56 protein-coding genes and 3 tRNA genes are annotated in these 56690 nt (G+C 55.1%); 23 read left to right on the top strand and 36 right to left on the bottom strand.

The annotated features are described in order from the left end of the window. Positions 1 to 98 precede the first annotated feature (98 nt). On the bottom strand, positions 99 to 557 hold the full coding sequence (locus DW133_RS00005) for a cupin domain-containing protein (RefSeq protein WP_199588762.1): 459 nt from the start codon (positions 555 to 557) through the stop codon (positions 99 to 101). A gap of 62 nt (positions 558 to 619) precedes the next feature. Continuing rightward, entirely contained in the window at positions 620 to 1021 is a 402-nt protein-coding gene (locus DW133_RS00010) for a nuclear transport factor 2 family protein (RefSeq protein ID WP_118274002.1), read from the bottom strand. A gap of 101 nt (positions 1022 to 1122) precedes the next feature. Here DW133_RS00010 and DW133_RS00015 point away from each other — a divergent pair, with 101 nt between their 5' ends. The 5 genes from DW133_RS00015 to DW133_RS00040 all read left to right on the top strand — a co-directional run bounded on the left by DW133_RS00015 (position 1123) and on the right by DW133_RS00040 (position 4694). After that, the gene (locus tag DW133_RS00015; RefSeq protein WP_118274004.1) at positions 1123 to 1770 is read left to right on the top strand and encodes a TetR/AcrR family transcriptional regulator; all 648 of its coding nucleotides are present in this window, start codon (positions 1123 to 1125) and stop codon (positions 1768 to 1770) included. Positions 1771 to 2210: 440 nt separating this feature from the next. Then, positions 2211 to 2738 (top strand): helix-turn-helix transcriptional regulator, encoded by a 528-nt coding sequence (locus tag DW133_RS00025; protein ID WP_233542057.1) that lies wholly within the window; start codon positions 2211 to 2213, stop codon positions 2736 to 2738. Then, complete coding sequence (locus DW133_RS00030; RefSeq protein WP_118274010.1) at positions 2731 to 3357, top strand: Fic family protein; 627 nt, start codon at positions 2731 to 2733, stop codon at positions 3355 to 3357. Before DW133_RS00025 ends, DW133_RS00030 begins: the two co-directional genes overlap by 8 nt. A 211-nt stretch (positions 3358 to 3568) precedes the next feature. Continuing rightward, positions 3569 to 4162, top strand: coding sequence for a manganese efflux pump MntP family protein (locus tag DW133_RS00035; RefSeq protein ID WP_118274012.1), 594 nt, complete (start codon positions 3569 to 3571; stop codon positions 4160 to 4162). 76 nt (positions 4163 to 4238) lie between these two features. After that, positions 4239 to 4694 (top strand): helix-turn-helix domain-containing protein, encoded by a 456-nt coding sequence (locus DW133_RS00040; protein ID WP_118274014.1) that lies wholly within the window; start codon positions 4239 to 4241, stop codon positions 4692 to 4694. A 5-nt stretch (positions 4695 to 4699) separates the two neighbouring features. Here DW133_RS00040 and DW133_RS00045 read toward each other — a convergent pair whose 3' ends face one another. Then, complete coding sequence (locus DW133_RS00045) at positions 4700 to 6955, bottom strand: ATP-dependent DNA helicase (RefSeq protein WP_118274016.1); 2256 nt, start codon at positions 6953 to 6955, stop codon at positions 4700 to 4702. Further along, the gene (locus DW133_RS00050; protein ID WP_118274018.1) at positions 6952 to 7629 is read right to left on the bottom strand and encodes a hypothetical protein; all 678 of its coding nucleotides are present in this window, start codon (positions 7627 to 7629) and stop codon (positions 6952 to 6954) included. Before DW133_RS00050 ends, DW133_RS00045 begins: the two co-directional genes overlap by 4 nt. Before the next feature lie 258 nt (positions 7630 to 7887). On the opposite strand from DW133_RS00050, the gene DW133_RS00055 reads away from it, so the two are divergent. Beyond that, on the top strand, positions 7888 to 9192 hold the full coding sequence (locus tag DW133_RS00055) for an MFS transporter (RefSeq protein WP_118274020.1): 1305 nt from the start codon (positions 7888 to 7890) through the stop codon (positions 9190 to 9192). Positions 9193 to 9416: 224 nt separating this feature from the next. Here DW133_RS00055 and DW133_RS00065 read toward each other — a convergent pair. The 8 genes from DW133_RS00065 to DW133_RS00105 all read right to left on the bottom strand — a co-directional run bounded on the left by DW133_RS00065 (position 9417) and on the right by DW133_RS00105 (position 15993). Next, positions 9417 to 9501, bottom strand: a tRNA-Leu gene (locus DW133_RS00065). A gap of 204 nt (positions 9502 to 9705) precedes the next feature. After that, positions 9706 to 9790: transfer RNA gene (locus DW133_RS00075), tRNA-Leu, on the bottom strand. 86 nt (positions 9791 to 9876) lie between these two features. After that, on the bottom strand, positions 9877 to 10254 hold the full coding sequence (secG, locus tag DW133_RS00080) for a preprotein translocase subunit SecG (protein WP_118274022.1): 378 nt from the start codon (positions 10252 to 10254) through the stop codon (positions 9877 to 9879). 64 nt (positions 10255 to 10318) lie between these two features. Then, on the bottom strand, positions 10319 to 11062 hold the full coding sequence (tpiA, locus tag DW133_RS00085) for a triose-phosphate isomerase (protein ID WP_118274024.1): 744 nt from the start codon (positions 11060 to 11062) through the stop codon (positions 10319 to 10321). A 165-nt stretch (positions 11063 to 11227) separates the two neighbouring features. Continuing rightward, positions 11228 to 13339: a polyribonucleotide nucleotidyltransferase gene (gene pnp, locus DW133_RS00090; RefSeq protein ID WP_118274026.1), complete on the bottom strand. Its 2112-nt coding sequence runs from the start codon at positions 13337 to 13339 to the stop codon at positions 11228 to 11230. 258 nt (positions 13340 to 13597) lie between these two features. Then, positions 13598 to 13861: a 30S ribosomal protein S15 gene (gene rpsO, locus DW133_RS00095; protein WP_118274028.1), complete on the bottom strand. Its 264-nt coding sequence runs from the start codon at positions 13859 to 13861 to the stop codon at positions 13598 to 13600. 94 nt (positions 13862 to 13955) lie between these two features. Beyond that, positions 13956 to 14936, bottom strand: coding sequence for an NAD(P)H-dependent glycerol-3-phosphate dehydrogenase (locus DW133_RS00100; RefSeq protein WP_118274030.1), 981 nt, complete (start codon positions 14934 to 14936; stop codon positions 13956 to 13958). A 97-nt stretch (positions 14937 to 15033) separates the two neighbouring features. Further along, positions 15034 to 15993, bottom strand: a complete 960-nt coding sequence (locus DW133_RS00105; protein ID WP_118274032.1) for a DMT family transporter — start codon at positions 15991 to 15993, stop codon at positions 15034 to 15036. Between the two features lie 175 nt (positions 15994 to 16168). On the opposite strand from DW133_RS00105, the gene DW133_RS00110 reads away from it, so the two are divergent. Continuing rightward, entirely contained in the window at positions 16169 to 16876 is a 708-nt protein-coding gene (locus tag DW133_RS00110) for a cyclopropane-fatty-acyl-phospholipid synthase family protein (RefSeq protein WP_118274034.1), read from the top strand. A 125-nt stretch (positions 16877 to 17001) separates the two neighbouring features. Further along, positions 17002 to 18810 (top strand): DUF748 domain-containing protein, encoded by a 1809-nt coding sequence (locus DW133_RS00115; RefSeq protein ID WP_118274036.1) that lies wholly within the window; start codon positions 17002 to 17004, stop codon positions 18808 to 18810. A gap of 87 nt (positions 18811 to 18897) precedes the next feature. Here the strand turns inward: DW133_RS00115 and DW133_RS00120 are convergent, their stop codons facing one another. Further along, positions 18898 to 19242 (bottom strand): hypothetical protein, encoded by a 345-nt coding sequence (locus tag DW133_RS00120; protein ID WP_147408831.1) that lies wholly within the window; start codon positions 19240 to 19242, stop codon positions 18898 to 18900. Then, positions 19239 to 19691 carry a nitrous oxide-stimulated promoter family protein gene (locus DW133_RS00125; protein ID WP_118274040.1) on the bottom strand — a complete coding sequence of 151 codons (453 nt, stop codon included), beginning with the start codon at positions 19689 to 19691 and terminating at the stop codon, positions 19239 to 19241. The genes DW133_RS00120 and DW133_RS00125 overlap by 4 nt, the downstream gene beginning before the upstream one ends. A gap of 433 nt (positions 19692 to 20124) precedes the next feature. On the opposite strand from DW133_RS00125, the gene DW133_RS00130 reads away from it, so the two are divergent. The 3 genes from DW133_RS00130 to DW133_RS00140 all read left to right on the top strand — a co-directional run bounded on the left by DW133_RS00130 (position 20125) and on the right by DW133_RS00140 (position 23877). Continuing rightward, the gene (locus DW133_RS00130; RefSeq protein WP_118274042.1) at positions 20125 to 21333 is read left to right on the top strand and encodes a porin; all 1209 of its coding nucleotides are present in this window, start codon (positions 20125 to 20127) and stop codon (positions 21331 to 21333) included. A 320-nt stretch (positions 21334 to 21653) separates the two neighbouring features. Further along, on the top strand, positions 21654 to 22829 hold the full coding sequence (locus DW133_RS00135) for a porin (RefSeq protein ID WP_118274044.1): 1176 nt from the start codon (positions 21654 to 21656) through the stop codon (positions 22827 to 22829). 172 nt (positions 22830 to 23001) lie between these two features. Beyond that, positions 23002 to 23877: a DMT family transporter gene (locus tag DW133_RS00140; RefSeq protein WP_118274046.1), complete on the top strand. Its 876-nt coding sequence runs from the start codon at positions 23002 to 23004 to the stop codon at positions 23875 to 23877. A 43-nt stretch (positions 23878 to 23920) separates the two neighbouring features. Here the strand turns inward: DW133_RS00140 and ccmI are convergent, their stop codons facing one another. The 5 genes from ccmI to DW133_RS00165 all read right to left on the bottom strand — a co-directional run bounded on the left by ccmI (position 23921) and on the right by DW133_RS00165 (position 30241). Then, positions 23921 to 24832, bottom strand: coding sequence for a c-type cytochrome biogenesis protein CcmI (gene ccmI / locus DW133_RS00145; RefSeq protein WP_118274048.1), 912 nt, complete (start codon positions 24830 to 24832; stop codon positions 23921 to 23923). 76 nt (positions 24833 to 24908) lie between these two features. Next, positions 24909 to 26540 carry an ammonia-forming cytochrome c nitrite reductase subunit c552 gene (locus DW133_RS00150; RefSeq protein ID WP_118274050.1) on the bottom strand — a complete coding sequence of 544 codons (1632 nt, stop codon included), beginning with the start codon at positions 26538 to 26540 and terminating at the stop codon, positions 24909 to 24911. A 371-nt stretch (positions 26541 to 26911) separates the two neighbouring features. After that, on the bottom strand, positions 26912 to 28261 hold the full coding sequence (rimO, locus tag DW133_RS00155) for a 30S ribosomal protein S12 methylthiotransferase RimO (RefSeq protein WP_118274629.1): 1350 nt from the start codon (positions 28259 to 28261) through the stop codon (positions 26912 to 26914). An 18-nt stretch (positions 28262 to 28279) separates the two neighbouring features. Continuing rightward, positions 28280 to 29047 (bottom strand): peptidoglycan editing factor PgeF, encoded by a 768-nt coding sequence (gene pgeF, locus DW133_RS00160; RefSeq protein WP_118274052.1) that lies wholly within the window; start codon positions 29045 to 29047, stop codon positions 28280 to 28282. Between the two features lie 54 nt (positions 29048 to 29101). Continuing rightward, a complete protein-coding gene (locus DW133_RS00165; RefSeq protein WP_118274053.1) occupies positions 29102 to 30241 on the bottom strand; it encodes an RluA family pseudouridine synthase in 1140 nt (379 codons plus the stop codon). A gap of 16 nt (positions 30242 to 30257) precedes the next feature. Between DW133_RS00165 and DW133_RS00170 the strand changes: the two genes are divergently transcribed. Next, the gene (locus DW133_RS00170) at positions 30258 to 31040 is read left to right on the top strand and encodes an outer membrane protein assembly factor BamD (RefSeq protein ID WP_233542059.1); all 783 of its coding nucleotides are present in this window, start codon (positions 30258 to 30260) and stop codon (positions 31038 to 31040) included. 52 nt (positions 31041 to 31092) lie between these two features. Here the strand turns inward: DW133_RS00170 and DW133_RS00175 are convergent, their stop codons facing one another. Both DW133_RS00175 and smpB read right to left on the bottom strand, forming a co-directional pair. Then, the gene (locus DW133_RS00175) at positions 31093 to 31689 is read right to left on the bottom strand and encodes an NUDIX domain-containing protein (RefSeq protein ID WP_118274057.1); all 597 of its coding nucleotides are present in this window, start codon (positions 31687 to 31689) and stop codon (positions 31093 to 31095) included. Between the two features lie 11 nt (positions 31690 to 31700). Beyond that, a complete protein-coding gene (gene smpB / locus DW133_RS00180; RefSeq protein WP_118274059.1) occupies positions 31701 to 32204 on the bottom strand; it encodes an SsrA-binding protein SmpB in 504 nt (167 codons plus the stop codon). Positions 32205 to 32508: 304 nt separating this feature from the next. Between smpB and DW133_RS00185 the strand changes: the two genes are divergently transcribed. After that, positions 32509 to 33000: a cupin domain-containing protein gene (locus tag DW133_RS00185; RefSeq protein ID WP_118274061.1), complete on the top strand. Its 492-nt coding sequence runs from the start codon at positions 32509 to 32511 to the stop codon at positions 32998 to 33000. Positions 33001 to 33045: 45 nt separating this feature from the next. Here the strand turns inward: DW133_RS00185 and DW133_RS00190 are convergent, their stop codons facing one another. After that, positions 33046 to 33978 (bottom strand): AEC family transporter, encoded by a 933-nt coding sequence (locus DW133_RS00190; RefSeq protein WP_118274063.1) that lies wholly within the window; start codon positions 33976 to 33978, stop codon positions 33046 to 33048. 2 nt (positions 33979 to 33980) lie between these two features. Next, on the bottom strand, positions 33981 to 34451 hold the full coding sequence (gene nikR / locus DW133_RS00195) for a nickel-responsive transcriptional regulator NikR (RefSeq protein WP_118274631.1): 471 nt from the start codon (positions 34449 to 34451) through the stop codon (positions 33981 to 33983). Between the two features lie 184 nt (positions 34452 to 34635). On the opposite strand from nikR, the gene DW133_RS00200 reads away from it, so the two are divergent. The 4 genes from DW133_RS00200 to DW133_RS00215 all read left to right on the top strand — a co-directional run bounded on the left by DW133_RS00200 (position 34636) and on the right by DW133_RS00215 (position 39524). Continuing rightward, entirely contained in the window at positions 34636 to 35877 is a 1242-nt protein-coding gene (locus DW133_RS00200; RefSeq protein WP_118274065.1) for a multidrug effflux MFS transporter, read from the top strand. 97 nt (positions 35878 to 35974) lie between these two features. Continuing rightward, positions 35975 to 36475: a tRNA (adenosine(37)-N6)-threonylcarbamoyltransferase complex ATPase subunit type 1 TsaE gene (gene tsaE / locus DW133_RS00205; RefSeq protein ID WP_118274067.1), complete on the top strand. Its 501-nt coding sequence runs from the start codon at positions 35975 to 35977 to the stop codon at positions 36473 to 36475. Beyond that, positions 36472 to 37743: an N-acetylmuramoyl-L-alanine amidase gene (locus DW133_RS00210; protein ID WP_118274069.1), complete on the top strand. Its 1272-nt coding sequence runs from the start codon at positions 36472 to 36474 to the stop codon at positions 37741 to 37743. Before tsaE ends, DW133_RS00210 begins: the two co-directional genes overlap by 4 nt. Before the next feature lie 62 nt (positions 37744 to 37805). After that, positions 37806 to 39524, top strand: coding sequence for a PhoH family protein (locus DW133_RS00215; RefSeq protein WP_118274071.1), 1719 nt, complete (start codon positions 37806 to 37808; stop codon positions 39522 to 39524). A 68-nt stretch (positions 39525 to 39592) separates the two neighbouring features. Here the strand turns inward: DW133_RS00215 and DW133_RS00220 are convergent, their stop codons facing one another. The 13 genes from DW133_RS00220 to DW133_RS00280 all read right to left on the bottom strand — a co-directional run bounded on the left by DW133_RS00220 (position 39593) and on the right by DW133_RS00280 (position 49575). Next, positions 39593 to 40102: a DUF456 domain-containing protein gene (locus DW133_RS00220; RefSeq protein ID WP_118274073.1), complete on the bottom strand. Its 510-nt coding sequence runs from the start codon at positions 40100 to 40102 to the stop codon at positions 39593 to 39595. A gap of 64 nt (positions 40103 to 40166) precedes the next feature. Next, positions 40167 to 41564, bottom strand: coding sequence for a replicative DNA helicase (gene dnaB / locus DW133_RS00225; protein WP_118274633.1), 1398 nt, complete (start codon positions 41562 to 41564; stop codon positions 40167 to 40169). A gap of 315 nt (positions 41565 to 41879) precedes the next feature. Then, complete coding sequence (gene rplI, locus DW133_RS00230; protein WP_118274075.1) at positions 41880 to 42332, bottom strand: 50S ribosomal protein L9; 453 nt, start codon at positions 42330 to 42332, stop codon at positions 41880 to 41882. Positions 42333 to 42334: 2 nt separating this feature from the next. After that, positions 42335 to 42616 carry a 30S ribosomal protein S18 gene (gene rpsR, locus DW133_RS00235; RefSeq protein ID WP_118274077.1) on the bottom strand — a complete coding sequence of 94 codons (282 nt, stop codon included), beginning with the start codon at positions 42614 to 42616 and terminating at the stop codon, positions 42335 to 42337. Positions 42617 to 42619: 3 nt separating this feature from the next. Then, positions 42620 to 42922: a primosomal replication protein N gene (gene priB / locus DW133_RS00240; protein WP_233542060.1), complete on the bottom strand. Its 303-nt coding sequence runs from the start codon at positions 42920 to 42922 to the stop codon at positions 42620 to 42622. Between the two features lie 29 nt (positions 42923 to 42951). Beyond that, positions 42952 to 43353, bottom strand: a complete 402-nt coding sequence (gene rpsF / locus DW133_RS00245) for a 30S ribosomal protein S6 (protein WP_118274079.1) — start codon at positions 43351 to 43353, stop codon at positions 42952 to 42954. 185 nt (positions 43354 to 43538) lie between these two features. After that, a tRNA-Thr gene (locus DW133_RS00250) sits at positions 43539 to 43614 on the bottom strand. A gap of 166 nt (positions 43615 to 43780) precedes the next feature. Next, positions 43781 to 45028, bottom strand: coding sequence for a hypothetical protein (locus tag DW133_RS00255; protein WP_118274081.1), 1248 nt, complete (start codon positions 45026 to 45028; stop codon positions 43781 to 43783). Positions 45029 to 45131: 103 nt separating this feature from the next. Then, positions 45132 to 45884: a basic amino acid ABC transporter substrate-binding protein gene (locus tag DW133_RS00260; RefSeq protein ID WP_233542061.1), complete on the bottom strand. Its 753-nt coding sequence runs from the start codon at positions 45882 to 45884 to the stop codon at positions 45132 to 45134. A gap of 157 nt (positions 45885 to 46041) precedes the next feature. Next, positions 46042 to 46524: a 2-amino-4-hydroxy-6-hydroxymethyldihydropteridine diphosphokinase gene (folK, locus tag DW133_RS00265; RefSeq protein ID WP_118274083.1), complete on the bottom strand. Its 483-nt coding sequence runs from the start codon at positions 46522 to 46524 to the stop codon at positions 46042 to 46044. Beyond that, positions 46521 to 48101: a polynucleotide adenylyltransferase PcnB gene (gene pcnB / locus DW133_RS00270; RefSeq protein WP_118274085.1), complete on the bottom strand. Its 1581-nt coding sequence runs from the start codon at positions 48099 to 48101 to the stop codon at positions 46521 to 46523. Before pcnB ends, folK begins: the two co-directional genes overlap by 4 nt. Positions 48102 to 48161: 60 nt before the next feature. Further along, the gene (locus tag DW133_RS00275) at positions 48162 to 48932 is read right to left on the bottom strand and encodes an HAD family phosphatase (RefSeq protein WP_158571081.1); all 771 of its coding nucleotides are present in this window, start codon (positions 48930 to 48932) and stop codon (positions 48162 to 48164) included. A gap of 10 nt (positions 48933 to 48942) precedes the next feature. Next, positions 48943 to 49575, bottom strand: a complete 633-nt coding sequence (locus DW133_RS00280; protein WP_147408832.1) for a DnaA regulatory inactivator Hda — start codon at positions 49573 to 49575, stop codon at positions 48943 to 48945. A 226-nt stretch (positions 49576 to 49801) separates the two neighbouring features. Between DW133_RS00280 and purM the strand changes: the two genes are divergently transcribed. From purM to DW133_RS00310, 6 genes are all read left to right on the top strand, one after another. Then, positions 49802 to 50830 carry a phosphoribosylformylglycinamidine cyclo-ligase gene (gene purM, locus DW133_RS00285; protein WP_118274091.1) on the top strand — a complete coding sequence of 343 codons (1029 nt, stop codon included), beginning with the start codon at positions 49802 to 49804 and terminating at the stop codon, positions 50828 to 50830. Positions 50831 to 50911: 81 nt separating this feature from the next. Beyond that, on the top strand, positions 50912 to 51235 hold the full coding sequence (locus DW133_RS00290; RefSeq protein WP_118274093.1) for an RnfH family protein: 324 nt from the start codon (positions 50912 to 50914) through the stop codon (positions 51233 to 51235). 145 nt (positions 51236 to 51380) lie between these two features. Continuing rightward, on the top strand, positions 51381 to 52847 hold the full coding sequence (gene guaB, locus DW133_RS00295) for an IMP dehydrogenase (RefSeq protein ID WP_118274095.1): 1467 nt from the start codon (positions 51381 to 51383) through the stop codon (positions 52845 to 52847). A gap of 133 nt (positions 52848 to 52980) precedes the next feature. Beyond that, on the top strand, positions 52981 to 54546 hold the full coding sequence (gene guaA / locus DW133_RS00300) for a glutamine-hydrolyzing GMP synthase (RefSeq protein WP_118274639.1): 1566 nt from the start codon (positions 52981 to 52983) through the stop codon (positions 54544 to 54546). A 194-nt stretch (positions 54547 to 54740) separates the two neighbouring features. Continuing rightward, a complete protein-coding gene (locus DW133_RS00305) occupies positions 54741 to 55196 on the top strand; it encodes a YbhB/YbcL family Raf kinase inhibitor-like protein (RefSeq protein ID WP_118274097.1) in 456 nt (151 codons plus the stop codon). Between the two features lie 151 nt (positions 55197 to 55347). Beyond that, entirely contained in the window at positions 55348 to 56613 is a 1266-nt protein-coding gene (locus DW133_RS00310; RefSeq protein WP_233542062.1) for a dicarboxylate/amino acid:cation symporter, read from the top strand. The last annotated feature ends 77 nt before the right edge of the window (positions 56614 to 56690 follow it).

Raw genomic sequence — 56690 nt, forward strand, 5'->3', positions numbered from 1 at the left:
CCTCGAATTTTGCAAAACCTTCTGGCTTTGCAATTCAATTTGGACAGTAGTGACATTGCTCATTTTTGTTCCTCTCTGCAAACTGATCAAATTTGCCCCTACTTGGCTTCACGCTGAGGATTGACGATGACGAATTCCTTTTTTGTCGCTTCAATCGCGTGCCAGACACCTGAAAAGCCGGGATGCAGAATAAAACTCTGCCCCGCGGTAAATCGCTGTGGTACGCCGCCGTCCTCAGTGATTTCTGAAATACCCTCCACAATATGGCAGTACTCCCAATGATCGTCTGCCGTTGTGAAATGCCACTTGCCTTTGGTGCTTTCCCAAAATCCGGACCGAACGCCCCCTGTCTTATCAACACTCGTTACCTTGAATTCCGGATCGCCTTCCAGAACATCCACGCGGGCAAACAACGGGCCATATGAAAAAGGCGTCAGTCCCTCGTCCGTGAACCGGACGATTCTTCCTGCATCACCATTTGCAAGAGCAACAGGGGCTTGGCCAGAACAACCGACAAGGCAGGTGGCGATCACAAAACCGCAGATGAGAGTTTTCATATCAGTAGGAGTCAACAAAGGCCTCCGCATGGAGGCCCGGAATCATTAGGCACGGGGAATCATCAACAATTGAACTGATGGAAGACCTTGGCAATTGCCTGCCAGCGGCCATCAAGTTTGATAAACGTCAGGTAGTCGTTGTAGTCGGCACCGATGGCATCCTTTTCCATATCGATTCTCACCACAGCGGTCGTAGGCGTGATGGCAAGCACGTCCAGATGGGTCTTGATGTCGGGAGCGCTGCCGTTCTGACGCACAAAGTCATAGAGGTTGCCGATGGGGCCGCCCAGCAGAGTTTTGCCTCCGGCAAGCCCGTACATGATGGCTTCCTTATGAAATGCCTTGGCGACCGTATCCGCGTCACCCGTACGCAGACCTTCGACATAGTAACGGGCGGCTTCGAGCACGGCATCGTACTCCTCGACCGAGACCATCTTGTTGTTAGCACAGCTGCATTCAGTCATTTGATGCTCCTAAAACAAATCTGTAGCACTTGCTACGGAAATAATTCTATATCATTCACTAAATAAGTCAAGAACGATTTGTCTAAGCATCACAACATCAAATGACCGAAAGAAATCCCTCCTCCATATCGTTTGCCAGATCCAAGGGACGCCCCCGTTCGTTTGACAGAAATCAGGCGCTGATGACTGCGCTGCGCATTTTCTGGAAACTGGGCTATGAGCCGGCGTCTGTGGCCGTTCTCTGTAAGGCAATGGGCGTCAAGCCACCGAGTTTTTATGCCGCGTTCAAAAGCAAGGAAGCGCTTTTTCTGGAAGCGGTGAATTTTTATGAAGCGCAGTACTGGACCGATGTCCTCAAGCGATTTGAGGAATCGCCAAAGCCCATTGATGTTGCGTTGGCAGAGTTCTTTCAGGAAGCTGCGTCAATTCTTTTGAATCCAGACAATCCGAGCGGCTGCATGGTGGTGCTGGCTGCTGTCAATATCGCTCCAAAGGAAAAGCGCATTGCCGAAACAGTCAAAAAGATTCGATCTCAAACACGTGATTTTTTTGAGAGACGCTTAAAGAAATCGCAAGATGCTGGCGAAATTGCAGTCGAAGCTGACGTATCTGCATTAGCTGATGCGCTCAACATCATGCTCGAAGGCATGTCCATTCAGGCTAAAGATGCCATGCCGTTGCAAACACTGCGGCAAGCGGTTCAGTACGTTCCGAATTTGTTGCGTCCCTACCTGAAACAACATCAATAGTCGACGAATATGTAACCCCTGTCAGATTTCGGCAAGAAACGGAGAAGCATTGCAGCAGTGGGTTAGAAGATGGTACAAATTGGGGCGGATGACCCGCCCCGTCTCATATTGAGATATAGAAGACTTCCCTTTCAAAAGAGTTTCTCCGGGAAACTTTCCAAGCAACTCTACCTGTTACCCTCAAAAGATTGCTGGGCCGTCGGCCCATCCGTAGCGCACTCCTTCTCCGCCAAAAATTACAAAAACTGCGCTTTAGTGATTAGTGATAATCACCTTGAAGTGCAAAGGGAAAAGGGCTTGAGAAAATTTGTTCGCAGGCCTTTTTTCTTTTCTGTTGTCTTCGGCACCAAAAAACCACATCCCCCAAGAAGGCGGATGCCGCTTGCCGTGAACCAGTGTGACTAAGAGAAAAGTCATCTCCGGCAGCAACAAGGAAGCTTGTGACGCCGGCAAGAAAATTCACTAGCATCGGTGACTGTAACCGTTTATCAAAAAGCGTCAAATATGACTCTTTTGCTATAATATCGCAAATTCTTTCTGTTTTAACTGCAATGGACCTTGCTACTCACACCTCCGCCATGGTCTTTTACAGAAAGGAACGTGGCCTGTCGCAAACCGAAGTTGCCCGAGCAATGGCCACGACTCAATCGGCGGTTGCGCGTCTCGAAAAACGTCTGCTTACAGGAGCCGACGTCACCTTATCTGCTCTCCAGCGGTATGCGGAAGCAATCGGATTGAGCATTGAATTGACACTTAAGCCGGTCAAGCAACGATACGGAATTTTTCCCAGTGCTGAATCTGCAATTGCGGCCGCTGTCCATACATCGGCATGCGAAGGCCGAACGGTTCCTGCTAATGAAGTTGAAGATCTATGGAAAATGGTTCGAGGCGAAATTTCCAGACAAGATCTGATCAAGAAATATGTCGCCGAAGCTCTCGCAAAGCAGGAGGCGCGCGACCGTGTCTGATGAGTACGATTACAAATACGATTCTCTGGAGGATCCTTATGTCTATCCTGGCACCCAGATATTGCGAAACAAATTCGGGATCAAACATCAGGACCTGCTATTCGAATTAGAGAGTCAAATCACAAACTCTAAGTTTGTTAAATCGAAGCGAAGTGACGACGATATTCCGACTGGGAACTTCGATCTTAAGCACCTTCAAGCTGTCCATAAGTATCTTTTCGGCGAGCTTTACGACTGGGCTGGAGAGATTCGCAAACAAGGATTCACCAGCAAGGGGCAATCCGTCTTCTGCTTTGCTCCTATGATCGAGTCGTATGCCCGCGGAATCTTTAGCAAAATGCAGCGAGAGAATTTCTCCGAAATGGAGGTTAAGCAGTGCGCCTGTAGATTGGCCTACTACCTGTCGGAAGTTAACGCACTGCACCCATTTCGTGAAGGAAACGGACGATCTACACGCCTGTTCTTCCAGATCTTTGCCGACAAACACGGATGGACTTTGTCTTTTGAAAAGATTTCCCATGTTACGTTGGTCGAAGCGATGATTGAAAGCATGAACGGATCCTTGGCTCCGTTAAGCGAGCTACTGGAGAAATGTCTATCGCGACAAACAAGTACGTAACTATCGGCGGCTTTGCGATGTCACTGAGGCAACCTGAACCGGTGTTAGCTCCTTCTTCAGGCTATCACGTTTGTGAATCGCAATAGATAAAATCCGCACAACTTTTCCAAAAGTGCATCGACCGCTGCAAATATTTCAGATTAAGGCGGTTTTATTGTTGCGCCTGCTCGATTAACTTGCGAGCTTCCAATCTTTTTCGTCAGCCTGACCAATGCTTCTACTACAAGTCCTCGGTATCTCCGTCGCACTTTCCATCGACGCCATGGTGGTCGCTCTATGCTGGAGCGCTACCTGCAAACACGTTACGACCAAACACATTTTTCAGTTTGCCGCCGCGTTTGGCTTCTTCCAGTTTCTGATGCCGCTCGCAGGCGGACTTGCCGGAAATACCGTTGCGGATTTGGTCAGCTCCTGGGATCACTGGATTGCTTTTGCACTGCTTGCCTGGGTTTCGGTCTCGATGGTCCGCGAAGCATTCTCCGAAGAGGAAGAAGAATCTGACTTGTGCCAAGTCTGCGGTACCATCCCCTGGGGAACGCTCCTGACGCTGTCGGTTGCCACAAGCCTTGACGCACTGGCCGTCGGCTTTTCGTTTGCCATGGCTAAATTCCCGATCCTCTGGCCCTCGGTCGTCATTGGCTCCGTCTGCTTTGTGCTGACAGCTATTGCCGTTATGCTCGGCAGCAAACTTTCAAGCAAAGCAGCTCGCCACAGCGCCAAGCTCTCGCTTTTCGGCGCCGCCGTCTTGTTTGCCATCGGACTTAAAGTACTCTACGAGCATGATGTATTCCAAGGTCTGTTTTGAGTTTTTGTTTGATCTCAGAGACTCAGTTTGCTAGGCTAAGTTCGTTAACGTTTGAGTTTTTCGACGCTTTTCAATCATGTCTGCAGCGCCCAAACAACCCCCCGCCCGCGCTTCCCGTAAGCGCTTCTTCATCCTGCCCGTGCAAAGTTTCACGGAAGAATTAGGCGAACGCATTTCCGCCGCACGCCGCTGCTGCAAGCTGACGCAAGAGGAACTGGCGCAAAAAAGCCGTACGTCGCTCTCAACCTACAAGCGCATAGAAAGAGGCGACACCACGGTTTCAATCGGTACGATCCTGAGCGTGTTGCATGTTCTCGACAATCTGGAAAGCTGCGAGGATATTCTCGCCGATGTTCTGCAGGCTTCCCACGGCAATCGTTTGCCGCATCGCGTGCGCCACAAGAAAGCAACCGCCCTCCAGGAAGCCGCCAAGGAACCTCGAACCCAAGCCAAAAGCGTGCGCCGCAAGAAGGATTCCACCTCTAAAAAAGCCACCAAGGCGAAAAAAACGACTCGTTCAGTCAAAAGCTGACGGCCTTACTGCCAAGAGTCCGGTTCGTTCCAGAACTGCATCAGACGCTCAAGCTTGAGCGTCTTTGTGTATGGAGGCAGGCTCTGCCAGATCTTCTTGCCGTAGCCTGCGCGTACCAAGCGCACGTCCCCGATGATCAAAATGCCTCGATCGGCTTCGCTGCGAATCAAACGCCCTGTGCCCTGCTTGAGTGCAATAGCTGCCGCCGGTACGGACAAAATGTTGAACGACGACTGTCCCTGGCTGTCGAGCCACTTGCAACGCGCGTCAAAAACCGGGTCTTCCCGGTTGGGAAACGGCAGCTTGTCGATGATCACAAGCGAAAGCTGGTCGCCCTTGATGTCAATGCCTTCCCAAAAACTCATCGTCGCCACCAAAATGGGGTGCTGCTCGTGGCGGAATTTGTCGAGAAGCTTTTCTTTTGATTCCTCGCGCTGCACCAGAACCGTATAGTCGCGCCCATTGGCGGCGATGTGTTCGCGCAGCTGCTCGGCCGCGCGCTCCATGCCTCGATAACTGGTGCACAGCACGAAGGCTCGCCCCTGCACCATGTCAATCACTGGCCACACCTGCTCGATCAAAGCATCGGTAAATTCGTCGCGCGCCACGCCAGATTTGAGATTGGGCATATCAGGCGGCACATAAAGCATGGCCTGATTTTCATGATCAAAAGGTGAGTTCCAAGCGTGCTCTTCGGCGCCTTCGATGCCGAGCGCCTGCGTAAAATGCTTGAACTCACCCTCGCCCACCGCCATCGTGGCCGATGTGAAAACCCAGGCGGTTTCTTTGCGCAGCTTCATCATCTGCGAGAACGGCTCGGCAATGTCAAGCGGAGTCACCGTAAGACGCGCTTCGCTTCGTGTGCGGGAGATCCAACGCACCAACGGCTTCTGCTCCGGCGGCATCGGCATACCGGCATGCTTAAGCCAGATCACCCACTGCTTGATGTCCTGCAAGACGGCAGTGCCCGATTCAACGAAGACGCCCAGATCTTCACTCATCTCCACGTAGGGTGCCGCCGCCTCCAGCAACACCTCCAGAACGAGCGCGGCGTTTTCCAGATGTTGCGTCGAGCCCTGCATACCGTTGATGGTTTCGATATTGCGACTGTCGCCTTCGAGCACTCCGGCAGCTTCTAACCCCAGCACGAAGTCATAGAGCGACTTTTTGATCGTCTGGGTAATATCGTCCCAAGACGTCCCTTTTGGGGCTCCGCTTCTGAATTTCCCCATCAGAATCGGGCGCATGCTGTCGACAATTTCTCGAATGGCCGTGGTCGACAGTTCGCTGCCGAAATAGTTTGTGGCAATTTCAGGCAACTTGTGCGCTTCGTCGAAGATCACGGCATCAACTCGCGGCAGCATGCCGTCGTCCTGACCGCCCTCGAGCTCCATGGCCGCCGCCGAAAGAAAGAGATGATGATTGACAACGATGACATTTGCCTTCTGCGCTCTCAAGCGCGCACGCGTCACAAAGCACTCGCGCGCGTGCTGACAGTGTTTTCCAAGGCAATTGCCTGCGGTGCTTGTCACGGAAGGCCACACAGCGCTGTCTTCGGCCACACCGCTGACGTCATTGATGTCACCCGTTTTGGTGCGGTCCAAAAAAATGCGGATCCGTCGAAAATCCTCCACCGCTTCACGCGAAGCAAGCGTGATTTCTCCTCGTTCGCACATGTTGATGCGATGTCGACACAGGTAGTTGGAGCGGCCCTTAAGTAACGCTACATTGGCTGGCAATCCACAGGCTCGCATCAATGCCGGAATATCCTTGCGGCACAACTGTTCCTGAAGCGACTTGCCGGCCGTACTGACGATAACTCGGCAGCCTGCAATCAGAGCGGGCGTGAGATATGCAAAGGTCTTGCCGGTGCCGGTACCGGCTTCGGCCAAAAGCTTGCCTTTGCTCTGCAACGCTCTTGCCACAGCCAGTGCAAACTCGATTTGCGCAGGGCGCGACACAAAACTCGTCGTTGCCTGCGCAAGCGGACCGTCGGAAGCAAAAGCCCGGCGGACTCGCTCTTCATAGTCTCCCGGGAAAACAGCGCCCTGTCCGACGGCGGACTCGTCTCCGAGAGACTTTTTCGCCGTGTCGCCGTCCTTTTCAAACTCAGCAAACGGAATCATCGGCGCCTCGATGGGCGTCGTAATGTGCGCCATCTGCTCGAAATCGTCGGCTAAAAAGCTCTCGTCAGCAAGCAGACTTTTGGCAATCTCGTCGAGCTCCTGATCGGCTCGGCCGCCCTTGAGCCCCGATTTCACTTCTTTTCAGCCTCGCTTTTTTTCTGTTCCTGTTCTTTCTTGGCCTTCTGCTTGGCGCGCTTTTCCAGAGCTTTTGCTCGTTCAGCGCGGCGCTTCTCACGCTCGGCGACCTTCTTGTCGTACTCAGCACGATGCTTGGCTTCCTGAGCTTTTTTCTGCTCGGCCTCGGCCTGACGCTCCTGCAACGCCTTCATGCGCTTGGCATGAGCCGCCTTGTTTTCCTGGGCATTTTTCTGTGCTTGCGTGGGCTTGCGAGGGGTAACCTTCTTTACCTGCTTTGGCGGCTGTGCTGCTTTGGCGTCTCGCTCCTTCTGTCGGGCCGCTTCCTTGCGCGTTTCATCTTCGCGCACGATGCGGCGAGCTTCGGATTCGATGGCTTGCAGGCGGCGTGACTGACGCAACTCGGCCTTGCGAACGTCTTCCACGCAGCTGTTGACGAAAATATTTTCGTTGCAACGACGCTTGGAGTATTCGACCAGTTCCTTGAGTTTGCTCTTGGCCGCACGCACTTCGCGAAGCGCTTGGTCAGCCGTTTCACGCGTCACGATCGATCCCTTGGGGAACCTTTGCATCAGCGATTGATTCTCGATTGCCGCAAGGTCGGGATCAAAGGCAAAGACTTGCGTGGCAGCAGCCATCAAAAAGCCGATAAGAACGTGTTTGAGCGTTTTCACGGAAGAAACACCAGAGCAAGAAAACAATGAAGAAAGTCGGTTTTCGGATCGAGGCGAAAAGCATTCCTCACCCCCGAACCATCGGAGCCGAAATTTTACTTCAGCCTTGGGTTCGGCATGTGTTGCCAAACGTCTCAAACTGCGAACTCGTCTTCATTAACCGACTGAATAATCTTCGGCCTTTTGTTTCGCTATAAATCGATTTTTGGGCGTAGACTCAAAATTTGGGATCTCGAAAAAAACTTGAGGCTTTTTTCTATGAACTGGCGTGTGGTCTTAGCCGTCTTGACGTGCAGCACTGTTCTCATGTCGGCAAGCTACACCATGTTGATTCCGTTCCTGCCGATGTACCTTATTCAGGAGCTCGGCGTTCAAACTGCGGAAGTCAATTGGTGGAGCAGCATCATCTTTGCCGTGAGCTTTCTGATTTCCGGCATTTTCGCGCCCATCTGGGGAGCCATGTCCGATAAGGGCTCCCGAAAGCTTATGGCGCTGAGAGCCGCAAGTTGCCTGGCCATCACCTATTTTCTGGGTTCTATCGTACAGACGCCCTGGCAGCTTTTCGGTGTTCGCGTGCTGCAAGGCTTAGCCGCGGGGCTCTGGCCTGCGCAGCTTGCCATTCTCACCTCTGTCATTCCGCACAAGAAGATCGGTTTTAGCATGGGTCTGATGCAGGCTGGCCTAACCGCGGGCGGCGTTTTGGGTCCCCTCGTGGGTGGCTTTCTTGCCGAAATGTTCGGCATGCGCTCGACGTTCCAAATCGCTGCTGTGGCGCTTACCACCATCACCATCGCTTTGGCGGTTTTGATTAAAGAGCCGCCGCGTGCTAAACCCGCTCAAAAGAGCGCCGAGGAACCCGCTCGCGTCACGCCCTTGCGCAACCCCGTCATTTTGCGCATGCTTTTTGCGGCAGCCGTGGTTCAGATGAGTGTGCTGATGGTTCAACCCGTACTGCCGCTTTACATTGCCGAGTTGCAGGGCTCGATGGATCGCATTGTGTTCATCTCAGGGCTGGTCTTCTCGATCGTCGGCATTTCCGGTGTGATTGCTTCGCCTCCCTGGGGCATGCTCGGTCAAGGCTGGGGCTACCGTCCGGTGCTTTACCTCTCACTCTTTTTGAGCGGCATTTTCGGCATTGTTCAGGCTATTCCTCATGATCTCACCTGGTTTACGATCTGGCGTTTTGTGGGCGGATTGACCTTTGCAGGCATTTTCCCGGCCATCAACGCCGTGCTAACGCAATCTTCCGATCCGCAGGATCGCGGCAAGGTGTTTGCATACTCTTACTCCGTGCAGCAGTTCGGCAGCGTCATCGGCCCGGTGCTGGGCGGCGCACTTGCTACTTGGGCCAGCAACCAGGTCACGCTCGCCGCTGCGGGTGCCATGCTCTTTCCGGTGGTTGCCATCCTTTACTTCTTCCGTCCAAAAGCTCCGGCTCCTGCAACCGGTATGCCCAAGGCACTTTCCGAAAACGGCTGCGAAGTGCGACGTGAATTGGAAAAGCAAGCTCAAGCCGAGCTGGTAGCTGAAAAAGAATCGGGCAACTCTGTCGACAAAGCCTAACGAAACGGAGTTGCATTCGAGCGGGCGGAAGATGCGGGATATGCGCTTTCCGCCCATTTTGCTTGGGTGGAGCGCAGAAAACGGGCATGAAAAAAGCCGCTCACCTTTCGGCGCGGCCTCTTCGATAATCTGATAAGTGCGTGGCAGGGGTAGTAGGATTCGAACCTACGAATGGCGGATTCAGAATCCGCTGCCTTAACCGGACTTGGCGATACCCCAGCACTTGGTGCGGTCGGAGAGACTCGAACTCTCATGACTCTCGCCACAGCCACCTCAAGGCTGCGCGTCTACCAATTTCGCCACGACCGCATTTCAGATTTTAATTCCCAACTCGACTTGCGTCTTGCTGAGAGTTCGGAATTATACATAGGCTTCCGAACTTTGCAAGCCTTTTCTGAAAAAAATTTCAGATCCCGGTTTTCAAGCGTTTTGGCAGGGGTAGTAGGATTCGAACCTACGAATGGCGGATTCAGAATCCGCTGCCTTAACCGGACTTGGCGATACCCCAGCACTTGGTGCGGTCGGAGAGACTCGAACTCTCATGGCTCTCACCACAGCCACCTCAAGGCTGCGCGTCTACCAATTTCGCCACGACCGCTTGCACTCGAAAAAACTATTGTCTTCCCCGAGTCATTCCTTCACAGCCGGGAAAAAATACCGGAACCGGCTGCAAGGCCGCGAATATTAACGCGGAACCTGGTTGGATTGCAAGTCATCCTTCGCAGCAGGCGCTTCGGAGCCGGCTGCAGCGGGAGCCTGCGTCGTCTGTTCGGTCGTCACCGTACCCAGCACGCCGCCTTGACGCTGCTGATTCTGCTTGTTGAAAGCACCAGAGCCGAGGGTGATAGCAATGGTGGCGCAGAAGAAGATCGTCGCAGCCACAGCCGTGGAGCGCGACAGGAAGTTGGCCGAGCCGGTGGCGCCGAAGAGCGAACCGGAAGCGCCCGAACCGAAAGCCGCGCCGAGATCGGCGCCCTTGCCGTGCTGCAGGAGCACCAGAATAATGACGGCAATCGCAGCAATGATCTGCACAACGATCGCGATACTCATCAACATCTGCATAGTTGTGTGTTTTCCGTGATGGTTCTGATTTTGGTTGTTAAAAAGCTTTCAATCTGCCTGCGTCTCAGTGCGCCGTGCAGATCTCGTAAAAATCCTGTGCCTTAAGCGCCGCACCGCCGATCAAGCCACCGTCGATGTCGGGCATGGCAAAAAGCGAAGCGGCGTTGCCGGGCTTGACACTGCCGCCATAGAGAATGCGCACCTTGTCGCCGAGTTCGGCAGCGTGTTTGGTCAGCTCAGCACGAAGCGCGGCATGCACTTCCTGCGCGATCTCGGGCGTTGCACTCTTACCGGTACCAATAGCCCAAACAGGTTCGTAGGCCACCGTGCAACGGGCAAAATCCTCTGCTCCCACTTTGCCGATCACCGCTTCGAGCTGACGCGACACCACGGCAATGGTTTCGCCTGCTTCGCGTTCTTCGAGCGTTTCACCCACGCAAACGATGGGATGAATACCGGCGGCCAAGGCCGCCTTGGCCTTGAGAGCCACACGATCATCAGTGTCGCCGTATAGCGCACGACGTTCGGAGTGTCCCACGATCACGTAGGAACAACCGATTTCGGCCAGCATACGAGCACTGACCTCACCGGTGTAGGCGCCAGACTCAAATTCATTTACGTCCTGAGCACCAAGCGCTACGGATGATCCTTTGAGCAGGCAGGCCATCTGCGACAGATACACGGAAGGCGCACACACTGCCGCATCGCACCCCGCGTCTTCCAACGCAAGGAAGGCCTCAGCCCACCGGGCATTGGCTTCAAGCGATCCGTTCATTTTCCAGTTGGCGACTACCAGTCTGTTTCGCATGCTTCTTTTCTCCAAAACCGCTGTTGGAAGTGAATTTTGGATTTTAGCCGATATTGAACCTTTTCTCTTAAGGCGGCGAAAGCGGGCCGCTCGGTCCGCTTTGCATTCTGTCCTTTTTTGCTTTCAGCCGGCGAACCTCTCGCCGGCTTGAAAGACATCGTCGAATTACTCTTCGTTCAGAAGTGCCTTCATCGACAGACGCGGACGATTCTTGTCATCGAAGCCGATCACCTTGACGCGTACCGTCTGGCCTTCCTGCAGGTAGTCGGAGACCTGGTTGACGCGTTCGTTGGCGATCTGGCTGATATGCAGCAGACCGTCCTTGCCGGGCAGCAGACCGATAATGGCGCCGAAGTCAAGCAACTTGACCACAGGGCCTTCGTAGATCTTGCCCACTTCGACATCAGCCGTGATGTCTTCGATGCGCTTCTTGGCGAATTCAGCACGTTCCGTATCGTTGGACGCAATCGTCACCGTGCCGTCGTCTTCAATGTCGATCTGGCAGCCGGTTTCTTCGCACAGGCCGCGGATCGTGGCGCCACCCTTGCCGATCACATCGCGGATCTTTTCCGGATTGATCTTGATGGTGAGCAGACGCGGAGCCCAGACGGAGAGTTCCTTGGCGCCGTCGCCGGCCATTTCGTGCATCTTACCGAGGATGTGCATGCGGCCTTCGTGAGCCTGAGCCAGAGCGGCCTGCATGATTTCGGCGGTGATGCCTTCGATCTTGATGTCCATCTGCAGAGCGGTCACACCGTTTTCGGTACCGGCTACCTTAAAGTCCATGTCGCCGAGGTGATCTTCGTCGCCAAGAATGTCGGTGAGCACGGCAAACTTGTTGCCTTCCTTAATGAGGCCCATAGCCACACCGGCCACGTAGTCCTTGAGCGGAACGCCGGCATCAAGCATCGACAAACAGCCGCCGCAGACGGAAGCCATCGAGGACGAACCGTTGGATTCGCAGATTTCGGAAACCACGCGAATCGAGTAGTTGAATTCTTCAGCGCTCGGCAAAACGGCCTTCAGAGCACGTTTGGCGAGACGACCGTGGCCGATTTCGCGACGCTTCGGGCTGCCCACGCGACCGGTTTCGCCGGTGGCAAACGGAGGCATGTTGTAGTGCATGATGAATCGATCGCGGCTTTCGCCCATGATGTTGTCGATGATCTGTTCATCCTGCTTGGTGCCGAGCGTGGTGAGCACCAGAGCCTGCGTTTCGCCGCGGGTAAAGAGGGCGGAACCGTGAGTACGCGGAAGGATCGACTGCCGGATTTCGATCGGGCGAACCGTGCGCGTGTCGCGACCGTCGATACGGGGCTTGCCTTCGAGAATGTTGGTGCGAACAACGTGGGCTTCCATTTCAAAAAGGATGCCGTGCACTTCGTTCATGTCGGCCACTTCGGTACCGGCTGCTTCGGCGTCGGCCGTGAGCTGAGCTTCGACCTTTTCGTAAATGGCGCGCAGCTTTTCCGTGCGGCTCTGCTTGGAGCGGATCGTGTAAGCCTCTTCAATGTCGGCCTGGGCAATTTCGTGCACACGTGCGATGAGCGCTTCGTTCTTCGGAGCGGGCTGCCAATCCCAAGCGGGCTTGCCGGCTTCGGCAGTGAGTTCGTGGATGGCGTTGATGGCCACCTGCATCTGCTGATGACCGAACATCACGGCATCAAGCATGGTCTGTTCGGGCAGGCAGTCGGCTTCGGATTCAACCATCAGCACGGCGCGTTCGGTACCGGCCACGACGAGATCGAGGCGGGATTCCTTGAGCTGGGAAACCGTCGGGTTGCAGACGAAACCGCCGTTGACGTAGCCCACGCGGCAGGCGCCGATCGGGCCCTTGAACGGGATGCCGGAAATGGTCAATGCAGCCGAAGCACCGATCATGGACGGAATATCAGGATTGATTTCCGGATCAACGGACAGCACGTGAATGATGACCTGCACTTCGTTGAAGAAGCCGTCCGGGAAAAGCGGACGAATCGGACGGTCGATCAGACGGCTCGTGAGGGTTTCGTGTTCCGACGGACGGCCTTCACGCTTGAAGAAGCCACCGGGGAACTTGCCGGCAGCATAAGCCTTTTCGATGTAGTCGACAGTAAGCGGGAAGAAGTCCTGACCGGGCTTGGTTTCCTTCTTGGCCACAACGGTAGCCAGAATAACCGTGTCGCCCATCTGAACGACAACGGCGCCGGAAGCCTGGCGAGCAATTTCGCCCGTGGTAAGCGTCACTTCGTGTTGCCCGAACATGAAGCTCTTGGAGACCTTGTTGAACATGCTCATGTGAGTTTCCTTTGTTCTCAGGTGCTTTGCTTTCCGTATGGCTTTTGGTTCGCTCGGTGCTTGAGGGCACGCTGCGGCACAAATTTCCGGTTGGTCGTGTGTCGGACTTTCAGACGCTTGTGTCGCAACGCGCGTTACCGTCATCCGAGGAGCCTTTGCCGGAGCAAAGCGGGTTAATCAATCGTTTTTTAAGCTGTCCTTAGACAAGCTTACGGCCTGTTTGTGCGCTGACAAACAGGCCGTGGGATTCGGCAATTCTTACTTACGCAGCTTGAGCGAATCGATCAGCTTGCGGTAGGCAGCCACGTCCTTGCCCTTGAGGTAGTCGAGCAGCTTGCGACGGCGGCTCACCATCTTCAGAAGGCCACGACGGGAGTGGTGATCCTTCTTGTGTTCCTTGAAGTGTTCGGTCAAGGAGTTGATACGAGCGGTCAGCAAAGCAACCTGAACTTCGGGGGACCCCGTGTCGCCTTCGGCGCGGGCATACTGGGCAATAACTTCTGCCTTGTTGATTTCAGACATTTTTCACCTTAATTGAGGCGGTTAAACACATGCGGTGCGGGTGTCGAGCCTACACCGTGAGAAAGGCGCAATTTTACTTATTTGCTATTAAAAATCAATAGCCAAGGCGCGAGAGGAAGCGTTCGCGCGTGATGTTTTCATGATGCACGGCGATATTGGCTGCTCGCGTCAGAAGCGGACAATCGCTGCGGGGAAACTGATCGAACACCTTTGCGACATTGAGTCCCTCGACCACCATATCAACTTCGGCCAGTGCCTTCTCCGGTGAAAGCCCCTGTCCGAGCCAGCAGCCGTAGCGGAAGTTGCGACTGTGCACGCTCAGAGCCGTGGCAAGGAGATCACCCAACGCTCCATAGCTCAGGACGTCTTCGGGGCTTGCGCCCACAAAACGCCGAGCCTCCGTTAGGGCGTCCGTCAAAAAGCAAGCTCGGAAGTTGTCCCCCAAAGCGAGCCCCTCGGCAATGCCGGCAGCGATAGCAATCAGGTTCTTCACAGCACCGAACCGTTCAAGCGACTGCACGTCGTCTTGTTCGGAAATGCGGGCTCGAGCTTTGGCAAAGACGCGCTTCACGACCGATCGGGCATGAGGACTGCCGGCCAAACTGATGCCAAACGGCAGATTAGTCGCGACTTCCTCGGCATGCGAACCACCGCTCAAAACACAAATGTCCGCTTCAGGAAGTTCTTCGGCCACGACCTCGGAAAGCGTCTTGGCACTTCCCTGCTCGAGACCTTTGGCGGCAATGCACACGACAGCATCAGGTTGAATCAGCGAAGCGATCTGGCGAGCCATGTCGCGTACGTAGCGGGATGCCACCACCAAAATGACGGCCGAAGCTTCTCGAAGCTCTTCGCCCATCGTCGATTTCACCTCAACCCTCGGATCGAGAATGAATCCGGGCAGCTTCGGATGACGCCGATCCTGCTGCAGCGCCTGAACATTTTTTCCCGTGGCCGAATAAAGCGAAACCTGAGCGCAGGGCGCCGCAATATGGGCAAGCACTGAACCCCAGGTACCCGCGCCGATGACGGCCAGTCGGACAGGTTCGTCGCCATTGTCAGAAGTGGTGAACATGAATTTTCCAATCGTGCGCAGTTGTTTTAGCTTCCTGCAATTATGAGCAAAGAAGCACTAACGCAAAAGTTAATTTGTTGTGGTGGTTTTCCCGCTGTCAGACCGATTCTGACCGACGCTGAGCCTTGGCTGTCTGAAAAACCTTCAGCGAAAGCATCACGCCGCTCAACAAAAGCGCCATGCCGGCAAGCATATTCCACTCAGGCCACTGCATGCGCAACACATGTGCGTATGTCACTGCGAAGATCGTCTCAAAAACAATCATTTGACCTGCCAAGGCCGTCGGCAAGCGCTGACTCATTGCGTTCCAGAAGACAATGCCGACCCAGGATCCCATCAGTCCGCTGAACACCATGACAAACACAAACCACGCCGGGTCATATCCTAGCAACGGCGTTGCATCGGGTTCGAGCCCCCAAAAGAAGAAATACATCACGACGGCAAAGGGAAACGTCGTCAGTCCCTGAGCTGTGGACCAAGCGCGCGGAGAACGGTCGGGATGGGCCAGCAGCCAGTCGGCGTTTCGAATCGGATACCAGGTCCATATCAGCAAAGCGGCAACAGCCATCATGACGCCGTACCAGAACTTCAGGCCGCCGTCGGCCGAAGCCTGCACCACCATTTCAAACTCCGTCATGCTCGCCAGCGCAAAGCCGCAGACGATCAGCGTCAGTCCCGGCACCAGGCGCGACCATGCCAGAGCCGTCCCCTTCTTCTTGTCGCGAATGTTGGATACGGCCGCAACCAGCACGGGCACGGCCGACATCGCCATCCCGGCCACAGGAACACCCGCGTTTTGAATGCACTCAATAAGACACCAGTAATAAGCGATATTTCCGATCACGCCGAGCTTTGAGACATCAATCCAGTCTTTGACGGTGTAGTGTGCAAACTCCCTCCGCTCCATCCACGCCAGCGGCACGGCCACCAGACCGAAACTCACAAAGCGCCCGGCAGCCATCAGTTCCGGCGGATATCCGGGCAGAACTTCCGGCACCAGGTACACGAAGCCCCAGATCATGCAGGCCAAGACACCGTATAGAAAGCCGAGCGCCATAGAACATCACTTCAAAAACGACAAACACCGTGTGCATTATGCCCATGCCGCACTCGCTTGACTGCAATACGGTCGTCGAATGTTCCGACACTGTCGCCTGCGGGCGGTACAATCGAAAGGTTGAGAATTTTTTGCGGGCTTCTCGCGCCCGAATTGCTTACAAAGGAAATTTTCGATGTCCAATACGCTTACCGAATGGTTCCGTCACGTTCCCGAAGAAAAATGGCTCCGCGATCCCGCCGCCAGCCGTGCCGATGCACAAGCCATTTGGGAAAAGCTCGAGCTCAAAGCCGGCGTGTGTGTGTTCGAATGCCCCTGCGGCAAGGCCGATCTGAGCTTTCCGCTGGCGCGCCTTGGCGCCAACGTCAGCGGCATCGATTTCAATTCTCACTTCGTGAGCGCCGCCAAAAACAAATTCTCCCGAGCTGGGCTTGCCGGCGAATTCAAAACCGATGACATGCGCACGGCACAGTTCCCCGAACAGATGGATCTCATCATCAATTGGGCAAGCTCCTTCGGCTACTTCTCGGACAAAGACAACGCCGATTTGCTCGCCCGATTTGCCAAGAGCCTGGTCGAAGGCGGACGTCTTCTCATCGAAGTGGCTAATCCTTCGCGTGTTCTGGCCGGTGAAGCCACCCGCATCATCGCTTCCGGCGAACAGGTTTGCGAGACCTGGGACGCTGAATCCAAGCGCGCTACCGTCATCTTCCCTGCCACGCAGTTCCGCGGTCCGGTGTCGGCAAGCGTCCGTGTTTACACGTGTGACGAATACCGTTCAATGCTGGCGGCTGCAGGCCTCAAGCTCGTGGACTTCTACGGTCAGGGCTTTACGGAATTCACTCCCGAAAGCACCCGTCTGATCGTGCTGGCTCAGCGTTAATTTCTTTTTGCAAAAATTCATTTCGTTTTAACGCTTTTTTATTCCGGCAGTCCTATAAAGTAGTGCTATAGGTCGGGCCGCTGCATAAAGCGGCGGCCGCCTTTTCGTACTCGAAAGGAATTGCTATGGCCGGATCAAAAGTCCTCAAGCCTGTCGCGGGCGTTGTCATTCTCGTAGGTCTTTATGCCGCAGCGGGCTATATCGGTGTACCCGCGGGCGTGCGCTGGGCGGTTTCGAACGTTGTGCCAGATGCCCTGGGCGGTCGGGACGCCACCGTCGGCGACGTTTCGTTTAACCCCTGGAACTGGTCGCTTGAAATCAACGACCTGGCGATCAAGTCAGCCCACGCACCGAAGAACAATCTTCTTACCCTTAAGCATCTGTCGGCCGATCTGAGCGGCAGCACGCTCACCGAAATGGCTCCGATCGTTGAATCCATCACGGTTGACGGTTTCAACATGCACCTAACCGCCAATGAGGCCAACAACAAGGAAGCCAAAGAAGCCGTCGAAAAAGCGCCCGCCGACGCTTCGACCTCTTCCGGGCTTCCCGCCTTCTCACTTGCCAACGTACGCGTCACCAACAGCAGCGTAAGACTGACGAATGCTCAAAATGGCGCCGACGTCAAGATCACCGACATTGATTTCGCGCTTCCCATCTTGTCAACGCTGCCCTCTTCGAGCAAGGCTTCCATCAACCCCAAGCTTTCTCTCAAGATTGACGGTACGCCGATTAACGCCGAAGGCACGCTCAAGGGCGAAACGGCAACGATGGCCGTGAAGATCGACAAACTCAACGTCGCCAAGCTCCTCAAGGCCGCGCCCGTCACTCTGCCCGTAGCCGTCGAAAAGGCTTCGGCCTCGTGCGACTTGCATGTGTCCTTCGACATGCCCAAGTCCGGCGTCTCCGGCATCAAGGTAAGCGGCACAGCTTCGGCCAGCGACCTTGACGTTCGCGATGCCAAGAACAAACCGTTCGTGAGTGTCAAGTCCGCTTCAATTGACCTCAAGAATGTTGACGTTTCGGCGCAAAAGGCCGAAGTCAACAGCGTCAAGATCGTGCAGCCCTCGATCAAGCTTGCAATCGCTTCGCAGGCAAAGTCAACGCCGGCCAAGACCTCCGGCTCTGCCTCTTCAACATCCGAAGCCTCTTCCGGCGCAGCCTGGAAGTGGTCCGTCGGCTCGGCTCAGATCAGCAACGGCTCGGTGCAAGTCACGGATACCAGCCTCAAGCCTGCGGCCACGCTTTCCGTTTCTGCGATCAATCTCGACGCCAAGGGATTCTCCTCGGACAAGGGCAAGACCGGCACATACTCGGCCAGCGCCAACGTTGCGCAAGGAAAGCTCTCCTCTGCGGGCAAGCTCTCGATTCTGCCGCTGGCTGTCAACGCCACCACCGACGTGAAGAATCTGCACTTTGCCACCTTCAATCCGTGGATCAAGGCTCTTGCGGGGGCTCAGCTCACCAAGGGCACAGCCGACGTCAACGGCAAGGTTGATCTGAAGTCCGACAAGAAACTGGCGCTCAAGTGGAACGGCGACCTGGCCGTCTCGAATCTGGAAGCCAAGAATGCCGCAGGCAAAACGCTGATGACCTGGACGCAGGCCAAGGCCACCGGCGTGGATCTGCAAAGCCTTGACCCCGTCAACATCGCCGTAAAAAACCTTACTGTCAAGGAACCAGCCAAGCAGGTTACCAAGAACGTCAGCAAGGCCGCGGGTCTGATCGGTGCCATCGCTGCTCTGACCGGACATGAAAACACGGCCGAACGCGCTCAGAAGGCGGCGAAAATCGCCTCTTCGGACATCTCGCTCTCGAACCTTGTTTACAAGGACGGCAAGTTCAGCTTAGTTGAAAAGAGCAAAAATGCTTTGGCCGGCATTGTGCTCGAGGCACTTAACAATGTCTTTGCAACCGACGGCTCCAGAAAATAAGACCATCTGACCGACTTTAAGGCAACGGCGTCAAGGAAATTATTCCGAGACGCCGTTTCTTGTTTCTGCCACCTCTCTTTTTCTAGTTCATCGCACTCGGTTGTAGAAATTGTCAAATTTACGCCAAAAGAGCATGGCTCCCGCAAGCCAAGTCACGGCGGCACACGTGCCGATAATGACCGTTGCACGCACCCAGGGCATCCCGTAGGCCTGCCGCGTCAAGGCCAGATCAATTGCCGTGTAGAGCCACTCAAAGCCCGCACAAACGAGCAACATGCCGCAAATCACAGCGCAATAGCGGTGCCGGACGAACAAAAGTACGACCGGAATCAAAGGCAGAAGTGCAATTTCCAACCCCCACCCATGGAAAAGCAGATGCGCGCCGAAGAGAACAAAACACAGCACCGGGAAAATCAGAGCCAAACGAATCACGGATGATCTCCTTTTGTTGCAACATTGTCGGCAGTCGGAACCTCTCGAATCGGAGTGACTTTTTTCGGTTTTCCGCGCGGCTTTTCTGGCGGCGTCACCGTGAGCGACTTCCAAAGATGCTCCAGAGAAAGAATCGGGTGCTTGAACATGACCCGAGGTCCGGCAAAGCGCATCACTTCGGAAATCTTTTCTCGGTACGCAGGCTTGTAGCAATGAACCTTGCATTTGGCGCATACCGGCTTTTCTTCCTTGAAGGGACAACAGGAAAGGCGTTTGAAGGCATAGTCAGCAAGTTCCTGACAGTCGGGACACAATTCATCCCCCTTGGTGCCGTGATGCGCATGACAATAGATGCGCACCATGGCAAGCACCGTATCGGCTTCGCGCTTTAAAGGCCCCGACTTGATTCTTTGCAAGCGCGGGTTTTCTTGCTGTTGAGCATCCGTCATAAATGAGTTTCTTTCTCAAAGTTTGATCAAGCGAACAATTGTATCGTTGTTCGTTAATCTATCTTGCCTGCCTTAAGGCTTCCTTGTTTAGACCAATTTCCATCTTTTTTTCCTCTCATTGGCCTACCAAGGTCGCCTCCGACTTTAGTCCGCCACTCACTTCTCTTTCTGTCTCCCCAAAAGCCTGCCCTTTCAACCAGCGAGATTGTTCAAATCCGGATCAGAATGTTGCAAATCAAACTAGGGTAAACCCGACCGCCCAGGCTTATTACACACTTTTCTTGTTCAAATACTTCTCGACTGCGATCATTGATTCATTCAATCAGCCCACTTCTAAGCCGATGACATCGGCGCTGCGCGCGTGCCGGGCCGCTTTTGTTGCGTGGTTCTGTGAGTGCAGCAGACGAATGGACAAACCTTACGGGGAGGACATATGAAAAAAACTTTGGCTGCTCTCGCCGTTCTCAGCGCCTTTGCTGGTTCTGCCCTTGCGGCAGAAGTTCAGCTCTACGGCATTCTTGATACCGGAGTCGGATACAACCACATTAATCTGGACACTTCCGGTGTCGATAATGTTGACTCGTTTGAAATGAAGTCCGGCGTTGGCTCCGGTTCTCGGTGGGGCCTCAAAGGTACGGAAGAGCTAGGCAACGGTCTGACCGTAGGTTTTATTCTTGAGGACGGCTTTGACTTGGACACCGGTTCGGAAGATTCCACCGGTGTCATGTTCAACCGTGAGTCGAGTCTGTTCCTGCAGGGCAATTTCGGCAAGATCGCTCTGGGTCGCATGGGAGCCCTCAACAGCGGCCAATCCTCCTGGTCCAAAGTCGGCATGATCAACGCCTTCGGAACTTCATACGGTGAATTTACCGCTCAAGCTTCAAACGTCTTCTCGCTCGCAGGTCAATGGGACAACATGATTGCCTACGAGACTCCGGACTTTGCCGGTTTCAAGTTGTTCGCCCAATACGGCATGGGTTCGAACGATCACGAAAACGAATCCTCGAGCGATCGCTTCTATTCCCTTGGCCTCACCTACAACAACGGCCCATTTGCCGGATACTTTGCCGTTGACTCTATCAACTACAAAACGGCTAAATTCAGTGAAAAAGAATGGCCTCGAAACGGGGACGATGTTGACGACAGCTTGACCGTGACCTTCGGAGGAAGTTATGACTTCGATGTCATCAAGATCTACCTCGGCGCTCAGTATTTCGATGAAGTACGCCTCGCTTCCATCGGGGGCGTTCTCAACCAGATATACGGCGATACAACATATAACGATACTGTGTCGACGCCTACAAATAAACTACTCAAGTTCAAGGGCTACGGGATTAGCCTCACGGGTGATGCTCCGCTCGCCGGAGGCAAAACCATGTTCGGTATCGGCTATCTAGATGCCGAAGTTGCTGACAGCATGGATAGGGTTCTTGACCCCGCTCAAAAGCGTCAGACCAACATTGATATCAAACGCTATGTCGTAAGCCTCGGTTATTCTTACCCATTCAGCAAGCGTACGGATGTGTACGGCGTTGCTTCATACATGAAGGATCAGACCGATACCAATTTCAGCGAGGGAATGACCGAGGAGTGGAATCCTTCCGCCTACACCGTATACGTCGGCCTTCGTCACCGCTTCTGACAATCTGATCTCTGCCTGAGATTCACTGATTGATCCAGACCCGCTTCGGTTTTCCAGAGCGGGTTTCTCATTTCTGAAAATCATCTTGTCAACGCATTGTGTTGTAATTTATCCTAGGGTTAACCCCCCCCCCGAGACCACTTTCTTTCACTATTTTCTTGTTCCCTAAAAGTCTTCGGTGCCATGATCGTCTCCGTCCTGCAAGGACTCCGCCGGATTGGATTACGTCTTTGCAAGAGTCCGTAATCCTGGTTCCGTCCGGCGGTTTTTGCAAAAACTCAAAAACTTGCGAGTCTTATTTAAGACTAGGAGATTTGAAAATGAAAAAGACTTTGGCTGCTGTTGCCGTTCTCGGCGCATTCGCCGGTTCCGCTTTCGCTGCTGACGTTCAGCTTTACGGTATCGTTGATACCGGTCTTCAGTATTTGAATGCTGATGTGGATCGCGTTGGCTTTGATTCTGAAAGCAAGTTTTCCATGGAATCCGGCATGCAGTCCGGTTCACGCTTCGGTTTTAAGGGCACGGAAGATCTCGGCAACGGCCTGACGGTTGGCTTTATCCTTGAAAACCAATTCAACAGCGATGACGGTTCCCTGAAAAACGAAGACTCCTTCTTCCATCGTGAAGCTTCGCTCTTCTTGGAAGGTGGCTTCGGTAAGGTTGCTTTCGGCCGTATGGGCTCCATCAATGGTGGCGTCAGCTCCTGGGGTAAGTATGGCGTGATCTCTGCCTTCGGTACCTCTTGGGGTAATTATTCCGCTCAGGCTGGCAACTGGGCTGTCGGCGGCGGTCAGTGGGATAACATGATTGCCTACGAAACCCCGAACTTCGCTGGTTTCAAGGTATTTGCTCAGTATGGCATGGGCAATAAAGTCGAAAACGACGCTGAAGAGTTAGTTGGCGTTGAAAACGAATCCTCGAGTGATCGTTACTACTCCATCGGAGCTTCGTACGCTAACGGTCCGCTTAACCTGTACTTTGCAGTTGACTCTGTTAACTATGCAACCTATACGAGTACAGCAAATGCCGACATCGATCCGGATGCTGACGATAGCTTGACAGTAACTCTCGGCGGAAACTACGACTTTGAAGTTGTAAAGCTCTTTGCCGGTGCACAATACTTTGACGAAGTCAAACTCTCGAAGATCAATGGTGCTGTGAATTACAGCAATGCGGCTAACGGCTTTGCTTCAAAAATTAAGGGCTGGAGCCTTGGTGTGTCCGGTAGCATCCCCGTCGCTGGCGGCAATGTCCTCGTTGGCGCTGCTTATCTCGATGCTGAAGCTGCTGACAGTATTGAAACAGCTGGTACTAAAGATGACGAACTGTCCCGCTGGATCGTTTCTGCCGGTTACGACTATCCGCTCTCCAAGCGTACCAACGTTTACGGCGTGTTGACCTACAACCAGGATAGCCTCGACTACGGTACTGCCACCAAGGAAGACACTGATCCGTACGTCTTTGGTGTGATGATCGGCTTGCGCCACAAGTTCTAATCTGATCTCTTCTTGAGATTTACTGATTAGTTCAAACCCGCTTCAGTTCGCTGAGGCGGGTTTTGTACATCCGGGTTTTGCCAAAATTTCGGCCTCATCTCGAGCATATAATCGGATAAGAGTCTCTTTTGCGGACTTCCCTCTAAATCCTAGTTAACACGCCTCCGAGACCATGCTCCAATCGTGCTGGATGCTTGTGGCTTCGCTTTTATTTGCGACCATGAGTTCACTTGTCAAGATTTCCGCTGCCGAAGTCGGAACGTTTGAGATCGTGTTCTACCGATCACTGATTGGCTTGGCCTTTATCTCGACGGTGATGTTCATCCAAGGACAAACGCCGCACACCAAATATCTTTTCGGCCACATCAAACGTTCCGTTCTGGGTACGCTTGCCTTCACCATCTGGTTCTTCACGATGGGGCATTTACCGCTGGGTACCGCCGTCACGCTTAATTACACGGCTCCGCTCTTTATTGCCGCCACCTTTGTGGTCACGGCTCTCATGCATCACCAGAAAGCTCCTTGGTCGTTAGCCGCAGCCATCTGCGTGGGCTTTATCGGTGTCTGTTTGATTCTTCAGCCTTCAATTGCTTCCGACGAGCTTCCTTACGCCCTGTTGGGACTTTTTGCGGGCGCTCTGGGGCCCTTCATCTTTTTTCAAATCGCCCAGCTCGGACGTCTGCGTGAGCCTTCGCTTCGAATCGTGTTTTACTTCTCGCTTGTCGGTACGATCTGGGGCTTGGTCGGTTGCTATATCCTCGAAGGAGGGCTAAAGATGCACGGCATGGATGTCTGGCAGGGATTGCTCGGCGTAGGCATCACGGCAGTGCTCGCACAAGTGGCCATGACGCGCGCATTCGCTTACGGCAACATGATGCTCACGGCGTGCTTTCAATTTGCTGTCATTCCCTTTGCCGAAATCATCAGCGTGGTCTTTTTCAAAGAAGCGCTGCCACCGGTTGCTCTCGTCGGCATGCTTTTAATCCTGGCCGCAGGCTGCACGGCAAGCGTCATCACCAAACGGCAGCGCCACCCAACAGCAAAGTAGCCACCGAAGATAAGCAAAACGCCCGAAATCGGGCGTTTTTGCATCATGGTTTCTGTTCTAATTTTTTGCCCTGTGCTTCGAGCCGTTCCTGTTCTGCCGCATAAGCACCGGTTTGAGCCAGACGCTCATAGACCGGATCGTCCATCGACATCTGAGACAACAGATACTCGATGCTCTCTCGAGCCTGTGTCCAGTAACCCAACTCAAGAGAGCTGATGGCATAGAGTTCTCGTGCAGACAAGAGCTTGCTGTCGATTGCAAGCGCCTGATCAAGCACCGCCAGACTCTGAATGTAAGTCTCTTTTGTTTCCTGACTAATCAGGGCCGCTGCATACTCAACCAAAACGTTAGCGTCCTTGGCTACAAATCCATTGAGATCAACCGCCTTTTTGTAAGCGTCGGCGGCTTCCTTCCAGGCCTGCTTGTGCACCTTCAGACGCGCATAGAGCACCCACGCGCGTTCATCCTTGCCGTTGTCCTTGAGGTAGGCACCAAGCGAAGCTTCGTCGTAGAGCCCTTCAGTACTGCCGAGCGTTCCGTCGGCCTGCATGATGCCCTGTTTGGGAGGTTCGGAGACAAAGTTAATGAGTGAAGGCGATCCCAGACCTTTGTAGAGCGCAAACGCGCTGCCGGCTACTACAACAGCCAAGCCGACGGCAAAAGTTTTGCCTAGCGGCGGAGTGCGTTTGACATGCTTTTCGTCAATCGCCAGTTCTTCGAGCGCACGGCGCTGAACGTCAGTAACACTCGACTCGTAGATCGAATCGGTGACAAGTCCTGCCGCACGTTCTTCATCCAGCACGCGCAACTGTTCTGCAAGCGCTTCTCGAGAAAGCTCCTGCGTGAGGCTGCCGTCTTCGTCCGGCGCCTTGCGCATCAGCGCCCAGAGCACAGCAAACACCGCCACGGCGCTCAAGATTGCGGCAACAATCCAGAAAATCGTTTCAAAAGTCATGTGCTCGATTTTACGTTGAAAAAAGGGCGCCTCGAAGAATCGGGGCACCCCTTTTAGTTCTAACTACGGAAGCGGATTACTTCTTGTTCTTCGCGGCAATAGCGTCGCGCAGAATCTTCGTAGCCTTCTGGGCTGCGTCAGCAGACTTGGCAAGCGAGAGCTGAGCGGCCTGCGGATTGTGGAACCATGCACCGTTCACAGCCGTCCACCATTCCCAATTGGTGTGGGCGACGGAGTGAAGTTCACGAGCCTGGTTGAGGACTTCGTCGCTAACGCCCATTGCCAGAGCAAGGTCAAAGGCGTTGAACATGTCGGTCATGCGGCTTTCAGCTTCGCGGAGCTTACCGTCGTAGTAGCCCTTCATACCGTCGATAACGCGGTTGAGCTGCTTTTCGGTCTTGTCCTTATGGCACTGCAGGCAGGTCTGCTTCATGTAGTGACGCGGAGTCGTCGACCAGTGGCTGGTGTAAACCTTGCCGGTCTTCTTATCCTTCATCTTGGGCATGTGGCAGTCTGCGCAGCCGACGCCAGCCTTGTCGTGCGTGGAATTCCAGTACGTTTCAACGTCGGGGTGCTGCATCTTGGTGAGAGCGGCGCCGGTTACGTTGTGCTTGAAGTCCTTGAAGCCAACCTTGGCGTAGAACTCGTCGATCTTCGTGACATCAACCATCGGGAAGAGGTTGGTGCGAACGTCGCTCATGCCGATAGCCTTACCGGTCTTCGGATCAAAGCCCGGGTTGCAGTTGTACTCAACGTGGCACTGAGCACACATCAGCTTGCTGTCGGCCTTTTCCATCGTGGCGATCTTGCGGGTAAAGCCGCGAACGCCCATGTCAATCACGTTGATCTTGGTGGCCTTCGGATCTTCGCTGTAAAGGCTCGGAATATCCGTACGGGTCAGAGCCTGAATCAGACCGTCGCGAACGATACGCGGCTGGGTGCTGTGCGGATCGTGGCAGAAGTTGCAGTTGACCGCATGATTGATACTGCGCATCACGTCAACAACGTTGGACTGACGCGAGAACTTGGCTTCGGGATGCTTTTCGCCAAGGTATGCCCAATCGAGCATCAGGTCGGTCGACTTGCAGGTCCAGCAAACCGGGTTGCCTGCAGCGGCCGTACCGGCACGACGCGGCTTCTGCGCATTGTCTTCAGGATACTTGTCGTTGATGACGTCCCAAACGCGGAAGGCACCGTCGCCCTGACCGAGGTACATCCAGCCTTCCTTCGGTTCGAAGCGGCCGCCGAAGGCGCGGTCGCAGAGATACTGGTCAAGTGCGGCAAACGCGTGGCTGCGGGGCAGATCGTGTTCCTTCGTGAAGCCGTGGGCACCCAGGGCGCGATCGAAGAACGGGTTCGGAGCAACGCTGGCGCTGTTCTTCTTGGAGAAGCGCGGAATACGTTCTTCGTTGATCTTGTACATGGAATTGAACTGCGCGGGATGGCAGGAACCGCAGGTCTTGGGATCCATGCTCGTCACCGGGCGCGTATCCTTGCTCGGAGCGCTCACGTGCTTGGTAAGGCCGGAGTGGCAGCTCGTGCAGGAAACCTTCTTGTGAGCACCGGACTTGTGGAAGCCGCCGATGTTGCTATGGCAGGCCACGCAGGTCTTGGTGTCAACTTTTTCAGGGGCTGCGTTAACGGCCGGGGCAAAAGCCACTGCCACTGCAAGTGCTACGCAAGCCTGAACGAAATTATGTTTTGTCATCTCGTCTCTCCTAATCGCGACCTCTCATACTTCGTTTGGAATCGGGAGGCGCGCTTGGGGTGTCGCTCCCTGGTTTAAAAGTCGCTATCGGATTCTCTCACAGAAAAAAACACTGTCAATGCGGCTTCTTGCCTACCGAATTGGCCTACTGTTTCAGTCGGGATTTCGGACCCAATTCTTATGCTTGCCTTAAAACCCGCATGAAATAAGCCTTAAGACAGAATTAACGTAAAAGGCCGCAGAAGACTTTCGTTCCTCTGCGGCCCTGGGCATTAGGGTAATCGCTAATTCTAATTTTATTAACGCAGATCAATCAGGCCAATTTTTACCCCCTTCAGACCAAAATGACCTACTTCTTTTGCGAGATTGGCTCAGTCCGAAATCACATGCCGACCGATCAAATCGTGCTCGCGACTGTCGGTGATGCGCACATCGACGAAATCACCCGGATTGAGATGCGCGTCGGTCGTGACATACACCACGCCGTCAATGTCGGGCGCATCGGCCGTCGTGCGGCCGACCGCCACGCCGTCTTCGTCTTCCGGCTCGTCAATAATGACGCGTTTGACCGTTCCCACTTTCTGTCGAAGGATTTCGGCCGAAATCTCGGCCTGCACTTCCATAAAACGACGGCGGCGTTCTTCTCTCACCTCATCGGGCAGCTGGCCCGGCAATGCATTGGCCTGCGCGCCTTCCACGGGACTGTAGGCAAAGCAGCCGACCCGATCGAGGCGTGCTTCGCGCAGGAAGTCGAGCAGATACTCGAACTCTTCTTCCGTCTCGCCTGGAAAGCCCGTGATGAAGGTCGATCGGATTGTGATGTCGGGGCACACCGCACGCCAAGCTGCAATGCGCTCAAGATTCTTTTCGGCACTTGCTGGACGCTTCATCGCCTTTAGCACGCGGGGATGCGCATGCTGAAACGGCACATCCAGGTACGGCAGGATCAACCCCTCGGCCATCAATTTCACAACGGCGTCGGTTGAAGGATACGGATACACGTAATGCAGGCGTACCCAGGCGTCGAGCTTGCCGAGTTCACGAGCTAGCTCGAGCAGTCGTGTCTTGACAGGGCGACCGCCCGCAAAACCGGTGCGATACTTCACGTCCAAACCGTAGGCCGCCGTATCCTGGCTGATCACCAAAAGTTCCTTGACGCCGCCCTTGACCAGGTTTTCGGCCTCGCGCAGCACATCGCCGATAGGACGGCTCACCAAATCGCCACGAAGGTCCGGAATGATACAGAACGTGCAGTGGTGCGAGCAGCCTTCACTAATCTTCAGATAGGCGTAATGCGCAGGCGTTAGCTTCAAACCGGCTGCCGGCACAAGATCGTCGAAAGGCTCATGCGGACGCGGCAGATGCGCGTGCACCAACGCAAGCGTCTCTTCCAAACTGTCGGGCCCCGTAATGCCGAGCACCTTCGGCACGCGATCCATAAGCCAGCTTTCGCCGTTGGCGTTCTTCTTGCCGCCCAAGCAGCCGGTCACGATCACGCGTCCGTTTTCCCGCAGAGCTTCCGTGATGGCTTCCAAGCTTTCGGCCACCGCCGCGTCAATAAAGGCGCAGGTGTTGACGATCACCAGATCGGCCTCTTTGTAATCGGCGGCGATGATGTAGCCTTCGGCGCGAAGTTCCGTGACGATGCGCTCGGTGTCCACCAACGCCTTCGGGCAACCCAAGCTAACAAAGCCAACGCGGCCGATTCGTCCTTTTTGCATTCCTGCCATTGTTGTTCCTTACTGTTCGATCCAGATGACTGCAGCGTGTCGTCCGGTCTGTTCGCCGTCGCGGCGATAGCTATAGAAGCGTTCGGCATCGGCAAAGGTTGAAAGACCGCAGTCCTCAATGTCTTCAACACCGACCTTATTTAAGGCAGTCTTGGCGTATGCAGCCAGATTCACACAGAATTTCGCGTCTTTGGTCTTGATGCCTCCGGCAACATCGGGATACTTGGTGCGGAACACCTCGGCCACTTCAGAGCCGACTTCAAAGTCGTCAAAACCGATGCGCGGCCCGAGCCAAGTTTTGAGCTTGCAGTCGGGAACCTTGGCTCGCATGGCCTCGACGGCAGCTTCGATTACTCCGCCGGCCAGACTCTTCCAGCCGGCATGCACGGCGCCCACCACACGACCTTCGGCGTCGGCAAGCAACACCGGCAGGCAGTCGGCCACCTGCACCACACAAACCGTCCCCGGCTGCGTTGTGACCTGCGCGTCGGCCTGTACAGATTCGTCCGTCACCTCTTCGGCGTTTACCACGGCAATGCCGTGCACCTGCGTCATCCAGCGAGGTTCCGCCGGGCATAAATCGGCCACGATCGAGCGATTCATACGCACGCAGCCGCTGTTGTCACCCACGCGGCTTCCCACGTTCAAGCCCATGATGCCGTCGATACCGCCCCAAGGACCGGAAGAAACGCCGCCCACTCGCTCGGTAAAGAACGCCTTAACGCGGGCACCGAGTTCGGGACGAATCACCCCGAGTTCATTTTTCCAATTCATCATTTGTTTCTCTCCGTTGCAGTCCGTTTTCCCCTCCGAACCGCCTTTTGTTCCTTCTCAGTCGTCGGCTTCGCCTTCGTAGACCATCGGTCCGAAATCGGGCATCTGGGGTGCGGCATTTTCCTCAAACACCGTAACCGGCTCATCGATCGGTCCGAAATCCAAAGCTTCCATCAGTTCGCACATATCCTGCGGAGGCGCGGCAAACCATTCACAGGTCTCGCCCGTGCCCGGGTGCTTGAGAATCAAGCGGCTTGCGTGAAGCGCCTGTCGGTTGAAAGCTGCGGCAACGCCGGCTTCCTCGGGCAGCGCCGAAGCGTTGGTTCGATAGAGCGGATCACCCAAAAGCGGCAAGCCGACGCTTGTCAGATGCACGCGGATCTGATGCGTGCGGCCCGTTTCCAGACGGCAGGCCACCCAGCTCACCATGCGACCGGCAATGCGGGTCGAATCAACCAGACGCACGCGGGTTTTGGCCGGACGACTGCCCTGGCCGCCGCGGCAGCAGAACTTGATGGGCGAGCGCGGATCCCGGCCGATGGAGCGGTCAACGTAGCCGGCTTCGGGCGCGAGCCCCAGCACGATGGCCCAGTATTCGCGGCCAACGGTGCGCGCCTGAAGCTGTCGGACCAGGTCAGTGCGCGAAGCCTCATTGCGTGCAACCACCATCAGACCGGAGGTTTCCTTATCCAGACGATGCACGATGCCGGCGCGGCTCACACGCGTCAATTCGGGATAGCGGAACAGAAGGCCGTTCAACAGCGTACCGTTCCAGTGGCCTGCGGCCGGATGCACAACCAATCCGGCAGGCTTATTGACGACGATAATGTCTTCGTCTTCATAAAGCACTTCGAAATCGATGCCGTCTTCGGCCACATACGCCGTGTCTTCAGGTGCCGGCTGCGGAGTGACGATCAGTTCGTCGCCGTCGGCCACTTTCATGCGAACACCCGAGGCCGGTTCGCCGTTGACGAGCACCGCCCCGGCTTCGATCCATTTTTGAAGACGGGCGCGGCTCACCGAGGGAATCAAGACAGCCAGAACCTTGTCAAGTCGTTCCCCTACAGGAAAACCTTCAATTTCATAGACATCGGGCTCTGCTGTATTATCCACATCATCTTCAGATTCAGGCGCTTGGACGGGCTCTTCGCAGATATAATCGCCCAATTGATTTTCAAGTTGCTTTTTCGTGGTCATGAATTCCAGTAACTTAGTGCGTCTTACAAAAATTTCCCTGCTCTGCACAGCTGTCGCTTTGAGCGGCTGCTCATGGCTGCAGTCCATTGAAATCGATCCTACCCGCGATTGGACCGCCAATCAGCTTTACTCCGAAGCCCGCGCGGCCGTCAGCGAAGGCACCTGGGAAGTGGCGCGCGACTACTATACCAAGCTCGAAGCTCGCTATCCTTTCGGTTCCTATGCCCAGCAGGCTCAAATTGATCTGGCATACGTCAACTATAAGGACGATGATGCGGCCGGCGCCATTTTGCAGCTTGATCGCTTCCTGCGCGCCTATCCGAACCATCCCAACAGCGACTACGCACTTTACTTGAAAGCGCTCGCCACGCTCAATGAGCGCGACGGATGGCTCGCCGAACTCACCACGCAGGATTTGGCCGACCGCGATGCTCAAGCCGCTCGCGACGCCTTCGACATCTTCAAGGAACTCGTTGCCCGCTTCCCTGAATCCCGCTACGCGCCCGAAGCCCGTCGCCGCATGCACGAACTCGTCAACGCTCAGGCCGACCACCAACTCGCAACGGCTCGCTTCTACTACGACCGCAAGGCATATATAGCAGCCATTAACCGCGCCAAGGTCGTCATTTCAGATTTCCAAACAACGGCCGCCCGCGATGACGCATTGGTGTTGATTGCCGATTGTTATCACGAGCTTGGAATGTACGATCTTGAAAAAGATACGCGTCGCATCATCGAACTCAACAAGATCAAGCCTAAGGCAGAAGAGGACGATTCCTGGCTGCCGAGCCTCTGGTAAGGCTTGCGGACACTGTCTAACAACGCCTCGCTTGCGCGGGGCGTTTTCTTACCTACCGCTTGAGTTTCGCCTGCGGCAAGTTGCCCTGCAGATAGTCCCTTGCCCAGGCAAGCCCCACCAGGGTCTTCACGTCCGTGATTTCTCCGTTGCGGGTCATTGAGAGCGCCTCTTCAAACGGCAAACGATGCAACGTAAGGAACTCACCGGCATCAAGCTTTTGCCCGCTTTCAGCCGGATGAACGCCCTGCGCAAGGTAAATCACGATGCGTTCGTTGCTGTAGCCGATGGCATTGTGAATCGTACCGAGCTCCACCCACTTGTCAGCGGCAAGTCCCGTTTCTTCTTCGAGCTCCCGGCATGCGGTTTCAAAAGGATCCTCACCCTTGTCGATCTTTCCGGCCGGAATTTCCCAAAACGCCCGATCCAAAGGACTGCGCCATTGCCGTTCAAGTACGGTGCAATTCTCGTCATCGAGTACCACCATGGCTGCCGCCCCGGGATGCGCAATCATTTCTCGTGCGGAAATACGGCCGTCAGGCAATTTCACTTCGCGACGCAGGACGTGCAAAAGTCTCCCCGAATATTCCTCCCGCTCGGAAAGAACCGTTTCTTCGAGACTTTTATCAATCGTTTCGAGTTCCCTTGTCATTGCTCGACCCTTCAGTCGTTGTAGTTCTGCCGCGGTTTACCGCTGCGCATGTCGTTTTTCATCAGTCTGGACTGATCGCGCTTCCATTCGCGCTTGCTTTCGTCATCGCGCTTTTCAAACTCTCGCTTACCGCGACCGAGCGCCAGCGCCAGCTTGACGCGCCCCTTGACAAAATGCAGATCAAGCGGCACCAGCGCATAGCCCGAGCGGTCGACCTTGCCGATCAGCCGATCAATCTCGCGGCGATGCATCAGAAGCTTGCGCGTACGGGTGATTTCAGTTTTTTCATGTGTGCACACTTGATCGGCGGGCGTAAAGCTCGCGTTGCAGAGAAACAGTTCCCCGTCGCGCACATACACATGCGACAAATTGATCGTGGCCCGTCCGGCTCTGACGCTTTTGACTTCCCAGCCGCGCAACTGCAGACCGGCCTCAAAGCGCTCCTCGATGGTGTAGTCGAAAGTCGCGCGTTTGTTGCGAATGAGCGGCGTTGCGTTGTTTTTATTTTTTGCCATTTCGTCTTTGTTTTTACTTTCCTTTTTGGATGCGGCGCAATTCTACCAAGCCCACGAGCGGCGCCGACGACAGATCCGCAAAAAGCACTCGGCATGTTTGGCGGCACCCGCAAACTTTCTTCGAAACCGAATTCTTTCAGTCAAGCTCTCTTATCTGAACAGACAAAAGTGATCACGTCCGGCTTTCGCAGAAATAGCAAAACACTGTCTGTTTTTCTCAAGATCGAGAAGTTGCCTCCTAATACTCGCCCGATCGTCCGATGATGGGTTTCACACAACCACATTCTTTTCCGGGAGAATACAAATGATGACTCGCAGACATTTCGCCTTAGCTTCGGCTGCCGCTCTCGCCGGCGGCGCCGCCGGTTCAATTTCCGCCGCTCCTATCCCCAAGGATTTCGATACGGTCTTTCCACAGGGCCCGGTTAACCCTTACGGCAAATTCTTCACGGGCACGTCCTATCTCACGATGCTCAACACCGAGCCGGTATTCAACTGTCCGATCGGCAACGTGACATTTGAGCCCGGCTGCCGCACTTTCTGGCACAAACACACTGGCGGTCAGATTCTTCTGGTTCTCGCCGGCGAAGGCCTTTATCAGGAACGCAGCAAGCCGGCGCGCCGCATCAAAAAAGGCGACGTCGTTCAGATTGCTCCGGACGTCGAGCACTGGCACGGCGCCTGCGCCAAGCATCCCATGACGCACATTTCCATCGAAACCAATGTTCCTAACAACAAGGCCATTTGGCTTGAAGCCGTGACCGAAGGCGACTACGCCGAGGCCAACAAAGCCTGATTCCGATACAAAAACGCTTCCTTCGTCGGTCGGCTTCTGCAAGCGTCAGAATCCGGCCGATTGCATGATCAGAAGCGCCGTCGACATCACGGCAATCGAGATCACGACGGAGAGCGAATTAAGATTTGCACCCATGCCGACGTCACAACCGAGCTGGGCAGTGTAGATCAGGCTCATTGCCGGAACAGGCGAAAGACAGATCAACACCATCGCCGTGCGCACTTCACCCTCAAACGGCATGAAATAAGCGCAAGCCAGCGCAAATAGGATGCACAGCAACCAGCGGTTGGCCAGGATCTTCACGATCGTCACGAACTTTTGCCGATTCATCGAAAGTTCGATCGTCTCGCCGATCATGATCATGGCAAGCATCGTGTTGGCCTGAGCCCCCACTTTGGTGATCGTGGTCACTTCATCGGGGAAACGCAGTCCCACGGCACTCATGCTGACAACCAGCGCAAAAGTCATCAGAGGGCCCGAACGCACCATTTTGCCGCCGATGACTTTGAGAACGTTCAAAAGCGAGCGTTGCTTTTCGTGTGAACCGGCCAGAATCGCAAACGTCCCGCCTCCGCTCATGATGACGTTACCGACGTCAAACATGAACGCCGTCATCAAACCGGTGGTCGGATAAAAGGCTTGGATATACGGCACCGCCAACGGGCCGATGGAGTATCCGCACATATTGATGCGCCAGAAGTCGCGCTTTTTCTCGTCGGTTTCCTTTCTCGTCAAAAACCAGGCGTAACCGAGCATGGCCACGTTTGCAAGAAACCCGAGAAAGACGATCAACAGCATAATTCCTTCGATCTTGATGCCGTTGAGATTCGTGATGATGATGCAGGGAATAGTGACGTAAAGAACAAGGCCGCTGACGGCATGGAAAGCACTTTCCTTCAAGATCTCTCTGCGGCGCAGAAACCATCCGAGCCAAATGAAAAAGATGAAGGCCGCAATCTTGGGAAGGCTTTCGCTCATAACTAATCCTTTACCGTTTCGTGCCCGTGCTGATGCGTATGCTCATGGTCGTGGTGGTGATCATGATCGCCGGACGACAAAGCCACGTAGTGCACGGCACCGTTTTCAATGCCCGTTTCCGCGATCATTTCCTGTGCAAGCGGCGAAATGCTCTTGTACTTGCCTCGCATCACCACCACCTCGACGCAGCGCTCGTGGGATGCGTGCACATGCATGCTCGCGATGATCGACTCGTGATGCGCGTGCTGTTGTTCGGTCATGCGGGCAGGCAAACTCCGGGCATGATGATCAAAACCGAAACTCACGACGGCCATGCACTCGGTCTCGCTCGAGTCGTGAAGCTGATCCTGCGCCAGTTCCCGACGCAACAGATCTCGAAACGCTTCGGATCGGTTTTTGTAGCCTCGTTTGGCAATCAATGCGTCAAACGCTTCGGCAATTTTGTCGTCAATCGAAATCGTCACTCGCTGCATCGTTCGTTTCGAGCGACACATCGTCAATGTGCCGCAGTAGGAGGTTCAGCAAATCCTTTTTTTGGAATGTCATTGATTCTACTCGCCGAATCTTCTCTCAAATTGCGCCTGCCGCAGGCTTTTTCTCGTTTGTTTGATAGCTTCGAGGTGTATTCTTCGGCAATCGATCTTTTTTTCAGAATCAATGACGCCCCGACAGTCTTTTTCCAGCCATCCGCGCATCCGCGACGCCGCCGCGCTCGGGTTCACCTCGAGCCTGGGGCCGTTTGCGGCCAACGGCATCATGCCTGGCTTTCACGCGATGGCAGAAGACTTCGGCGTGAGTTTCGTTGCCGTGCAGCAGTCGCTCACGATTTATCTCTTCACATACGCCTTTTTCAGTCTCGTCGCCGGCAGCTTCTCCGACAGCTACGGCCGACGTCCGACCTTTATCGGCGGCATGCTCCTCTTTGCCGCGGCCAGCATCGGAGCAGCCTTCAGTCAGTCGCTGTGGGCGCTCTACGGCTGGCGTCTGTTGCAAGGCATCGGCGCAGCCGTCGGCCAAGTCGTCACGCAAGCCATCGTGCGTGACAACTGGAGCGGCCCGGAAGCGGCCAACGTCAACGGAATGATCGCGTTTTTCTTTGCCGCGGGCCCCGCGCTGGCTCCCGTCGTAGGCGGTCAAATCGTCATGCTGTTCGGTTGGCACGCCGTGTTTCTCTTCCTGCTGGTCTATTCGCTTTCGATTGCGGCCTTCATCTACTATCGGATTCCTGAGACGCTGCACGCTACCGATCGCTCGCCCTTTAACCTGTCGGCAGTTTGCGGCAACTATGCCAAGGGGCTCACGCACGGGGCCTTCATGACGGGCGTGATCGCCCACGGCATTTTGTTCATGGGCGGTATTCTCTATTCCGCCGGATCGGCCGACTTCGTGATCAAGGTCATGGGACTTGATGTCGACGAATTCGGATGGCTTTCCATCCCGCTCATTTTTGCGTCCTTTGCCGGCGCCTGGGGTTCAATTCGTCTTGCCAAGCGTCTTCGCCCCAAACGCATGATCATCATCGTGTCAGTTCTGACGCTGGCAGGATCCGTGCTGGCCGCACTCTTTGACTACATTGCCGAGCCGGGGTTTCTTCTTTTGCTGATCGCTCCGGTGCTCTATTCGCTCGGCATGGCGCTGCTGCGTCCGGTCATGATGGCGATGAATCTCGACTATTTTCCCAAAAACCGCGGTATGGCTGCAGCCATTCAGCAGTTCTTCGTCACCGCCTCGTTTTGCTTTTCGGCTGCCGTCTGGGTGCCGATCGTGATGGGATCGGCCTGGAAATACGCACTGGCCTCCGCCTTCTGCGCCTTCCTGGTGCTGGCTCTTTGGCTCGTCTCCATGCGTCTGCGCCCCGAAGCGCTCAAACGCGCGGGCGTTCCCGAAACAATGCGCTGAGCCGCTTGCTCGGAATTTCGCATTTTCGTCCTTTTTCTTGCCTATCCGTCGACTTTTTTCAAGACGATTGCCTCAGGCATGCACTACACTTGCACTCATGCAGAAAACGGCCGACATCAAAACAGTTTTTTTCGAAACACAGGCAGACACGGAAGCCTTTGCCCGACGCATTGCCAACGCGCTTATGGCTCATGAATCCGATATTGAACAAAACGGATTCAACTTTCGCTTAAACGGCGGACTGGGCGCGGGCAAAACGACACTGACCCGTGCGCTGTTGCGCGCCTGCGGCGTCTCCGGCCGCGTTCGCAGCCCCACGTTCGAGCTTGTGGAAGACTACGAGATCGGCGCAACGCTCGCCTTTCATCATTTTGACTTCTACCGATTCGAGTCAGCCGAAGAGTTCGACGAAGCGGGCTTCCGCGAACTTTTCGGCCCGGGCATGGTCACGGCTTGCGAATGGAGCGAAAAAGCCGCACCCTATCTGCCTCAAGCCGATTTAGAAATTTCGCTTCGCGTGCAAAACCTCTCGCGCGAAGCCACTCTTAAAGCCTTTACGCCTCTGGGACGTACGATCCTAGCGGAGGTTTGCGCATGAGCACCACCCGTCGAGAACTCATTCTGGGCGCCGTCGGCGCCGTTGCCGCGCAGCCGCTTCAGGCACTTGCCGCCCCTCGGCTGCAAGTGCGCATCTGGCCGGGCGATGAAAGCACGCGTATTTCGGTCGAATCTGACCGCAAGCTCAAGTACAGTTATATGGTGCTGCGCGGCAAAAAGCCCTATCGACTGGTGCTTGACCTCGAAGGCCTGCGCCTGAACGCTAACATCGAAAAGACGCTCAAGAACTTCAACAGCTCCGACAAGTTCATCGCGGGCATCCGTCCCGGACAGTTCAAACCCAACATCCTGCGTATCGTCTTCGATCTCAAGGACGACGTGCGCGCTGACGTAAACTACTCTAAGCCCATCGCTCAGTTCGGACACCGCATCATCATCGATCTGGAGGCCACCAACGCCGACACGATGCGTGAAGTCATTGCAAGAACGGGCGCCAATGAGGAACCCGCCAAAGAAGTCAAGCGCGAGCAGAGCAAACCAAACACCGTTTCGGAAACCCAGCGCGTCACAAAGAAAAAACCACCCAAGAAGTCCGGCAAAACCGAAACACTTGTGGTCGTCATTGATGCCGGCCACGGCGGCGAGGATCCGGGCGCCATCGGCAAGCGACGCAAAACATACGAAAAAACGGTGGTGCTGGCCATCGCCAAGAAACTTGAAGCGCAGATCAACCGCACACGCGGCATGCGTGCCGTGATGACCCGCACCAAGGACGTGTTCCTGCCGCTGCACAAACGCGCGGCGGTGGCAGTCAAGCAAAAGGCGCACATCTTCGTGAGCATTCACGCCGATGCGTGGATCAAGCCGGAGGCCAACGGCTCCTCGGTCTTTACGCTGAGCGTGGGTGGCGCCTCCTCCCTGCAGGCACGCTGGCTTGCTCAAACGCAAAACCGAGCCGACGAAATCGGCGGAACGGTCTTCAAAGATGTTGCTTCGCAGGCCCGCAGCACCGTCGTCGATATGCTCGCTGAAACAAAATTGCGCTACGGCATTCAGTTGGGAGACGAGGTACTCTCGGAACTAGCCAAACTCGGCCCCTTGCACAAATCGTCCGTGGAATACGCGGAATTTGCCGTTTTGAAAGCCCAGGGTGTGCCGTCGATTCTTGTTGAAACAGCGTTTTTGAGCAATCCCAAGGAAGAAAATCGCCTGCGCGACGCGCGCCATCAAGCGCGCCTTGCCAACGCCATTTTCACGGGCATTCGAACCGCCGTGCGCAAGGACCCCTCCATTCTCAAGCAAACATAAGAACACCTGCAGCCGGTTCTTACGATCCGGCTACTTTTTTAGCACTAAACGACAGACACGATATGCCTCTTCCCGAAGCTCCCCGCAAACGCGGCACCATTCTCGATGTGAGTGCCTACGGCAAGAAAACAGCCGATGTCAGCACCAAACCGGCAACCAAGACTGCTGCACTCAAGACCGCTGCCAAGACCAAGACAGCTGCGACTGAGGTAAAAGAAACGACTCGCGCCGCTGTAAAAACCGCTCCGAAAACCACAGCCAAAAAAGCTGCCAAACCAAGCAAAACCGTCAAGAAAACCGCCGAAGCAACGATTGTCGCCACGCCTGAAGGCACCACCGCGCACGAAAAAGCTACCAACACCGCGCGTCTTCGCAGTCCGCGTTCAAGCTCCACCGGACAAATGGCCCGCATCTTTGTGCTTGACACCAACGTGTTGCTGCACGATCCGACCTGCCTTTTCCGGTTTCAAGAGCACGACGTCTACCTGCCGATGGTCACGCTCGAAGAACTTGATAATCACAAGACGGGCACGACCGACATCGCTCGCAACGCGCGTCAGGTGAGCCGCACGATCGACCGATTGATCGAGTCGGGCACCGGCCCCATTCAAGACGGCGTGGAGCTCGCCGTACTCGGCAACAAAGAAGCTCGCGGCAAGCTGTATTTTCAGGACTTCGGATTCAATCCCCGCGAACTGCCCGCCGGTCTCCCTCACGACAAGGCCGACAACATGATTCTGGCTGTAGTGCGTGCGCTGCCTGAGCTTTTTCCCGACAAGCACGTCGTGCTCGTCAGCAAAGACATCAACATCCGTATCAAAGCGACGGCAATGGGGCTCACGGCCGAGGACTACTTCAACGACAAGACCATTGACGACGCCGATCTGATCTTTACCGGCTGCGCTTCGGTAACTCCCGACTTCTGGGAAAAGCAGACACATAACCTCAAGAGTTGGCAGAGCGATGGCAGCGTCTGGTACAGCTTCGAAGGTCCGTTGGCCATGAGTCTTTCGGTCAACCAATTTGTCGCTACCACCGACGGCTCTTTCGTGGGTCAGGTCAAAAGCGTTGCCCAAGGCGTAGCCACGCTGTGCACGATTAAAGACTACCTGCAGCCGCGCAACGCCGTCTGGGGCGTACACGCCCGCAATCTGGAACAGTCGCTCGCGCTCAATCTGCTCATGAATCCGGACATCGATTTCGTGACTCTGCTGGGACAAGCCGGCACCGGTAAGACTCTCATCACGCTTGCGGCAGCTCTTGCGCAAACACTTGAAGATCGGCGTTTTTCCGAAATCATCTTTACCCGTGCGACCGTGAGCGTCGGCGAGGAAATCGGTTTCTTACCCGGCACGGAAGAAGAAAAGATGACTCCCTGGATGGGCGCGCTGGAAGACAATCTGGAAGTTCTCAACAAGGCCGACCGCGGTGCCGGCAGCTGGGGCCGCAGTGCTGCGGCAGACATCATCCGCAGCCGCATCCGCATCAAGTCGATGAGCTTTATGCGCGGCAGAACGTTCCTCAACAAGTTCGTCATCATCGACGAAGCGCAGAACCTCTCGCCCAAGCAGATGAAAACGCTCATCACTCGTGCGGGTCCCGGCACCAAAATCGTGTGCATGGGCAACATCGCGCAGATTGACACGCCCTATCTCACTGAAGGCTCTTCCGGCCTCACCTACGTTGTCGAGAAATTCCGCGGTTGGTCGCACGCGGGTCACATTACGCTACAGCGCGGTGAACGCAGTCGCCTTGCCGATTACGCAAGCGAAGTTCTCTAACGGCATCCGCAAAAAAAAAATCGGGAGGTCGAGCGTTTCGATCTCCCGATTTTTTTAAGTCGTTCGAATCAGAACCAAAGCGCAAAGCACATGATGCCGATCATAACGAAGGACAAACCAAGCTTGACGACGGTACCAACCATCATGCCGACCCAGGTTGCCCAGCCAACGTTGCCTGCTACGCGCAGATCGCGCTGCGCGATGTATTCTCCGATGAAGGCGCCCACGAGCGGCATAAAGAGAATGCCTACGATCCCCATGAAGAGACCTGCGATGGTTCCGATCAGAGAGCCCAGAATGCCCCACTTCGAAGCACCCGCTCTTTGCGCACCCATGGTCTGCGCCACCCAGTCAACAGCAAGTCCTATGACGGTGAGTACGCCGAGCACCACCAACGGCACCCAGGTGATGTGCTGAAAGTCTCCGATCCAAGCGGCCAGAAGTGCACCCAGAAAAATCATGGGGATACCCGGCAAAGCCGGCACCACAGTTCCGGCCACTCCGCACAGGATCAGCGCTACCACGCAGATCCACAAAATAATTCCGGTCCAGTCCACTGCAAGCAATGTGTCGATCATTTTTGTTTTCAGCACCCTTTTCCCGCACAGTCCGGGATCGGATTTGCCGCTCCGAGAAAAGACGTTATTGGTATTCAGGCGGAATGTCGCCCTCTTCAGCAAGGTTATCAAAGCGCGTGAACTGACCGTCAAAGCGCATGTTGATCACCCCCGTCGGGCCGTTACGCTGCTTGCCGATGATGATTTCAGCGAGATTCGGGTCTCCCGTTTCCTTGTTGTACACCCAGTCGCGATAAATGAACATGATGATGTCGGCGTCCTGTTCGATAGCCCCCGATTCGCGCAAGTCGCTCATCATCGGTCGTTTGTCGGCACGTGCGTCCACTCCGCGGTTGAGCTGAGAAAGCGCGATGATCGGCACCTCCATTTCGCGGGCCAAACCTTTGAGACCACGCGAAATTTCAGAAATTTCCGTAGCACGATTTTCCATCGAACTCTTGCTCGAGCCGCGCATCAGCTGCAGGTAGTCCACGACGATCAGAGATAGACCGCCCGTTTTGCGTGCCAGACGGCGCGCACGGCTACGCAGTTCGTTTACCGACAGGTTGCCCGTGTCGTCAATGTAAAACGGCGCCTGGCTCATGAGGCTCACGGTTTCCGTGTAGCGCGCCCAGTCGGCGTCGTCAAAGCGCCCGCGACGCATCTTCTGCGCGTCGATGCGGCCCACCGAGCTGATCAAACGCTTGCAAAGCTGTACGGAGCTCATTTCCATCGAGAAGATGGCCACCGGCATCTTGAGGGTCAACCCAGCATACTCAGCGATGTTCATGGCAAAGGAGGTCTTACCCATCGAGGGGCGTCCGGCCACGATGATCAAATCCCCCTTCTGAAGGCCTGAGGTCATCCGATCAAGAATCTTGAAGCTCGTCGGCAGCCCGGTGACATCGTCGGAATTGCGCATCTGGTAGAGCTGCTGCACTTCCTGCGTAACTTCGCCCGCAAGTTCCTCAAGAACGCGAAAACCGCGCTTGCCCTTGTTGGATTTTTCATCGATGGCAAAGACTTTGGCCTGAGCCTGATCGAGAAGCGTGGGAACATCGGCGGATTCCGGAGAAAGTGCGCTGGTGGCGATCTCTTCACCCGCGGTAATAAGCTGGCGCAGAATCGAGCGGTCGCGCACAATTTCAGCGTAGCGGCGGATGTTAGCTGCGGCAGGCGTGCTGTTGACGAGGCTGTTGAGATAGGCCAGGCCTCCGATTTCGCGCGCCTTGTCTTCGGCTTCGAGTTCCCCGTAGACCGTTACGATGTCGGCCGGGCGCCCTTCGGAACACATCTGCTGGATCTTTTCGTAGATCACGCGGTGTTCGCGGCGGTAAAAATCATCGGGCGTGAGAACATCGGCTACCTGATCGAACGCGTTGTTGTCGAGCATCAAGCCGCCGAGCACACTCTGTTCGCTTTCCACCGACTGCGGCGGCAGACGAACGGAAGCCACTTCCGGATCGTGAGAAGCACTCGACATCACTGGCGTCTGCGCCGACAACGGAACGTCGGGCAACATGTCCTCGGCAGGCACAGACGTCATCGTGTCAATGTCGCCAGCGGGAATCTCGTCGTCAAATCCAGCCATATCACACCTTGAATCTGCAATTTTGAAAGTGCTTAATCTTAACGGATGCTCAACTACTGCGCGCGATATCGGCAACGTGCGGTTACACGGTCCGGTGCTCGTTCACACATTCCGAACATAAAAAAAACCGAACCTCTCCCAGGGGAAAGATCCGGTTTCGTCCCAATTTTTCAGGGCACGCTCCTGACGGAGCATCAACCGAAAAAATTAGGCGGCTTCGGCAACCACGCGCACGACGATGTCGGCGGTGATGTCGGTGAGAAGGCCGATCGTGATCGTGAATTCGCCCACGCTCTTGATGGCGCCGAGCGGCGTACGAACCTGGCTCTTCTTGATCTGGAAGCCGAGCTTGTCAACAGCTTCAGCGATGTCGGCGTTGGTCACAGAACCGAACAGGCGGCCGTCAACACCGGCCTTGCTCGTGATTTCGATCACCTGGCCGTTGAGCTTTTCAGCCGTTTCCTGAGCCTGAGCGATACGTTCAGCCTGCAGGCGTTCGAGTTCAGCGCGACGAGCTTCGAATTCTTCGATCGCAGCCTTGGTAGCACGCTTGGCGTGACCCTGGGGGATCAGGAAGTTACGGGCGTAGCCATCCTTAACCTTAACGATGGCACCGAGATCACCGAGGTGATTGATCTTTTCGAGAAGAATGACTTGCATGATTAACGGGTCCCCTGGTTGTCGGTGTAGGGCAACAAAGCGAGGAAGCGAGCGCGCTTGATCGCCGTGTCGAGCTGACGCTGATAGTGCGCCTTCGTACCGGTCAGGCGAGCCGGCATGATCTTGCCGTTTTCCTGAATGAAGTCGCGCAGGGTATCGATATCCTTGTAGTCGATCTGTTCGACGTGTTCAACCGTGAAACGGCAGAACTTCTTGCGCTTGAAGAGCGCATTCTGTTGGTTGGCACGGCGGGGCTTGCCCTTACCTTTTGCACCAAAAGCCATTTTTCAACTCCTAATTTTGAATTCCGTGATGTGGACCGTCAGCTTTGAGCTTCTGAGCGAACGCTGTGCAATGAAACCTTTCATGTCGAGCGTCTTACCTAGTTCGACCTTATCGAGTCTCGCAGCCGTATCGGCAAACGACATAACCGTGAAGTCAAACTCTATTTTCCGCATCGCTCCGGCTTCGAACTGCTGCCCGGCGTAGTGACACCTAGCTTCGAAAACCGCAATTCCTGCCGGCGTGTAACACAGTTCTTTTTTTTCGACCAGAACCGCGCTGATGACGATGCTGTTGTCAGAATCCACTCTCGCGACGATCTAAAAATCTGTTTGGATTAAGCCTGTTCGGCGGTTTCAACTTCAGCCGGAGCCTGTTCAGCGGCGGGTTCGGCTGCAACCTTCTTGGCTTCTTCCTTTTCAACGCTCTTCATCATGACGGAAGGAGCGGTTTCGGCCTTCTTGGTCTTGACGACGAGGTGACGCAGAATGGCGTCGTTGAAACGGAATCCGTTTTCGATTTCAGCAAGCGTAGCGTCCGTGCATTCGATGTTCATGAGAACATAGTGAGCCTTGACGAGCTTCTGGATCGGATAGGCGAGTTGACGACGGCCCCAGTCTTCAACACGGTGGACCTGACCACCCTGTTCGAGGACGAGATTCTTGTAACGTTCGATCATCGCGGGAACCTGTTCGGACTGATCCGGGTGCACGATGACGCACAGTTCGTAATGACGCATTGATTCCTCCTTACGGAAATAAGCCACCCGAGCGTCGTATCGGTGTGGCAAGGATGTGAAAGCGCGTAATGTTATTCGGTTTTTCCTTAAAAATCAATATCCTAAGGAAAGAAACCAACAAAAAAGCCTCAAAGCACGACAATTCGGCTGTTGAGGCATTTTGTTTCCCCGTTTAAGGGAGTAAGTGGTGCCGGTGAGAGGATTCGAACATCCGACCTTCGCATTACGAATGCGCTGCTCTACCAGCTGAGCTACACCGGCACACTTGTTTTTCCTTCGAGGCGTTTGTCTCTCGAAGAGATGCGCATTTTACAGAGCTTTTCGAAAAATGCAAGAGTGCGATCAAATTTTTTAGATCATCCTCTGACTCAGTCTTTGTGAAGCCGATTCCGACGAGAGGCCCCGAACCTCGGACCTTCGTATGACGTCAATACAGCTGCAGTCCATTGGCCGTTCCGTACTCAGGCGTGAGCACGATTTCGCTCTTGATCTTGCTCTTTTCCTGCTTGACATAACCCTGCATGAGCGCGTCGGCAACCAACTCCGGCGGCAAAATGGATTCGTCCGACTCAAATTGGAAACGACCGACAGGCTGAGTTCCCTGCCCGGTAGATTCAGATCGCAAGACACCCGACAAGGTCGCACGATTGCCTTCGATCGACACCGAGAGCGGATCAAATTCGACGACCACTCCGTCATTTTGAATACCTCTCATCAGAGTCAGCGTTAACAAATCATCGTGCAAATACGATGGGCCGAGCAGAATCTGCGCAAACTGCTCACAGAGCTCCTCAGTAATACCTGTGACACGTACCGAACCGCTGACATCATCCACCGCGCCGATCTGCCCGAGTTCCAGATAAAGAGCCGGAGAAGCCGGTTTCTTGAGGCTGAAGCTCATGGTCTCAGCCCACGTTTTTGTCCCTTCTTCCGGCTTCAGATCAAGTTTGAAATCAAATCCGTCAAAGCGGGCGGCTGCGCTCACCATCGAATCTATCTTCATCGTGAGCGATGTTTCCGACAATCCCGAATTTTCGCCATTGAGCGCCTTGGCAATAGGAGCGGCGTCCGACACAAAGGAGAACTCGAACTTGCCGAGCTTCAATTCGGGCTGACCGACCGGTCGGCATGACAATCCCGGAGTCTGTGCTCGCACTTCCAATGTCTTGCCGGTTTCGATATCGAACTCAAAAGCTTCAAACGAGCACTGGCCTCCGGCCACTACCGTAAACGGTTTGATCTTGTACGTCAGTCTCGCGCTGGGCAGCGCCTGGCTGCCGGACGTCAGAGCATCCCAGGCCGTGTAGGACACTTCGATGCGATCATCGAAGTTCTGCACGCCCGCTCTCAAAAGCCCCTGCTCGAAATTGGTATCAGCCGCGCGGGTAAGTTCCACTTTCGTCGTAAGCCCGGGATAGGCCCGGCCATTGAACGTTCCGAGTTGAATGCCGCCCACGGCTTCGAACGTCACCTGGAAGGTCTTTTTGAAGAAGCCGCCCTCGTACTTGGTCACACGCGCGGCCAGCTCGGCAGGAAGCACGGACGAAAAATTACTGATAGCCGTCTCATCGAACGCTTTTCCGGCCGAATAGATTCCATAAAACCAACAGCCGCCGACAGCCGCGACAGCCAGAGCGCACGTGGCACCGGCCAAAATTTTTGTGGTGTTTTCCATCGAAAAAGACGAAAGCGAAAAGTCAGATAGGAAGCGAAGGAAAGGAAACGGCCGCTTGAAACTTATTCAGGCGGCCGCTTGATATTAACAATTTTAGGAGCACTTAAGACTCGCCAAACCACTTGGCGTAGATCTTGTCGTAGGTTCCGTCATCTTTCATGCTCTTCATGGCGGCATTGACCTTGTCGCGCAATTCCGTATTGCCCTTCTTGACCGCAAACCCGAAATATTCGCTGTCAAACTGCATGGGCTGGCGCTTGAGTCCTTTGGCGGCACGCGCATTGGTCACCAAAAAGTAGCCGATCACCGGACGGTCGGTAATCACCACATCACTACCGTTCATCTTCAGGTCCATGAAGGCTTCTGCACTTGTGTTGAAAGCCTTGATCTTGGTACCGGGGATACCCTTGGCCACTTCGGCGCCGGTCGTGCCGATCTGCACGGCAATCGTCTTGTTGTGCAGATCTTCGATCTTCTGATACTTGGCTTCATCGCCGACACGAATCATCAGACCCTGACCGGCCTGGTAATAGGGTTCACAGAAATCAACGCGCTTTTTACGTTCTTCCGTGATCGTCACACCGCTCACCACGATGTCAATGTTGTTGGTCATCAATGCGGGAATCAGGCCGTCAAACCCCATGTTGACGAATTCCACCTCAACTTTCATGCGCTTGCCGATTTCGCGGATCATATCCATATCGAAACCGACGTATTCACGACTGGAGCTGTCGAGGAACTCAAAGGGAGCAAAGGTCGGATGCGTACCGACGCGAAGCGTATCGGCAGCGCTCGCGGCAAAGGAAGCTAACGCCATGACACCGGCGGCAAGCGTGGCAAAAATCTTACTTTTCACTTTGTGTTCCTCCGTTTTTGCCCATTGGGCACTTCGTTCTTGTTATCGCAACCGCGTCATCTGAGGCATAAACGCGGGCATTTGAAAATTGCGGATTATTTTCGCACGAAATATCACTTGTGTTGCTAGGTATTTCGTATTGGACGCTAAGCTTTTTTCAAGGCAGACGGCTAATCGCCTGATCCTTAACACTTTCTAGAAAGTCGCCGGCAGGCCCCTTACCGGGAATCCGGCAGTCCGGTTCAATTTCCAAAAGCGGAACCAGCACAAAGGCACGTTCGTGCATACGCGGGTGCGGCAGAGTCAGAAAAGGCGTCTGCTGAACCACGTCACCGTATAAAAGCAGATCCAAATCCAACGTGCGCGGTGCATTGTGCACCCCCTCCGGACGAACGCGATGCGCTTCGTTTTCAATGACAAAAAGTGCGCGCAACAACGCTTCCGGTTCCAGTTCCGTTTCCACCGTCACAACAGCATTGACATAGTCCGGTCCGGAAGAATCAACTGGTGCCGTGCGATAAAAAGAGCTTACCTTGAGCAAGATCGTCTGCTCAATCTTACTGATCCTTTTGAGCGCTTGTTCAAGCGCCTTTTTGGGCTCACCCAGATTGGCACCCAACGCGATTACAGCTTCGGTCATGATTGTTCAGACTTGGATTCAGCTTTGTCGCTCTTGGGACGGCGACGGCGGCGTTTGGGCTTGGCCGAAACAACAGAAGCGGCATTGTCAGGTTTTTCTGCAAACTTCGCTTCACTTGCCTGCCCCTCGATTCCGGCCTTTTCCGCCGAAGATCGGCGACGTCGGGAGGTCTTACTGCGGGGCTCGTAACGCGTGGCCTCTTCCGTGAAGCGCTCTTCGTCGCGCTGCTCTTTTTGACGACTCTTAGAGCCGGCTCGTGCTTGGGCCGCCGTGCGGCGCGCTTCGACCTCGGCCTGAGCCACCATGTCGGCGCGCTTTTGTTCATCTGCGTCGACAAAATCTTCCCACCAGTGTACGAGACTCTCGGGAACATGCCCTAAAGCACTGCGCAAAAGCATGAAGTCATACCCAGCTCGATACTTAGGATGTTCGACAAGGGTGTACGGATTCTTGCCGGTGCGCCGTTCAAATCGAAGCTGCAGCATCCAAATAAGCTTCATGTCGGCAACAAAGCGGTACTGAATGGCAAGCTTGGCCGATTGCGTGGCGATCACTTCTTCGGCAGCCGAGTAAAGCGCCATCGCTCTTGCCGAACCCTTATTGCTTGTCGAAGACTTCTGATAGGCGTCCCAGCGCTTTTTCACTTGCGGCCACAAAAGCGTGGCAAACAGGAACGCGGGCGAAATCTTTTTACCCACGGCGATACGCTCGTCAGTGCGCTTGAGCGCGAGCATCAGAAACTTCTCGCCGTCGGGCTCATCAAGAATGACATCGAGCATCGGCAAAAGCGAACGATGCAGGCCCGCAGCACGCAGTTTGAGCAGACACTCTTCAGCGCGGCCGCACGTAAAGAGCTTGATCATTTCATCGAAAAGTCGAGCTGCAGGCACATTGCCGAGCAACGGCGCCATTTCCGCAATGGCTCGATCCGCACTTTTTTCAATCTTGAAACCCAACTTGGCAGAAATACGCACGGCACGCATCATGCGCACCGGGTCCTCTCGATAGCGCGCCTGCGGATAACCGATCATGCGCAACGTCTTGCGTCGAATGTCCTCGTAGCCCCCGTGATAATCGTAAATGTCCCCCGTCGACGGATCGTAGTAAAGCGCATTGATCGTAAAGTCGCGACGCGCAGCGTCCTCCCACATCTCCCCGAAAATGTTGTCGGAAATGACGCGGCCGGAAGCATCCTTGCGAACGCCCGAAGCATCCAGTGCTCTGAATGTCGAACATTCAACGATTTCGTTGCCGAACACCACATGCACCAGACGGAAACGACGTCCGATGATGAAGGCGCGGCGCTGAGCACGCTTGACCTGTTCGGGAGTGGCATCAGTGGCCACATCGAAGTCTTTGGGCTTGACCCCGAGCAACAAATCACGCACAGCGCCGCCCACAACGTAGGCTTTGTAGCCGCGCTGCTGCAAAATTGAGCACGTACGCACCGCGGCAAAGCTCACCATTTTCGGATCAATGCCGTGTTCGCTTGCCCTAATAATGCGAGGCTCCTTATTGACCTCGTGATTGTTGCGCCCCACGATGGAGGCGATCATGCGCTTGACGTAATCAAACACTTATTCTTTACTCCGTTCGTCCGCTCTTCTATTGATTTGCATGCGGCTCTTTTCGTTTTTCTACTTGCTTTTTCTCAAAAGACGAGGCGCATTTTCTCGATTTGCCAGCGCTTTGGCAACAAGTTGCGCCGCAAAGTCATACTCTGCCTGAGTGTAACTGTCCGTCACATGCCAGCCGCGTTCGCTCGCAATGCGCAGCAACGTCTCCCTTGCATTCACAACGCAGCATCGCCCTCCCTTTTTGTCAACATACTCAAAAAGGGCAAGATCGGCTTCGCTGTCCGACCAGAATTCGTATTCGTCGATCGTCGTGCCCTGTCGCTTCAACTCATCAACGAGTTTTTCAACGGCCGTCACTTTGCCCTGCTGATACGTGATCGGCTCAATCCAGCGACCGGTGAAATTGCCCGATTGGTCTTCCTGAGGTCTGACCGACAGTAGGTAATCCACGCCGAACAGTTCGGCGGAAGGCTGCGTGGCATAACTGTAAGTAGCCGAACAGATCGCCGTGACGGCGCCCGCTTGTTTGGCTTCATTGACAATTCTGACGGAACTTGCGGGAAGAATTTTTTCGAGCACCTCCGCGCGATAAGCTTTGCGAGCCGCATCCAAATCCGCACGATTGAACTGAGCCAGAAACTGCATCTGCCACATTTCGTACTCATCAATGTTCAATGTCTGCTCGATATATTCGCGCGTAAAACGATCAAGCGTTTCTTCTGCAGTCACACGCACAGCCTTTTCGCAGGCCCTAAGGAGCCACTTGCACCAGATATCCCCCGTATCAATGGGCATCAACGTGTGATCAAGGTCGTAAACTACAAGCTTCACAAATCCTTCCTCAGTTCTTTGAAAGAACATCTTTGAGCGTCGCATCCAACAGGACCGTGGTGATGCGCCGGTGTTCGCGGACGGCCTTTTCATCAACCGCATCTAAAAAACGCCGTAATCCGCGCATGTCTCGCGGGCAGCGAGCTTCGATCCAACGTCTCTGGGCCGAGTCGAACTCAATGCCGCGCTCATGAGCCAGACGCAAGAACTCTTCACCCGCTTCGTCAGCAGACAAATATCGCAACTGGTACGTCAGCCCCCACATCAGACGAGTCTTCACGTCGTCGCGGATTTCGAGATCAGCAGGTCGGATGGTGCCCGCACAAACAATGCGCGCCTGCGGGTGCGAACGTACATCGTTCATCAGAAAGAACAATCGTTCGAGATCTTCATCGTCAAGTCGCTCGACATTGTCAACCGTATAAAAAAGCGTCTGCTCATCGTATTCGGGAACGCGCATGCGCTGAGTCGGCGTAATGGCCCGCAACAAGTGCGAACGGCCGCTGCCGGGTGGCCCCCATATATAAATGAACTGCGGCCCCTGTCCCTTCTTGCAGTCACGCAGCGCAGCCAAAAGCTCAGCGTTGCTGCCGACACGGAAATTGTCCAGCGTCGGTGCTTCGGGCTCAACAAGATTGAGCAAAAGTTGTTCGGTAGGCTGCGCGTTCAATTGAGTTAAGCAGTGCTCGAAAAGTTAAACGGTAACCGGACACGACCGAAATTGCGTCTGCGAATACTGCACAACACAAGACAGCTTGCGTCCGAGTGGGCTAAAATGCCATATTTAATGCAAACGTCGGCACGGCGCTTAAGTTTAGCGCGAAGCCGGCTTCGGCGTTCTAAATTCTCTTGATTGCCTCATCAAAACAATGACTCAGCTTTCCTATGCCGCCGCCGGCGTCTCCATCGACAACGGCGATGAACTCGTTGATCGCATCAAACCCGCCGCCAAGCGCACCATGATCCCCGGTGTTCTCGGCTCCATCGGCGGATTCGGTGCTCTCTTTGAAATCAGCAAAGAATACAAAAACCCGGTACTCGTCTCAGGTACCGACGGCGTGGGAACAAAGCTCATGCTCGCCTTCCAGCTTAACCGTCATGATACGGTGGGTCAGGATCTGGTCGCCATGAGCGTCAACGACATCCTCGTGCAGGGTGCCAAGAGCCTCTTCTTCCTTGACTACTTCGGCTGCGGAAAGCTCGACGTTGACACGGCCGAACGCGTTGTCAAGGGCATCGCTCACGGTTGCGAACTCGCCGGCTGCGCGCTGATCGGCGGCGAAACGGCTGAAATGCCGGGTATGTACCCCGATGGCGAATACGACCTCGCGGGCTTTGCCGTGGGCATCGTTGAAAAAGACGAAATTATTGACGGCAAGAGCATCAAACCGGGCGACGTTGTGATCGGTCTGGCTAGCTCCGGCCCGCACTCCAATGGCTTCTCCCTCATCCGCAAAGTGGTGGAAGTCTCCGGCGCCGACTGGAACATGCCCTTTGACGGCGCCACGCTCGCTGACCGCGCAATGGAACCCACCCGAATCTACGTCAAGCAGGTCCTCAACGTGATGAAGTCCGTGAAGATCAAGGGCATGGCTCACATCACGGGCGGCGGTCTGGTGGAAAACATTCCGCGCGTTCTGCCCGAAGGCACCCAGTGCGTGGTGCACGCTGACAGCTGGAAGCGTCCGGCCATCTTCGACTGGCTGCAGGAAAAGGGCAACATTGACGCCCACGAAATGCACCGCGTCTTCAATAACGGCATCGGCATGGCCATCGTGGTCGACGCGGCCGACGCCGAACGCGCCAAGGCGCTCTTTGAAGCCGAAGGCGAAACGGTCTACACGATCGGCGAGATTCGCGAACTGCCCGCCGGCGAAGCTCCCTGCGTGGTCATCTAAGCGGCTTCAGACTGTTTGAAACAACCAAGCGCGGCAAAAGGCCTCGGTCTTGACCCGCGCTTTTTCATACCCGTGAACTCCATGCGCGTTTACATTTGTTGTCCCCGACGAAAAGGGGGTGCCGAGCTGCATGAACTCGACGTTTCCGAAGGAGCTGTGGTTGCTGATGCACTCGAATCGGCCGGCTTTCCCCGCGAAACTACCTGCGGCATCTTCTGCGAAAAATGCACGCCCGAGACCGTTCTGAAGCCGGACGATCGCATCGATATTGCCGTAGCGCTTGCGCTTTCGCCCATGGAAGTGCGCCGCCTGCGCGCACAGAACAAGGAGCGCACGGCCGTCCCGCGCCCGCGTCACGGCGGCATTCATCAGCTCATCAAGCCTTTGGACGAAACAGAGGCCTGAAAATTTTTCGTCTTAAATCCGAAAACCTCTTTCAATAGGACATATTTTGTGCCTATAATGTGAGGTTAACCAAAAGCATCCGGGGCCTCTTGGGCGAACGTCCGGCACTGCGACCCGTTTTTTTTTTGCTTTGAGGTTACCGAAAATGCGTCTCCTGCAGAAGGCACTCACCTTCGACGACGTTCTGCTCGTCCCCGCCTACTCTGAAGTTCTCCCCCGCGATGTGCAACTGCGCACGCGTCTGACTCGCGAAATTACCCTGAATCTTCCGATGGTGTCCGCCGCTATGGACACGGTTTCCGAAGCCAACCTGGCCATCGCTATGGCTCAGGAAGGCGGCATCGGCATCATTCACAAGAATCTCACCGCTCAGCAACAGGCTGCTGAAGTCGCCAAGGTCAAGCGCCACGAATCGGGCGTTGTGAGCGATCCGATCACGGTCGGCCCTGACATGCTCGTGGGCGACGTGATCCGCATGTGCCAGGAACACCGCATCAGCGGCGTGCCGGTCGTCGAAGGCCGTCATGTTCTGGGCATGGTCACCAACCGTGACCTTCGCTTCGAATCCCGTATGGAAGCTCCCGTGCGCGAGGTGATGACCCCGCGCGATCGTCTCGTGACTGTCCAGGAAGGCTCCAGCCTTGACGAAGCCAAGCGTTTGATGCACGAGAATCGTCTTGAACGCGTGCTCGTGGTCGATAAGGACTTCAACCTCTGCGGCCTCATTACTGTCAAGGACATCATCAAGGCTACCGAGCATCCCTATGCCGCCAAGGACAGCGAAGGCAAGTTGCTGGCAGGCGCCTCGATCGGCGTGGGTGCCGGTACCGAAGAACGTCTTGAATTGCTCGTTGAAGCCGGCGTGGACGTGGTCGTCGTCGACACGGCTCACGGCCACAGCAAAGGCGTGCTCGACCGTGTGGCATGGGTCAAGAAGAACTACCCCAACCTGCAGGTGATCGGCGGCAACATCGCTACCGGCGCCGCTGCCCGCGCTCTGGTTGACCACGGCGCCGACGCCGTCAAGGTCGGTATCGGTCCGGGCTCCATCTGCACGACCCGTATCGTGGCCGGCGTGGGCGTTCCTCAGATTTCCGCCATCAGCAACGTTGCTGAAGCGCTTGAAGGCACCGGCGTTCCCCTGATCGCTGACGGCGGTATCCGCTTCTCGGGCGACATCGCCAAGGCCATCGCTGCCGGCGCCAACTGCGTCATGATGGGTGGCATGCTCGCCGGTACCGAAGAAGCCCCCGGCGAAGTGATCCTCTACCAGGGCCGCTCCTACAAGAGTTACCGCGGCATGGGCTCTTTGGGCGCCATGTTCAAGGGTTCCGCCGACCGCTACTTCCAGGACAACAACTCGGGCAATCTCGACAAGCTCGTGCCGGAAGGCATCGAAGGCATGGTGCCGTTCAAGGGCTCCGTGGTGACGATCCTCTACCAGATGGCCGGTGGTCTGCGCTCCTCGATGGGCTACTGCGGCTGCCGCACGATCGACGAAATGCGCTCTCGCGCCGAATTCGTCGAAATCACGGCCGCCGGCTGGCGTGAAAGCCACGTCCACGACGTGAAGATCACGAAGGAAGCCCCGAACTACCGTCAGGAAAACTAATCCTGCCTAGGTAGGTTAAAATAACGCGGCGCGGGTTTTACCCCGCGCCGTTTCTTTTTACCGCCGCCTCTCAAGCAAAATTTTTGTCAGCTTGCCCGCTGACGGCGGCCCCGCACCGCTCAAATTTCCAGACATGCTACACGATCGCATTCTTATTCTCGATTTCGGAAGCCAGGTGACGCAGCTCATCGCACGCCGTGTGCGTGAAGCTCATGTGTACTGCGAAGTGCACCCCAACGACGTTTCCGCTGACTTCATCCGCGAATTCAATCCCAAGGGCATCATTCTGTCAGGCTCTCACATGAGCGCCTACGAAGAGTCCAACGATCAGGTGAGTCCGGCCGTGTTCAGTGCCGGAGTTCCCGTGCTCGGCATCTGCTACGGCATGCAGACGATGGCCCAGCAGCTTGGCGGTCGCGTAGAAAGCGGCTCCAAGCGCGAATTCGGCTACGCCGAAGTACGCGCCCATAACCACACCAAGCTTCTTGAGGGCATCGAAGACTTCAAAGGTCCCGAAGGCGAAGGCATGCTCAAGGTTTGGATGAGCCACGGCGACAAAGTCACCGTCATGCCCGAAGGCTTCAAGCTGATGTGCTCGACTCCGTCCTGCCCGATCGCCGGCATGGCCGATGAAACCCGCGGTTTCTACGCCGTGCAATTCCATCCGGAAGTCACGCACACCGTGCAGGGCAGCCTCATGCTCAAGCGCTTTGTCACGGATATCTGCCACTGCAAGCCCGACTGGGTGATGGGCGACTATATCGCCGAAGCCGTCGAAATGATCCGCAAGCAGACCAACGGCGAAGAAGTCATTCTCGGCCTTTCGGGCGGCGTGGACAGCTCGGTTGCCGCCGCACTCATTCACCGCGCCATTGGCGACAAGCTTACCTGCGTGTTCGTCGACAACGGTCTGCTGCGCAAGGGTGAACGCGAACAGGTTCGCGAAACCTTCGAAAAGAACATGGGTCTGAAGCTCATTGTGGTCGACGCCGTCGATCGCTTCATGGGAGAACTCGCCGGCGTCACCGATCCTGAACAGAAGCGCAAGATCATCGGTCGCGAATTCGTAAATGTCTTCCAGGAAGAGGCCGAAAAGCTCTCCAACGCCAAGTGGCTTGCTCAAGGCACGATCTATCCGGACGTCATCGAATCGGCCGGGGCCAAGACCAAGAAGGCCAAGACCATCAAGAGCCACCACAATGTGGGCGGTCTGCCCGAAACGCTTCACCTGAAGCTACTCGAACCGCTGCGTTCGCTCTTTAAGGATGAAGTGCGCGAACTCGGTGTCGAGCTGGGCCTTCCCTACGAAATGGTCTACCGCCACCCGTTCCCGGGACCGGGTCTGGGCGTTCGTATCTTGGGTGAGGTCAAGCGTGAATATGCCGATCTGCTGCGCGAAGCCGACGCCATCTTCATCGAAGAACTGCGCCGCGCCGGCTGGTACGACAAGGTAAGCCAGGCTTTCGTTGTATTCCTGCCCGTCAAGAGTGTGGGCGTCATGGGCGATGGCCGCACCTACGACTGGGTTGTGAGCCTGCGTTCGGTTGAAACGAGCGACTTCATGACCGCCAAGTGGTCCGAGCTGCCGTACTCGCTTTTGGCCACCGTCTCCAACCGAATCATCAACGAAGTGAAGGGCATCAATCGCGTCGTCTACGACGTCTCGGGCAAGCCGCCTGCCACGATCGAATGGGAATAATCCGGTCAACGTTTTGACTTGATGTCCCGACAAAAGGGCGAAGCCGTTACAGGTTTCGCCTTTTTTGCCTCTTTCTGTCGGACTACGTCTTTTGACGGAAGTTTCTCAAGGTTTTTATAAGAGCGGTCGGATAGAATCGGCAGATATGTGTCGGCTAGCCTTCACGGCATCGACAACTTTCGAAAGGATTGATTATGTATCTGAAGTCCCCGAGCCTTGAAGAAGGCTCCCGCATGCCCGCCAAGCACTCCCTGAATGGAGGCAATCTGTCCCCCGAACTTTCCTGGGGCGACTTTCCTGCGGAGACAAAGAGTTTTGCGGTCACCTGCTACGATCCGGACGCTCCGACCGGCTCCGGCTGGTGGCACTGGGTTGCACTCGACATCCCGGCCAATGTCACGACGCTGACCGAAGGCGCAAAACTTGCCGCTCCGGCACGTGAATTGACAACAGATTACGGCACCAAAGGCTTTGGCGGCGCCTGTCCTCCCTCGGGACACGGCATGCATCGCTACGTATTTACGGTTTGGGCACTGCCGGTGGAAAAACTTGACCTGCCCGACGGCGCCACCGCCGCCAACGCAGGCTTCATGCTCAACGCCATGGCTCTGGCAACCGCAAAAATCACGGCAACCTACGTCACACCGTAGTCCCTGCCCTTAATGAAACTTCTGGGCAGGTACGCGCCCGTGCATACCCTTTCGTCGAACTCAGCTGATAACTTGGATTTGATTGAGTTCGGCGAACTCACACCATAAAAAAAGTCGACTTTTCAAAAAGTTGGACCTCGGGGAGAAAAAAATGACTGCAGACTCCACACAGATGCAGCGCCCGGTGATGAATCCGCACGAAAAACGGATGCAGACGATTCAAGCCGTCCTCTATGTCATCGCCATCATTTTGGGCCTCATCAACGGCTTTTACGGTTCCGAATTTTGGATTCAGACGGGTGAATTCATCTCGACGATCTTCATTCGTCTGTTCCGTTTCATCGCAGTTCCGATCATCGCCGTATCGATCATTGCCACGCTCTCGCAGATTTCGCGTTCTACGGAATCCGGACGCATTTTCCGTCACAGCGTTTTCTACACGCTTCTGACCACAATTTTGGCCGCCTCGCTGGCAGCAATTCTTTTTGAAGTCTTTTCGCCCGCCAACGTAACCCTAAGCGACACGACCGAAGCGTCAGCCGCCATCGCAGGCATCAAAGGCAAGAGCTACTTTGACTACATCACATCCGTTGTCCCCGACAACGCGATTGCGCCGTTCTTGTCGGCCAACGTTCTTTCGGTTTTGCTGATTGCCGCCGCCGTCGGTATCGCCATTGCCAAACTGCCGCATGACAGCCGCGAACAGCGAGTGCTGATGGCCTTCTTCTCGGGCCTTCAGGCTGTGCTCTTCACGCTGGTGGGCTGGATCATCATGATTCTTCCGTTGGGTATCTTCGGCTTTTTCACGGTACTGGCCAAAGAAATCAACGCCGGTGTTGCCGTGGGCGGTCTTGGCACCTATTTCGCAACGGTGCTCACAGCCAACTTCATCCAGATGCTCATCGTGCTGCCTGCGCTTCTTTTGCTGCGCGGCATCAACCCGATTCGGGTCTTTAAGGGCATGTTGCCGGCTTTGACCGTCGCTTTCTTCTCGAAGTCGTCGGCAGGAACGTTGCCCGTAACCATGCGCTGCTCGGAAGTCAATCTCGGTGTTAAAGAAAGCGTTTCGCGCTTTGTGCTGCCGATGTGCACAACCATCAACATGAACGGATGCGCCGCCTTTATTTTGATTACGGTCGTCTACCTCATGCAAAACGCAGGTGTTGACATTACCTGGTCAACACTCGCCGTCTGGATCTTCATTGCCACGATCGCTGCGGTGGGCAACGCAGGCGTTCCGATGGGATGCTTCTTCCTTTCGGCTAGCCTGCTGGCCAGCATGAATGTCCCCATTCTGCTTATGGGCGTTATCCTGCCCTTCTACGCTGTGATCGACGCTATCGAAACAACTCTCAACGTCTGGAGTGACTCCAACGTAGCCGTTTTGGTACATAAAGATCTCTACGGAGACATTTAGTGCCGTCTCCTTGACCTGCGTCTAGCCTTCTAAGGAAAAGGCGCAGGCTCAAGGCGGGTACAATTCCAAATGCAGTG

It is taken from the genome of Sutterella sp. AM11-39, from assembly GCF_003472385.1.
Lineage (GTDB): Bacteria > Pseudomonadota > Gammaproteobacteria > Burkholderiales > Burkholderiaceae_F > Duodenibacillus > Duodenibacillus intestinigallinarum.

Excerpts from the sequence above, each read along its gene's own strand:
- DW133_RS00165 (WP_118274053.1), bottom strand. The coding sequence starts at position 30,241 with ATGACCACGAAAAAGCAACTTGAAAATCAATTGGGCGATTATATCTGC.
- DW133_RS00190 (WP_118274063.1), bottom strand. The coding sequence starts at position 33,978 with ATGAGCGAAAGCCTTCCCAAGATTGCGGCCTTCATCTTTTTCATTTGG.
- pnp (WP_118274026.1), bottom strand. The coding sequence starts at position 13,339 with ATGAGCATGTTCAACAAGGTCTCCAAGAGCTTCATGTTCGGGCAACAC.
- DW133_RS00110 (WP_118274034.1), top strand. The coding sequence starts at position 16,169 with ATGTCCAATACGCTTACCGAATGGTTCCGTCACGTTCCCGAAGAAAAA.
- DW133_RS00175 (WP_118274057.1), bottom strand. The coding sequence starts at position 31,689 with ATGACAAGGGAACTCGAAACGATTGATAAAAGTCTCGAAGAAACGGTT.
- guaA (WP_118274639.1), top strand. The coding sequence starts at position 52,981 with ATGCTACACGATCGCATTCTTATTCTCGATTTCGGAAGCCAGGTGACG.
- folK (WP_118274083.1), bottom strand. The coding sequence starts at position 46,524 with ATGACCGAAGCTGTAATCGCGTTGGGTGCCAATCTGGGTGAGCCCAAA.
- DW133_RS00125 (WP_118274040.1), bottom strand. The coding sequence starts at position 19,691 with ATGACGGATGCTCAACAGCAAGAAAACCCGCGCTTGCAAAGAATCAAG.
- DW133_RS00150 (WP_118274050.1), bottom strand. The coding sequence starts at position 26,540 with ATGACAAAACATAATTTCGTTCAGGCTTGCGTAGCACTTGCAGTGGCA.
- DW133_RS00055 (WP_118274020.1), top strand. The coding sequence starts at position 7,888 with ATGAACTGGCGTGTGGTCTTAGCCGTCTTGACGTGCAGCACTGTTCTC.
- dnaB (WP_118274633.1), bottom strand. The coding sequence starts at position 41,564 with ATGTCGAGTGCTTCTCACGATCCGGAAGTGGCTTCCGTTCGTCTGCCG.
- DW133_RS00135 (WP_118274044.1), top strand. The coding sequence starts at position 21,654 with ATGAAAAAGACTTTGGCTGCTGTTGCCGTTCTCGGCGCATTCGCCGGT.
- DW133_RS00040 (WP_118274014.1), top strand. The coding sequence starts at position 4,239 with ATGTCTGCAGCGCCCAAACAACCCCCCGCCCGCGCTTCCCGTAAGCGC.
- DW133_RS00310 (WP_233542062.1), top strand. The coding sequence starts at position 55,348 with ATGACTGCAGACTCCACACAGATGCAGCGCCCGGTGATGAATCCGCAC.
- DW133_RS00140 (WP_118274046.1), top strand. The coding sequence starts at position 23,002 with ATGCTCCAATCGTGCTGGATGCTTGTGGCTTCGCTTTTATTTGCGACC.
- rimO (WP_118274629.1), bottom strand. The coding sequence starts at position 28,261 with ATGCAAAAAGGACGAATCGGCCGCGTTGGCTTTGTTAGCTTGGGTTGC.
- DW133_RS00215 (WP_118274071.1), top strand. The coding sequence starts at position 37,806 with ATGCCTCTTCCCGAAGCTCCCCGCAAACGCGGCACCATTCTCGATGTG.
- tsaE (WP_118274067.1), top strand. The coding sequence starts at position 35,975 with ATGCAGAAAACGGCCGACATCAAAACAGTTTTTTTCGAAACACAGGCA.
- DW133_RS00010 (WP_118274002.1), bottom strand. The coding sequence starts at position 1,021 with ATGACTGAATGCAGCTGTGCTAACAACAAGATGGTCTCGGTCGAGGAG.
- DW133_RS00290 (WP_118274093.1), top strand. The coding sequence starts at position 50,912 with ATGCGCGTTTACATTTGTTGTCCCCGACGAAAAGGGGGTGCCGAGCTG.
- DW133_RS00185 (WP_118274061.1), top strand. The coding sequence starts at position 32,509 with ATGATGACTCGCAGACATTTCGCCTTAGCTTCGGCTGCCGCTCTCGCC.
- smpB (WP_118274059.1), bottom strand. The coding sequence starts at position 32,204 with ATGGCAAAAAATAAAAACAACGCAACGCCGCTCATTCGCAACAAACGC.
- DW133_RS00220 (WP_118274073.1), bottom strand. The coding sequence starts at position 40,102 with ATGATCGACACATTGCTTGCAGTGGACTGGACCGGAATTATTTTGTGG.
- DW133_RS00100 (WP_118274030.1), bottom strand. The coding sequence starts at position 14,936 with ATGTTCACCACTTCTGACAATGGCGACGAACCTGTCCGACTGGCCGTC.
- rpsO (WP_118274028.1), bottom strand. The coding sequence starts at position 13,861 with ATGTCTGAAATCAACAAGGCAGAAGTTATTGCCCAGTATGCCCGCGCC.
- DW133_RS00015 (WP_118274004.1), top strand. The coding sequence starts at position 1,123 with ATGACCGAAAGAAATCCCTCCTCCATATCGTTTGCCAGATCCAAGGGA.
- pgeF (WP_118274052.1), bottom strand. The coding sequence starts at position 29,047 with ATGATGAATTGGAAAAATGAACTCGGGGTGATTCGTCCCGAACTCGGT.
- rpsR (WP_118274077.1), bottom strand. The coding sequence starts at position 42,616 with ATGGCTTTTGGTGCAAAAGGTAAGGGCAAGCCCCGCCGTGCCAACCAA.
- rplI (WP_118274075.1), bottom strand. The coding sequence starts at position 42,332 with ATGCAAGTCATTCTTCTCGAAAAGATCAATCACCTCGGTGATCTCGGT.
- DW133_RS00305 (WP_118274097.1), top strand. The coding sequence starts at position 54,741 with ATGTATCTGAAGTCCCCGAGCCTTGAAGAAGGCTCCCGCATGCCCGCC.
- DW133_RS00200 (WP_118274065.1), top strand. The coding sequence starts at position 34,636 with ATGACGCCCCGACAGTCTTTTTCCAGCCATCCGCGCATCCGCGACGCC.
- secG (WP_118274022.1), bottom strand. The coding sequence starts at position 10,254 with ATGCAGATGTTGATGAGTATCGCGATCGTTGTGCAGATCATTGCTGCG.
- DW133_RS00255 (WP_118274081.1), bottom strand. The coding sequence starts at position 45,028 with ATGGAAAACACCACAAAAATTTTGGCCGGTGCCACGTGCGCTCTGGCT.
- tpiA (WP_118274024.1), bottom strand. The coding sequence starts at position 11,062 with ATGCGAAACAGACTGGTAGTCGCCAACTGGAAAATGAACGGATCGCTT.
- nikR (WP_118274631.1), bottom strand. The coding sequence starts at position 34,451 with ATGCAGCGAGTGACGATTTCGATTGACGACAAAATTGCCGAAGCGTTT.
- DW133_RS00115 (WP_118274036.1), top strand. The coding sequence starts at position 17,002 with ATGGCCGGATCAAAAGTCCTCAAGCCTGTCGCGGGCGTTGTCATTCTC.
- DW133_RS00210 (WP_118274069.1), top strand. The coding sequence starts at position 36,472 with ATGAGCACCACCCGTCGAGAACTCATTCTGGGCGCCGTCGGCGCCGTT.
- guaB (WP_118274095.1), top strand. The coding sequence starts at position 51,381 with ATGCGTCTCCTGCAGAAGGCACTCACCTTCGACGACGTTCTGCTCGTC.
- DW133_RS00130 (WP_118274042.1), top strand. The coding sequence starts at position 20,125 with ATGAAAAAAACTTTGGCTGCTCTCGCCGTTCTCAGCGCCTTTGCTGGT.
- ccmI (WP_118274048.1), bottom strand. The coding sequence starts at position 24,832 with ATGACTTTTGAAACGATTTTCTGGATTGTTGCCGCAATCTTGAGCGCC.
- DW133_RS00105 (WP_118274032.1), bottom strand. The coding sequence starts at position 15,993 with ATGGCGCTCGGCTTTCTATACGGTGTCTTGGCCTGCATGATCTGGGGC.
- DW133_RS00035 (WP_118274012.1), top strand. The coding sequence starts at position 3,569 with ATGCTTCTACTACAAGTCCTCGGTATCTCCGTCGCACTTTCCATCGAC.
- rpsF (WP_118274079.1), bottom strand. The coding sequence starts at position 43,353 with ATGCGTCATTACGAACTGTGCGTCATCGTGCACCCGGATCAGTCCGAA.
- purM (WP_118274091.1), top strand. The coding sequence starts at position 49,802 with ATGACTCAGCTTTCCTATGCCGCCGCCGGCGTCTCCATCGACAACGGC.
- DW133_RS00005 (WP_199588762.1), bottom strand. The coding sequence starts at position 557 with ATGAAAACTCTCATCTGCGGTTTTGTGATCGCCACCTGCCTTGTCGGT.